The 42,543-nt window shown below is 62.9% G+C and carries 50 protein-coding genes, 1 tRNA gene and 1 pseudogene (1 of these 52 running past the window's edge); 43 read left to right on the top strand and 9 right to left on the bottom strand.

Features of this window, described 5'->3' with window-relative positions; genetic code table 11:
- The 9 genes from OVA12_RS10420 to OVA12_RS10380 all read left to right on the top strand — a co-directional run.
- A partial coding sequence (locus OVA12_RS10420) for an N-acetylmuramidase family protein (RefSeq protein ID WP_268136936.1) occupies positions 1-591 on the top strand: 591 nt, incomplete at its 5' end.
- Complete coding sequence (locus tag OVA12_RS10415; protein ID WP_268136934.1) at positions 588-1,121, top strand: peptidoglycan-binding domain-containing protein; 534 nt, start codon at positions 588-590, stop codon at positions 1,119-1,121. The genes OVA12_RS10420 and OVA12_RS10415, both read left to right, overlap by 4 nt.
- Positions 1,118-1,534, top strand: a complete 417-nt coding sequence (locus tag OVA12_RS10410) for a hypothetical protein (RefSeq protein ID WP_268133620.1) — start codon at positions 1,118-1,120, stop codon at positions 1,532-1,534. The genes OVA12_RS10415 and OVA12_RS10410 overlap by 4 nt, the downstream gene beginning before the upstream one ends.
- 76 nt (positions 1,535-1,610) lie before the next feature.
- Entirely contained in the window at positions 1,611-1,817 is a 207-nt protein-coding gene (locus OVA12_RS10405; RefSeq protein ID WP_268133621.1) for a hypothetical protein, read from the top strand.
- A 29-nt stretch (positions 1,818-1,846) separates the two neighbouring features.
- Positions 1,847-2,347: a DUF1804 family protein gene (locus OVA12_RS10400; protein ID WP_268136932.1), complete on the top strand. Its 501-nt coding sequence runs from the start codon at positions 1,847-1,849 to the stop codon at positions 2,345-2,347.
- Positions 2,344-4,041, top strand: coding sequence for a phage terminase large subunit (gene terL, locus OVA12_RS10395; protein ID WP_268136930.1), 1,698 nt, complete (start codon positions 2,344-2,346; stop codon positions 4,039-4,041). The genes OVA12_RS10400 and terL overlap by 4 nt, the downstream gene beginning before the upstream one ends.
- 71 nt (positions 4,042-4,112) lie before the next feature.
- Entirely contained in the window at positions 4,113-5,699 is a 1,587-nt protein-coding gene (locus OVA12_RS10390; protein ID WP_268136929.1) for a DUF935 domain-containing protein, read from the top strand.
- A gap of 127 nt (positions 5,700-5,826) precedes the next feature.
- A complete protein-coding gene (locus OVA12_RS10385) occupies positions 5,827-7,083 on the top strand; it encodes a PBECR2 nuclease fold domain-containing protein (protein ID WP_268136927.1) in 1,257 nt (418 codons plus the stop codon).
- 138 nt (positions 7,084-7,221) lie between these two features.
- On the top strand, positions 7,222-7,719 hold the full coding sequence (locus tag OVA12_RS10380; protein WP_268136925.1) for a phage virion morphogenesis protein: 498 nt from the start codon (positions 7,222-7,224) through the stop codon (positions 7,717-7,719).
- Positions 7,720-7,786: 67 nt separating this feature from the next.
- Here OVA12_RS10380 and OVA12_RS10375 read toward each other — a convergent pair whose 3' ends face one another.
- Positions 7,787-8,677 carry a hypothetical protein gene (locus tag OVA12_RS10375; RefSeq protein WP_268136923.1) on the bottom strand — a complete coding sequence of 297 codons (891 nt, stop codon included), beginning with the start codon at positions 8,675-8,677 and terminating at the stop codon, positions 7,787-7,789.
- Positions 8,678-9,064: 387 nt separating this feature from the next.
- On the opposite strand from OVA12_RS10375, the gene OVA12_RS10370 reads away from it, so the two are divergent.
- The 16 genes and pseudogenes from OVA12_RS10370 to OVA12_RS10295 all read left to right on the top strand — a co-directional run bounded on the left by OVA12_RS10370 (position 9,065) and on the right by OVA12_RS10295 (position 21,398).
- On the top strand, positions 9,065-10,228 hold the full coding sequence (locus OVA12_RS10370) for a hypothetical protein (protein WP_268136921.1): 1,164 nt from the start codon (positions 9,065-9,067) through the stop codon (positions 10,226-10,228).
- 64 nt (positions 10,229-10,292) lie between these two features.
- The gene (locus tag OVA12_RS10365) at positions 10,293-10,664 is read left to right on the top strand and encodes a hypothetical protein (protein WP_268133628.1); all 372 of its coding nucleotides are present in this window, start codon (positions 10,293-10,295) and stop codon (positions 10,662-10,664) included.
- 82 nt (positions 10,665-10,746) lie between these two features.
- Complete coding sequence (locus OVA12_RS10360) at positions 10,747-11,682, top strand: capsid protein (RefSeq protein ID WP_268136919.1); 936 nt, start codon at positions 10,747-10,749, stop codon at positions 11,680-11,682.
- A 24-nt stretch (positions 11,683-11,706) separates the two neighbouring features.
- A complete protein-coding gene (locus OVA12_RS10355) occupies positions 11,707-12,060 on the top strand; it encodes a hypothetical protein (RefSeq protein WP_268136917.1) in 354 nt (117 codons plus the stop codon).
- A gap of 48 nt (positions 12,061-12,108) precedes the next feature.
- Entirely contained in the window at positions 12,109-12,549 is a 441-nt protein-coding gene (locus tag OVA12_RS10350) for a DUF1320 domain-containing protein (protein ID WP_268136915.1), read from the top strand.
- A 136-nt stretch (positions 12,550-12,685) separates the two neighbouring features.
- Positions 12,686-13,063 (top strand): annotated as a pseudogene (locus OVA12_RS10345) (Gp37 family protein); the annotation flags it as partial.
- 3 nt (positions 13,064-13,066) lie between these two features.
- Complete coding sequence (locus OVA12_RS10340) at positions 13,067-13,294, top strand: hypothetical protein (RefSeq protein WP_268136914.1); 228 nt, start codon at positions 13,067-13,069, stop codon at positions 13,292-13,294.
- A gap of 1 nt (position 13,295) precedes the next feature.
- On the top strand, positions 13,296-14,618 hold the full coding sequence (locus OVA12_RS10335) for a phage tail protein (RefSeq protein WP_268136913.1): 1,323 nt from the start codon (positions 13,296-13,298) through the stop codon (positions 14,616-14,618).
- A 97-nt stretch (positions 14,619-14,715) separates the two neighbouring features.
- Positions 14,716-15,234: a phage major tail tube protein gene (locus tag OVA12_RS10330; protein WP_268133635.1), complete on the top strand. Its 519-nt coding sequence runs from the start codon at positions 14,716-14,718 to the stop codon at positions 15,232-15,234.
- A 124-nt stretch (positions 15,235-15,358) separates the two neighbouring features.
- Positions 15,359-15,802, top strand: a complete 444-nt coding sequence (locus OVA12_RS10325) for a hypothetical protein (protein WP_268133637.1) — start codon at positions 15,359-15,361, stop codon at positions 15,800-15,802.
- A 197-nt stretch (positions 15,803-15,999) separates the two neighbouring features.
- Positions 16,000-18,852 carry a tape measure protein gene (locus tag OVA12_RS10320; RefSeq protein ID WP_268136912.1) on the top strand — a complete coding sequence of 951 codons (2,853 nt, stop codon included), beginning with the start codon at positions 16,000-16,002 and terminating at the stop codon, positions 18,850-18,852.
- The gene (locus tag OVA12_RS10315) at positions 18,852-19,223 is read left to right on the top strand and encodes a phage tail protein (RefSeq protein WP_268136910.1); all 372 of its coding nucleotides are present in this window, start codon (positions 18,852-18,854) and stop codon (positions 19,221-19,223) included. Before OVA12_RS10320 ends, OVA12_RS10315 begins: the two co-directional genes overlap by 1 nt.
- A gap of 226 nt (positions 19,224-19,449) precedes the next feature.
- Complete coding sequence (locus tag OVA12_RS10310) at positions 19,450-19,710, top strand: tail protein X (protein ID WP_268133640.1); 261 nt, start codon at positions 19,450-19,452, stop codon at positions 19,708-19,710.
- Positions 19,707-19,865, top strand: coding sequence for a hypothetical protein (locus tag OVA12_RS10305; protein ID WP_268133641.1), 159 nt, complete (start codon positions 19,707-19,709; stop codon positions 19,863-19,865). Before OVA12_RS10310 ends, OVA12_RS10305 begins: the two co-directional genes overlap by 4 nt.
- Entirely contained in the window at positions 19,862-20,860 is a 999-nt protein-coding gene (locus OVA12_RS10300; protein WP_268133642.1) for a phage late control D family protein, read from the top strand. Before OVA12_RS10305 ends, OVA12_RS10300 begins: the two co-directional genes overlap by 4 nt.
- Positions 20,853-21,398, top strand: coding sequence for a phage baseplate assembly protein V (locus tag OVA12_RS10295; protein ID WP_268133643.1), 546 nt, complete (start codon positions 20,853-20,855; stop codon positions 21,396-21,398). The genes OVA12_RS10300 and OVA12_RS10295 overlap by 8 nt, the downstream gene beginning before the upstream one ends.
- A 35-nt stretch (positions 21,399-21,433) precedes the next feature.
- On the opposite strand, the gene OVA12_RS10290 is transcribed toward OVA12_RS10295, so the two are convergent.
- Entirely contained in the window at positions 21,434-21,832 is a 399-nt protein-coding gene (locus OVA12_RS10290) for a DUF2513 domain-containing protein (RefSeq protein WP_268136908.1), read from the bottom strand.
- Between the two features lie 241 nt (positions 21,833-22,073).
- Here OVA12_RS10290 and OVA12_RS10285 point away from each other — a divergent pair, with 241 nt between their 5' ends.
- The 11 genes from OVA12_RS10285 (at position 22,074) to OVA12_RS10235 (ending at position 29,478) form a co-directional block, all read left to right on the top strand.
- Complete coding sequence (locus OVA12_RS10285) at positions 22,074-22,391, top strand: phage baseplate protein (RefSeq protein WP_268136906.1); 318 nt, start codon at positions 22,074-22,076, stop codon at positions 22,389-22,391.
- Positions 22,391-23,608, top strand: coding sequence for a baseplate J/gp47 family protein (locus OVA12_RS10280; RefSeq protein ID WP_268136904.1), 1,218 nt, complete (start codon positions 22,391-22,393; stop codon positions 23,606-23,608). Before OVA12_RS10285 ends, OVA12_RS10280 begins: the two co-directional genes overlap by 1 nt.
- Positions 23,605-24,264: a phage tail protein gene (locus OVA12_RS10275; protein ID WP_268136902.1), complete on the top strand. Its 660-nt coding sequence runs from the start codon at positions 23,605-23,607 to the stop codon at positions 24,262-24,264. The genes OVA12_RS10280 and OVA12_RS10275 overlap by 4 nt, the downstream gene beginning before the upstream one ends.
- Before the next feature lie 9 nt (positions 24,265-24,273).
- On the top strand, positions 24,274-25,110 hold the full coding sequence (locus OVA12_RS10270; protein WP_268136900.1) for a phage tail-collar fiber domain-containing protein: 837 nt from the start codon (positions 24,274-24,276) through the stop codon (positions 25,108-25,110).
- Positions 25,111-25,155: 45 nt separating this feature from the next.
- Positions 25,156-25,557 carry a hypothetical protein gene (locus tag OVA12_RS10265; RefSeq protein ID WP_268133723.1) on the top strand — a complete coding sequence of 134 codons (402 nt, stop codon included), beginning with the start codon at positions 25,156-25,158 and terminating at the stop codon, positions 25,555-25,557.
- A complete protein-coding gene (locus OVA12_RS10260) occupies positions 25,557-26,429 on the top strand; it encodes a glycine-rich domain-containing protein (RefSeq protein WP_268136898.1) in 873 nt (290 codons plus the stop codon). Before OVA12_RS10265 ends, OVA12_RS10260 begins: the two co-directional genes overlap by 1 nt.
- 320 nt (positions 26,430-26,749) lie before the next feature.
- Complete coding sequence (locus tag OVA12_RS10255; protein WP_268133651.1) at positions 26,750-27,190, top strand: hypothetical protein; 441 nt, start codon at positions 26,750-26,752, stop codon at positions 27,188-27,190.
- Positions 27,187-27,423: a hypothetical protein gene (locus OVA12_RS10250; RefSeq protein WP_268133725.1), complete on the top strand. Its 237-nt coding sequence runs from the start codon at positions 27,187-27,189 to the stop codon at positions 27,421-27,423. Before OVA12_RS10255 ends, OVA12_RS10250 begins: the two co-directional genes overlap by 4 nt.
- Before the next feature lie 17 nt (positions 27,424-27,440).
- On the top strand, positions 27,441-27,698 hold the full coding sequence (locus tag OVA12_RS10245) for a hypothetical protein (RefSeq protein WP_268133653.1): 258 nt from the start codon (positions 27,441-27,443) through the stop codon (positions 27,696-27,698).
- 65 nt (positions 27,699-27,763) lie between these two features.
- The gene (locus tag OVA12_RS10240; RefSeq protein WP_268133726.1) at positions 27,764-29,023 is read left to right on the top strand and encodes a hypothetical protein; all 1,260 of its coding nucleotides are present in this window, start codon (positions 27,764-27,766) and stop codon (positions 29,021-29,023) included.
- On the top strand, positions 29,020-29,478 hold the full coding sequence (locus tag OVA12_RS10235) for a hypothetical protein (RefSeq protein ID WP_268136896.1): 459 nt from the start codon (positions 29,020-29,022) through the stop codon (positions 29,476-29,478). Before OVA12_RS10240 ends, OVA12_RS10235 begins: the two co-directional genes overlap by 4 nt.
- Before the next feature lie 38 nt (positions 29,479-29,516).
- Here the strand turns inward: OVA12_RS10235 and OVA12_RS10230 are convergent, their stop codons facing one another.
- Positions 29,517-30,617: a hypothetical protein gene (locus tag OVA12_RS10230; protein ID WP_268136894.1), complete on the bottom strand. Its 1,101-nt coding sequence runs from the start codon at positions 30,615-30,617 to the stop codon at positions 29,517-29,519.
- A 269-nt stretch (positions 30,618-30,886) separates the two neighbouring features.
- Here OVA12_RS10230 and OVA12_RS10225 point away from each other — a divergent pair, with 269 nt between their 5' ends.
- Positions 30,887-31,024, top strand: coding sequence for a hypothetical protein (locus tag OVA12_RS10225; RefSeq protein ID WP_268136892.1), 138 nt, complete (start codon positions 30,887-30,889; stop codon positions 31,022-31,024).
- On the opposite strand, the gene OVA12_RS10220 is transcribed toward OVA12_RS10225, so the two are convergent.
- The 5 genes from OVA12_RS10220 to tpiA form a co-directional block, all read right to left on the bottom strand.
- Positions 31,019-31,094 (bottom strand) — tRNA-Lys (locus OVA12_RS10220). The two genes, OVA12_RS10225 and OVA12_RS10220, sit on opposite strands and share 6 nt — an antisense overlap.
- A 168-nt stretch (positions 31,095-31,262) precedes the next feature.
- On the bottom strand, positions 31,263-32,090 hold the full coding sequence (locus OVA12_RS10215) for a VOC family protein (RefSeq protein ID WP_268136890.1): 828 nt from the start codon (positions 32,088-32,090) through the stop codon (positions 31,263-31,265).
- A 19-nt stretch (positions 32,091-32,109) separates the two neighbouring features.
- On the bottom strand, positions 32,110-33,738 hold the full coding sequence (locus tag OVA12_RS10210) for a CTP synthase (protein WP_268136888.1): 1,629 nt from the start codon (positions 33,736-33,738) through the stop codon (positions 32,110-32,112).
- Positions 33,739-33,868: 130 nt separating this feature from the next.
- Positions 33,869-34,252 carry a preprotein translocase subunit SecG gene (gene secG / locus OVA12_RS10205; protein ID WP_268136886.1) on the bottom strand — a complete coding sequence of 128 codons (384 nt, stop codon included), beginning with the start codon at positions 34,250-34,252 and terminating at the stop codon, positions 33,869-33,871.
- A gap of 118 nt (positions 34,253-34,370) precedes the next feature.
- Entirely contained in the window at positions 34,371-35,141 is a 771-nt protein-coding gene (gene tpiA / locus OVA12_RS10200; RefSeq protein WP_268136884.1) for a triose-phosphate isomerase, read from the bottom strand.
- A gap of 212 nt (positions 35,142-35,353) precedes the next feature.
- On the opposite strand from tpiA, the gene OVA12_RS10195 reads away from it, so the two are divergent.
- From OVA12_RS10195 to OVA12_RS10170, 6 genes are all read left to right on the top strand, one after another.
- Complete coding sequence (locus OVA12_RS10195; RefSeq protein WP_268136883.1) at positions 35,354-37,243, top strand: peptidylprolyl isomerase; 1,890 nt, start codon at positions 35,354-35,356, stop codon at positions 37,241-37,243.
- Positions 37,244-37,278: 35 nt separating this feature from the next.
- The gene (trpD, locus tag OVA12_RS10190; RefSeq protein ID WP_268136881.1) at positions 37,279-38,292 is read left to right on the top strand and encodes an anthranilate phosphoribosyltransferase; all 1,014 of its coding nucleotides are present in this window, start codon (positions 37,279-37,281) and stop codon (positions 38,290-38,292) included.
- A gap of 4 nt (positions 38,293-38,296) precedes the next feature.
- Positions 38,297-39,103, top strand: a complete 807-nt coding sequence (gene trpC / locus OVA12_RS10185; RefSeq protein ID WP_268136879.1) for an indole-3-glycerol phosphate synthase TrpC — start codon at positions 38,297-38,299, stop codon at positions 39,101-39,103.
- Between the two features lie 3 nt (positions 39,104-39,106).
- Entirely contained in the window at positions 39,107-39,601 is a 495-nt protein-coding gene (moaC, locus tag OVA12_RS10180; protein WP_268136877.1) for a cyclic pyranopterin monophosphate synthase MoaC, read from the top strand.
- A 45-nt stretch (positions 39,602-39,646) separates the two neighbouring features.
- Entirely contained in the window at positions 39,647-40,849 is a 1,203-nt protein-coding gene (locus OVA12_RS10175; protein WP_268136875.1) for a molybdopterin molybdotransferase MoeA, read from the top strand.
- 150 nt (positions 40,850-40,999) lie between these two features.
- The gene (locus OVA12_RS10170; protein WP_326493899.1) at positions 41,000-41,908 is read left to right on the top strand and encodes a glycosyltransferase family 32 protein; all 909 of its coding nucleotides are present in this window, start codon (positions 41,000-41,002) and stop codon (positions 41,906-41,908) included.
- A 164-nt stretch (positions 41,909-42,072) separates the two neighbouring features.
- Here the strand turns inward: OVA12_RS10170 and OVA12_RS10165 are convergent, their stop codons facing one another.
- Positions 42,073-42,543 carry the final stretch of a molybdopterin oxidoreductase family protein gene (locus OVA12_RS10165; protein WP_268136871.1) on the bottom strand. The gene runs 1,632 nt beyond the window's last position, so only the last 471 of its 2,103 coding nucleotides appear in the window; the start codon falls outside the window, past its right edge; it ends in the stop codon at positions 42,073-42,075.

Here is a 42,543-nt window from a genome sequence, read left to right as displayed (position 1 = left end):
AATGTCCTTCACGCAATCCTCGACGTCGAAAGCGGCGGAGAGCCATTCGATGCCCAGGGGCGGCTGATCATTCTGCCAGAACGTCACGTCTTCTGGCGCGAACTGCCGAAATCCAAATGCGCCAGGGCGATGACCATGGGGCTCGCCTCACCGAAATGGTCGAAGGCGAACTATGCAGGACTTGGAGGCGCTGGTTCTGACCAGCGCTGGGACCGCCTGGAGCAGATGGCCGCGCTCGATGAGCGAGCCGCGCTGATGTCGGTCAGCTTCGGATCAGCCCAGATCATGGGCTTCAATCACAAGATCTGTGGCTTTGATTCAGTGATTGCCTTCGTCCAGGCAATGGCTGCGAGCGAAGCTTCCCAGATCGATGCCTTTCTGACTTTCCTGCTTCGCAGCGGGCTTGCCGAGGCGCTGCGAACCAAAGACTTTCGTGCGGTCGCACGGCGCTACAACGGTCCAGGACAGGTGGATTACTATGCCGGGCGAATGGTGGCAGCCTACAATGAGCTGTGCGCTGCAGCCGGCGCGAGCGAACCCGCAAGTGAGGCCCCTCGTCGCTCAGCCTTGGCGCAGACGGTTACCGCGTGAAGGCCCTGCAATCCCGCCTTTCAGAACTGGGGTTCGTGGTCAGGGCCGATGGCGACTTCGGGCCAGCGACACGTCGTGCGGTGGTCTCGTTCCAGGTCGAGCATGGCCTCAAGGCTGATGGCATTGTCGGTCCAAAGACGGAAGAAATGCTCGCCAAGGCATCCGGCCTTGTCGAACCGAATGCTGAACGCCAGGGGCTTACTGTCCAGGACCTTCGCCGCCAGGGATCACAGACGGTTCGCAAGGCGGACTGGCTGTCGCGCATCGGCATGGCACTGACCGGCACGGGAGCGGCAGCCGGCGGACTTGAGAGTGGCGAGCGCGGCTTTCTTTCTGACCTGGCGGGTCAGGTCTCCGGCGGCATCGATCTCATCCGTTCAATTCGCGCAGACGTGCAACCGCTTCTCGACTTGGTGACCGGCAACACATGGACCGTGTTTGCGCTGACCGGCCTCGCCGTCATTGTTATCGCCTGGCAAATCAAGCGCCGGCGGCGTGAGGACGCAAAGACCTGGAGGCATGTCGGATGACGCTCCTGTTCCGTTTTGGCATCTGGCTCGTTGGCAGCCTTGGTGGTGGCGTTGCCGATCGCATCCTCAGCCATCTTGAACGCAAAGCCGATATCGAGAACGGCCGCGACAAGCTGCGCGCCGAAGTGACCGTAGAAACCGTCCGGTCGGAACTGGCGGTCCGGCAGGCAGCACGCGACATAGTCCTGGCCGAACAGGGCTGGTGGGTCACCGCCCTGATCCGGCCAGCCTTCGCCTGGCCCATTGCTATCTGGTCGGGCGCTGTTGTCGCAGATAGCCTGTTTCACTTCACCTGGAACGTCGCAGCTCTGCCCGCCCCCCTCGACGAATGGGCAGGCTGGATTGTCGCTGCGTATTTCCTCACCCGTCCCATGGAAAAGGTTGCGCGCGGCTTCTTTCACAGCCGGCGCTAGCGCCTCTTAACAACGATCAGCTTTGGGCCGTTAGACCGGCTCCGGCTTAACGCCCGCTGATCCAGGAGCCCTGATGATGAGCGATGATATCAGCCAGCGCCTCGGCAAGATCGAAGGCCTCCTGATCGGGATCGACAAGAAGGTCGACGGTCTTGAGGGGCAGATTACGCGCCAGGACGAACGCTTGCGCACCGTTGAACGGCGCACATTTGCCAATTCGGTTGTCGCCTCCGGTGTGATCTCGATCGGCATTGCCTTCGTCAAGGACAAGATCGGTGTGTGACAGGCCTGATACCACGGGATTGGCATTTGATGGCACGGGATGAAGACAAGAAACGGCAGGCTCGCAAACGCTTCATCTTCGAGCGCCAGTCTGTGCCGACCATCTGCCTGGCGCTTGGCATTTCTGACAGCACATTGCGGCGCTGGAAGAAGGATGCCCGACAGCATGGGGATGACTGGGACGTTGCCCGTTCCGCAACCATGCTCGCCGGCGAGGGCCTTGAGACAGTGGTCGCATCCGTTGTCGAGGATTTCGTCATCCTGTTCCAAGCGACCGTCGAAGACGTCAAGTCTTCCGAAACGCTCCAGGCCGCAGACCGCGTCAAGCTGATGGCATCGCTATCTGACGCCTTCAACAAGATGGTCTCGTCAGCCGGCCGCGTTGCGCCGAAGCTGTCCGAGCTGGGCGTTGCCAATGACGTGCTTTCCCGTCTGGCGGAGTTTGTCCGGATCGAGTTTCCGCAGCATTCGTCGGCGTTCGTCGAAATCCTCGAACCCTTTGGAGACCGGCTTGCGGAGGTTTACGGATGATCTCGCCACGGCATGGCCCCGGCGCGCCGCTCAAGGCAAACGAGTTCCGGAAAAGCATCGCCGAGATTGCGGATCTGTTCCGGCAAAAGATCGAACTTGAGGTCGAAGCTTTTCCCGCAGATCCGGAACGACGGCGTGAACGGCTGGCCAAAGTTCAGGCGGACGGAACCGGCTACAGGTTTTTTGCCGAAACCTATTTCCCGCACTATCTGTCGAAACCTGCCAGCCGCTTGCACGATCATCTTTATGCCGACCTGCCGTCAATGGTCGAAACCGCTCATGGTCAACGCAAGCTGGTCATCGCACCGCGCGGCTCAGCCAAGTCGACCCATATTTCCCTGATCTTCCCGCTCTGGTGCGTCGTGCGCGGCCTGAAGCATTACATTGTCCTGATCATGGATGCCTTCGAACAGGCTGCCGTCATGCTCGAAGCGCTGAAGGCCGAACTGGAGGTCAATCCCAGGCTGAAATACGATTTTCCCGACGTCTTCGGCCAGGGTCGTGTCTGGCGCGAGGGCGACATCGTCACGCGCAACAACGTCAAGATCGAAGGGTTCGGGACAGGCAAAAAGATCCGTGGCCGTCGTCATGGCCCGTTTCGCCCGGATCTTGCGATCCTGGACGATGTCGAGAACGACGAGAATGTCGCCAATCCCAAGCAGCGCGACAAGCTGGAAGGATGGATCTCCAAGGCTGTTCTGAAACTTGGGCCCCCTGACGGTTCCATGGACGTGCTCTATGCCGGAACCGTCCTGCACCATGATGCCGTCATCGTCCGGTTTTCCCGAAAGCCACAATGGCAGGCCACAGAGTTTCGAGCCATCCTTACATGGCCGGATCGCATGGACCTCTGGGACCGTTGGGAAGAGTTGTATCTCACCGATGAGCCAGCTGCAGACGAATGGTACCAGGCGAACGCCAAGGACATGGAGCGTGGCGCCGAACTGAACTGGCCCGACAATCACACGCTGCTCTACCTGATGCGCGAGCGGGCCGGCGAACATTCCGCGTTCGAAAGCGAATATCAGAACAAACCCGTGTCCCGGGACAATCCGTTCCAGGATCTGACATGGTGGGTGCAAAAGAAGCGGGACTGGCTGTTCTTCGGTGCAATCGACCCTTCGCTTGGCAAAAACAACCGGCATCGTGATCCCTCGGCAATCCTGATCGGCGGCTATGACCGTGAAACACAGGTGCTGGATGTGGTCGAGGCTTCGATCCGCCGCCGCTTGCCGGACGTCATCATTGCCGATGCCATTGCGTTGCAGCGGGATTATGCCTGTCAGTTGTGGTTTGTCGAAAGTGTCCAGTTCCAGGAACTGTTGCGCACCGACCTGATGAAGGCTGCAGCGCGTGCCGGGCTTGCCATGCCTTGCGTTCCCATTGTTCCGCTTGCGGACAAGGCGCTGCGGATCGAACGGCTGCAACCGCCGGTCCATGCGGGTCTCATCCGTTTCAATGCAGCGCACAAGGTTCTGGTCGATCAGCTGCAACAGTGGCCGGACGCCGATCACGACGACGGTCCGGACTGTCTGGAAATGCTCTGGAGCAATGCGGTCGCAAAAGCCGCCAGCGCATTGACTGCCAACACATTTAGAACGGCTCCAGGAAGCTCCAGGTCGGCATCGGCCTTTGGAGGGGCGGGCTCGATATCAGGACCGGCGTCCGGACGCTTCGGGGGGTACCGGCTGTGAAGTGCCGCAAAGTGACCGGCCGCAAGGAGCCAATTTCGCCCGCACTGTTCCTGCAACAGGAGTAAAAAGACATGGCTCGAGGTAAGTCTGCCGGGATCCCCGCTGGCGCGCGTGCTGTGCCGCCGCAGGGCGGACAGTTCATCGCAACGCCCGCAAATGATGTCACCATTCCGTTCTTTTCCAATGTGCTGGAGCCTCAGGACCCAACTATCCGGGAAAAGGGCGCAGCCAAGGGTTTGAAGCTCTATGATGAGGTCTTGCGGGATGGCCGTGTCCGCACGGTCCTGGGCAAGCGCTTTACCAAAGTGACGCGCCGGAGCTGGAACGTCACGACGGCGGATCCAGATAAACCTCTCGACTTGGAGATTGCCGAGGCGATCACCAGGATGCTCAAGCGGATCGGTTTCGACGGGATCAGCAAGCATCTGCTCAAGGCCATCCTGAAGGGCTATGCGGTGGCGGAAGTGATCTGGCACCTGGACCAGGACGGACTGATCGCGCCGAAGGCCATCAAGGCGCATGACCAGGCTCGTTTCCGCTTTGCCCCGGACTGGCGTCCACGGCTCCTGACCCGGGAAAGCGGACTTGAAGGGATCGAGCTGCCGGAACGCAAGTTCATCGTTCACCGGTATGATGCCGAGGGAAACAATCCCTACGGCCTCGGGCTTGGCTCCACATTGTTCTGGCATGTGCTGTTCAAGCGTGAGGGTGTCGCCTCCTGGATGGTTCTGCTTGAGAAGTTCGCTGCCCCCACGCCTTTCGGACGTTTTCCGGCCGGAACGGCCGCAAGTGAGCAGGATCGTCTACTTCTGCTGCTGCGCGATCTCGTTTCCAATGGCGCGCTGGCAGCACCGATCGGCACTGAAGTCGAGTTTCTGGAAGCAAAACGAAGCGGTGACGCCAGCTATGAAGCCTGGGTGCGCTACTGGGACGAACAGACCTCGGAAGTCGTGCTTGGCAGCACGCTCTCCACAAGCGTCAAGGGTGAAGGCGCCCGGGCCGCGTCGGAAACCCATGCGGACGAAACCGAAGCCATCATTGACGATGACGCCGATGCCTTGTCGGAAACCTTCAATGACACCCTGATCCGTTGGATCACCGAACTGAACTGGCCAGGCGCCACGCCCCCGTCTGTCTGGCGGCCACGTCCGAGCAATGAAAAGGACGAGGAAGCCCTCAAAAAGTCGCGGCACGAGCGCCAGCGGGGTGCGGTCGGTCTGCTCAACGAGTTGCGCCGTGAGGGCTTTGAGCCCGATGATGTCGAAGCCTGGCTGGCAGATGTGATGGAAACGCCGGTGACCGGCTTTTCCCGCCAGGACCTTGCGGCCAGCCCTGGCGCGGATGCGTTGACGACTGCCTTTGCCGACGCTGCGGCCGCACGTGAGGGTGACCCTACATCCTATCTTGTCGACCAGGTCGCCGATCTCGCCGGACCGGCCCTGACCGGGTGGATCGGCACATTGCGCGAGACCCTTTCGGGGGTAAAGGACTACAGTCACGCATCGCAAGCCTTGCTGGAGGCATATGGCCGGCTTCAGCCGGATCCACTGGGCAACATCCTCGGCGATGCACTTGCCCTGGCAGAGCTGAACGGCCGGGCCGATGTGCAGGACGAGACCGGCGTTCTCCCGTCGTTTACCGCCGCCGGCAAAGGCTAAAAAAAAACTTCTGACGTCCTCACCTGCGGGTGCTGCGGAGGCGCGAAGCACCAGCTTTGCCGATGACGGCAACAGCGATCATGGCCCGCTTGCTGATGCCATCGCTTTCCATCGGCAGAAGATCAGGTTGCCGACCAACCACTGGCATGATCTTTTGCACCATGCCCACGACCGTGCCTTCGTTGTTGCCGGTGCGACGCGGGACGCCCTGATCGAGGACTTTCAGGCCGCGATCGATGACGCCCTTGCCAAAGGCCTGCCGTTCAATGGCTGGCTCGACAAGACGGGCGTTCACCAGCCAGGCTTCATTGACCGGTTCGACGAGATCGTCCGCCGGCACGGATGGGATCACAAGGGCGGGCGTGAATGGCGGGCACGGGTGATCTATGAGACGAACCTGAAATCTGCCCATGCCGCCGGCCGCTATCGTCAGATGACCGATCCGGATGTGCTGAAGGTTTATCCTTACTGGGAGTATGTCCATGGCCTGGCGCGGGTCCCCGATACGCCGCGCGAAGATCACGAAGCCTGGAGCGGACTTGTCCTGCCGGCAGATGATCCATGGTGGCAGACCTACTATCCGCCCAATGGCTGGAAATGCGGCTGCGGGGTGCGGCCTGTCTCGCGGGCAAAGCTGAAGACGCTCGGCAAGGACGGGCCCGACCCCTCGCCGCCAATCGAGACCGAACGCCGACCGGATCCGGCAACCGGGCAGATCCTGGACTATCCAAAGGGCGTCGACATGGGCTGGGCCTATGCGCCTGGACGATCCTGGGCGAGCGGCCTGGTGCCGCGTGAACTGCAACAGCCCCTCGGCACACAGATGCAGCTGCCAGGGATTGTCCAGCTGCCAGAGATGGCTTCGATCGCCCGGCCTCTCAAGACGCGCAAGCTTGCTTCCGGACTTCCCGAAGAGGCTTATGTGGAAGCCTTCCTTGCCGAGTTTGACACCGGTCCCGACACACCGGAACTGTTCCGGGACAAGGCAGGGCATGCGGTTGTGATCTCTGACGATCTGTTCCGCCGGCCAGATGGGACAAGCAAGCTCGTCAATCCGCGTGGCTTGCCAAGTTCGAGCCGGGCCACAGCCCTCGTTCAACTGGCGGAAGCCCTAAAAGATCCGGACGAGATCTGGATTGATTGGGAATGGCATGCCGCCCGCAACGCCTGGATCCTGAAACGCCGCTACCTTCGGGCCGCGCCAGATCTTGCCGGTCTGATCATTTTCGAATGGAGCCGCTTCGGATGGCGGGGCACCACAGCCTACAACGCGGAGTCTGGCAAGTCAGGCAAACGCCGGCCGAACTTCAACCAGATCGAAACCTGGCGGCATGGCGTGCTTCTGTACCGAAGGGAAACAGACAAGAGCAACACCGGGGAATGAGAAAGGGCGGTCGACGCAGACCGCCCGGCGCAGGAACGGAAAGGAGGCCTGCGCCGGCCCACGTTCCTGTCGCAAAACCAAGTTTACAGGCTCTTTGCTTCAGCCGCAATCAGCCAGGTACTGCGGAGGAAAACTCAAGTGCTGACCTTCCGTTTCGAGACAAGCCGGATCGGGCCAGAGATTGAGGCCCTGATCGGCAAGACTGGTGACCGCGCCGCGGCGCATCGGATCATCGGACTGACGCTCTATGATCAGACTGTCGACCGGTTTCAGAGGGAAATAGCGCCGGATGGCACGCCCTGGGCCCCGCTCTCCCCTTTGACGCTCTCCAGCCGCCGCAACAAGCGCGGCATCCTTCGGGACCGAGGCGAGCTGTTCGGCTCGATCCATCAGGTCCACAATGCGACGCGGGCCGAAGTCGGTACCCGCCTCAATCATCCGAAGGTGATGGTGATGCAGTCTGGTGCCACGATCCGGCCGCGCCGGGCGTCCGTGCTTGCCGTTCCCATGGGACGCGGCGGAAACAGGCCCGCATTCATTCGCAAGGCCGTCATTCCGCCCCGGCCCTATATCGGGATCGGCCGGGGCGATGAGGAAGCTGTCAGAGATGCATTGCTGGCCTGGCTCGAGGCGTGAAAGACCGCAGTTCAAGTCGCGCGCCTTAGCCCTAGCGCCCCGCGCAGAAATGCAGCGGATCGCAAACTCACTCCGGCATGGTCTGTATGTCTGTAAAGCGGAAGATGAACTCCGGCTCACTCATCGCACCATACATCGTCATGCTGCTTTCCCAGAAACAGTCCGTCTTCTCTGCTGGCTTCACAAACTCACCGGAAAAGCGAATGCGGGTACCTTCCTTTAGATTAGAGAGCTTTTGAAACAACGCTGTATCGGGATCGATCAGCGTGTTACTCCCAATATCGCTGAGTGAGTTGTTCCAGGTCTTCACCGCCGCAGTTTCAGACAGCTTCACCGAAATAACACCCAAACCATCACCGTTGGTCGTTAGCTGATCTACGGTACCAGACCAGTTCTTGATCTTGCGCGATGTTTGCGCAGCACAAATTGCCTTGGCCCGTTCTCGACGCACCCCACCCTTGGCAAGGTCGTTTGTCGCCTGTTGGAACTGAGCCTTTGCAGTTTCAATGGCGGCAATCATTGCCACCTGCTCGGCTGGGGGAGCAAAGAACTCATTCTCTGCCGCCATTCTTGCGGCCTTTGCCGCAGCTTCTGCCGAGGCTTCCGCCTCAGCCTTCTGCCTGGCTTCAGCTTCGGCCTGTTTTTGCCGTTCCTTGTCCGCCTTCTCTGCGGCAAGTCTAGCTGCCTCATCGGCAAGAAGTTGCGCCTTCCTGTCGGCGAACACCTTGGGATCCGTTATGCCAGCCTGGGTCGCCAGGCGCAGGTCGTTTGCATCGGCAAAGCCGGCATCTTGTGCCCTTTTGTTCTCCGACATGGATGCACCCGCAGCAAGGGCTGCAAGTGAAATCACGATGATGCCGACGCCGCGTAGGCGCTTCCCTGTCATGAAAAAGACGTAGAACAGCCCGACGAGAAAGATCAGAACGCCCAGGAATGCAAGAACGTCAAAAAGATTCATGAGTTTCCCCTTTGGTTGAATTCTGGCGATAGAAACCAACCTGCTGGTGTAGTGTCAACCGCTTTGGATCCGGCGGCACAGCATTCGTAAAGGCCGCTCGCGAAGGCTGCCTTCCGCCCCATCGGCGCACCCGCCGTTAAGGCCGCGTTAGAAGCCCGGGAAAAGGCCTTTGGCTTTCTGTCCTGCCTTTGCAGATGGCGGTCCTCAGATGGCACCCGCCAGGCTCCGGCCGGTTGCGCATCAATTGGCTCCCGGATAGGGTGCCGCTTACCTGACCGTATGTTCAGCATCAGACGTGTCCCTGATGCCCTCTGGAACAGTTCCGGCGCATATCCCTCCCGCCACTGACAATGTCGCTCCAGTTGACCAAAACCGGAGCGACGGCCCGTGCCGCAGGCGACCTCAACCCGCAAGATCGAAGTGTTCCGTCCAGGAACGTTCACGGCCATGTCCGGTGCGTCCTTTACCGCCAGTGCCAGCGACCTGGCGGCGCTGGCAGACCGGTATGATGCCGAGAACAATCCAGTCCCGGTGGTCGTTGGCCATCCCAGGACGGATGCGCCTGCCTATGGCTGGGTAAAGAGTTTCACCTATGACGCGGACGCTGAGCGGCTGATCGCAGAAGTCGGCGAACTGGAACCCGGATTTGCCTCGGCAGTGTCCGACGGCCGCTACAAGAAAATCTCGATGTCGTTCCATGTGCCAGGCGCCCCGTCCAACCCGGCCGGCGATGCGCTTTACCCCAAACATGTCGGGTTTCTAGGGGGGGCCGCCCCCGCCGTGCCGGGCCTTAAGCCGGTGTCCTTCACAGATGCCGCTGACATCATCACGGTCGAGGTGGTCTCCTTTGCTGATCCAGCCTTCCGCGATGTGGCGAGCCTCTTTCGCCGCTTCAGGGAATGGCTGATCGAGACACGCGATGCAGAGACCGCCGACAAGGTCATGCCGGACTACACGATCCGCTGGATCGACGAGGCCGGCACGCTGCCGGCGCCGCAGCCAGCCGCCTTTGCCGCAAGTCCTGAAACCGTTTCGATCTCACAGGAACCGATCATGTCCACCACCACACCGCCCGCTCATTCATCCGCTCCCGCCCCCGATGCGGATCTGGCTGCCCGCGAAGCCGCCCTCCGGGCTAGGGAAGATGCGCTCAATGCCCGCGAAACCGAACAGCGTCACGGCGCAAATGTCAGCTTTGCCGAGGGCCTGATCGCCTCAGGGCAGCTTGCCACTGGCCACAAGGCCAAGCTGGTGGCGCTTCTGGATGGCCTCGCCGGTGCGTCGTCCGCTGCAATCTCCTTTTCCGAAAACGGATCCGAAGTCACCACGGGTCTCGTTGATCTGGCGAAGTCGCTTTTCGAGACCGCTCCGAAGATCGTCGAGTTCGGCGAGACGGACATGGGGGATGCCCCGGAAGCGTCTGCGAATGACGCAGAAAACCTCGCCCGCGAAGCAATTGCCTTCCAGGCAACGCAGCGGGCCGCCGGCATCACCGTCTCGGCAGCCGATGCCGTCACCCATGTCGAGAAGACGCGAGGCCTCAGGACCTGAGGCCCACCCTGTCTGATATCCGGCTGATGTCCAGCCGCTCTGTTGTCAATGAGGAGCCACCAGCATGCATGTTGGTCTGATCAAGAATTTCACCGCAGACGGCCCGATCGGCAAGCGGCGTCTTGTGACTTTCGGCAGCGCGGAAGGCCGCGTTGCCCTCGCCGGCATCGGGGCGGTGCTGCTCGGCACGACCGCAATCAGGGGCGCGGCTGGCACCGGCGAGCGGATTGACGTCTGTCTCGATCACATCCGTGAAGTCGAGTTCGGAGGCACGGTGGCTTATGGCGACCCGCTCACCAGTGATGCGAACGGCCGCGCGATCAAGGCTGCCCCAGGGGCTGGCGCTTCATTGCCAATCATTGGCCGCGCGATGAGCGCCGGTGGTCTCGGCGTCATCGGTCATGTCCTGATCCAGCCCGCAACGCTGCGCGGTTGACCAGTTTACCGAAAGCGCGGTCCTGACCGCGCTGGCCGCAGCGCTCCCTGCAGTCCCAAACCTTCTTTGAAAGAAAGCAGCCATGTCCAGCGCCACTGACCAGTTTACCGAAAGCGCGGTCCTGACCGCGATTGCCATCGCCTATTCCAACCCGGACTACAACCTGATCGCCGACCAGGTCTTGCCCCGGGTGCCCGCGCCGGCCGCAACCTTCAAGTATCAGGTCTACGACGAGGCGGAAGCCTTCACACTGCCCGACACCCGCGTCGGACGCCGCTCGGCGCCGAACCAGGTGGAGATCTCCGGCAGCGAGCGGGAGGCCAGTACCGAGGAATATGGCATCGACATCCCGCTCGACAACAAGACCATCGCCGAGGCTCAGCGCAACAAGTGGGACCCGGACAAGCGGGCGACCGAACGGGCGGCGGACATTGTCCTGCTCGACCGCGAAGTGCGTACGGCAAGTCTGGTCAAGGATCCGGCCAACTATCACCCCGACCACGTCGAGACCCTGGCCGGTGCCGACATCTTCACGGACCCTGCGAGCGATCCGATCACGGTGATCGAAGATCTGATGGCGACCTGCTGGCAGCGGCCGAACCAGCTGACACTGGGCTTCAGCGCCTGGCGTGCCCTGCGCAAGCACCCGAAGGTCGTCAAGGCCGTGCACGGAAACTCCGGCGACCAGGGCCGGGCAACGCGGCAGCAGATTGCCGAACTCCTGGAGGTCCAGCGTGTTCTGGTGGGCGAAAGCCGCGTCAACATCAAGCGTCCAGGCGAGGCGCCGGTTCTGGCCCGGGTCTGGGACAATATCGTTGCAGGCCAGTTCATCAACCGGACGGCTGACACCACCGGTGGACTGACCTTCGGCTACACCGCTCAGCTGGGTACCAAGATCGCCGGCACGCTTCCGGCCAACATGGGCTTGCGGGGCGGCAAGCTCGTCCGTTCCGGCGAGGAAGTGCGCGAGCTGATCGTGGCCAACCGGGCCGGTTTCCTGATCCGCAATGCGGCCTGATCCCTCAAACCAGGAGCTGAGACCATGACCGATACGCTGACCTATCCCGTCCTGGCTGCCGTCCGGCACAACCGGGTCCGCTATGCGCCGGATGATCCCGATCACAACACCATCGACCTGGCGCCTGTAGAGGCCAGACCGCTGCTGATGCTCAAGGTGATCGGGGAGCCCGTCACACCTGTCCAGGTCAATGATGTCCCTGCCGATGATGTCCCGGCTGGCGATGCAACTGGCCCTGTTGATGCTGGCCCTGATGAAGCTGGCCCTGATGAAGCTGGCGATGATGAAGCCGGACCGGATCACGATGGACCGGCGCGCGCAGCTGACGCGCTGACGAAATCCGGCAAGCGTACGGCAAAAGCACAGAAGCCGGATTGATCCGGACAATCAGGCGTCCGGTCCAGGGACCTGGGAGCGTTAAAAGCGATGACGACAGGCAGCTATCTAACGGTGGACGAGCTGATCGCGCTCAACAGCGAGGAAGATCTCATCGCCCTGGCCGGCATTGGCGGGTTCAACTCCGCAGGTGGCCGGACCCTCGACCGGGACCGCCTGTCCGCGCAGATCCGGCGTGCCCAGAGCCTGATAGACGGACATGTGCTGAACCGCTTCCCAGCGCTTGGCGCGGTGCCTTGCGCGGATATGCCCGCGAGCCTGAAAGGTGCGGCGGCGGATCTCGTCGTCTACTGGCTGCGCGACCGTGTTGCCGATCGAGGCGCAGTGGATGACGTGACGCGTGCCCGCTACCTGGACGTGATGGACTTCCTGAAAGGCATCCGCGACGGCAAGACGGACCTCGGGCCCGGGCGCGACGGGCTTGGCGGCTTGCCTGGCGGCGGCGCGGGACAGACAGACCGGATCGCCTAGCAGTTTCCCCGCTGCCCGCGCCCCGTCCATGCTGGAGGGCTGGCGGTGAGCGTGATCCAGTCCATCGAAACGCAGCTGATCGCCCGGCTGAAACGGTGCCTGCCATCGGAGTTCTACGTGGCTTAGCTTTCCGGGTAACCCGGAAGCCTTCGACCCGGCGAAGATGCGCGCGGCTGCGTTGGTCCATTATTCCGGCGCACGTTATGGCGAGGGCAATGGCATGGACCTTGCCCGTCAATCGCGCGAACTCAGGTTCACCATCGTCCTTTACCTCGGCGACCTGAATGGCGGCGCTGCCGCCTATCCCATTCTCGATACGATGCGCCAGTGGTTGCAGAACACAGCCCTGGAAGGGGCAACGCCGCTCAAGATGATGAGCGAACGGCTTACCGACCAGGCCGCCGGCCAATGGGAATGGCAGGTGGACGTCTCCTGCGTTGTCGCATCCGTTGCCGCCGAGCAATCGCCGGCGCGCCCCCGTATCCCGCTCACCCGCTTTCAGGAGGAGGGTTAGGCCATGCCTGCCAAACCGACCCACAGCTTTGCCACCTACACGTATCTTGGTCCGGTCCAGTCCGTCTCCCTGCGGGGCAAGGATACGGACGGAAACACCGTCACATTCTTTGAAGAAACGCTGTGCCCCGGACAGGACTACCTGCTGCCGGAGGGGCATGCGGCTGTCGCCGGCTGGAAAGCCCTGAACCTCATCATGCCGGCCCACCAGGCAAGCAACGGAGACGCGTAACATGGCAAGCTCGGAACGCTACTTCGGACCTGAAGTCGTCGATGTCGACGAAGGCGGCCTTCTCGTCCGCGAACTGAAAGCGGCGACCGCGTTTCTGATCGGTACAGCACCGATCCATGAAGTCCACGCAACCCCGGCGGCGCGCGCGGCCTATATCAACAAGCCGATCCTGATCCGGCGCCAGTCCGACATCACCCGGCATTTCGGCCCGGTGCGGGACGGCTACACGATCCCGCAGAAGCTGAACGCCATGTTCTCCAAGGCGAGAACCGCCGGCATCGGCACGATCTGTGTGGTCAACGTCTTTGATCCTGCGGTGCACAAGGACGGAGCCAACACGCCCGATCCCTCGCGAGTAACTGCCCTCGACATCATCGGGACCTTCGACGCGGCCGGCAATCCGTCCGGCCTGAAGCTCGCCTATTCGTGCTATCAGGCCTATGGCTGGTTCCCCAAAATCCTGCTGGCAACAGGCTTCGACGGATTGAGCGGTGTGCGGGCAGAACTTGGTGTGATCGCCGGACGGATCCGGGCGCGCTATCTTCTGGACGCGCCGCTCGGCGTCACCGTGCAGCAGGTCATCGAAGCCCGCGGGCCGTCGGGGAGCTTTGACTGGCAGACCAGCGATCGCCGCGCGATCCTGTGCTGGCCGCATATGAAGGTCGTGAACCTTGATCCGGCTTCGTCAACCGCCGGCAAGCCGATTGCTGACGCCTATTCCGCACATCTGGCCGGCGTCATGCTGTCGAGTGTCATGGAATATGGCTACCACCATTCCCCTTCGAACAGGCCGATTGCCGGCATTGAGGAGGCCGCGCAGCAGGTGCTGTACATTCCCGGAGACAAGACGTCGGACGTCCAGGAACTGCGCGGTGCGGGCATCGTCACGGTCGAGGAGCGCTGGGGCAAAGGGCCCCATGTTTCCGGCAACAGGTCCGCTGCCTATCCGACCGTCACGGACATGCGCAACTTCATCCATGTGCAATTCATTGAGGACGTGATGGACGAGGCGATCCTTCATTTCCTCGACGAGTGGAAGGACCGCAACGCAAACCCGGCTTCGCTGGAAAAGGTCGAGGACCGGATCAACGCCTACGGCCTGTCCAAGACGGTCGGCAAGGATCCGGCGCTCTATGATTTCCGGTTTTCCTTTGACCGCAAGAAGACCACGCCCGCCAGCATCGCAGATGGCTGGCTGTACTGGCGCCAGGACTATGCGCCGGTTGGCCTGATGGAGCGGCTGACGGTCGAGCGGTCGATCAACATCGACCTGATCCGCAACGCGCTTGGCCTTGCCACGACGACAGACCCGCAGGTGGCCTGACGGCGCGCATGTGCGTCTGCGGCCCGCAGGCAGGGGATGAAAATGCCCAACTGATGCCGGTCTGTCAGGCCGGTTCCAGGAACGAGGAACACAGAAAATGGCCGATTACCGCCGGTTCGCCTCAATCGTCAACGCCGAGGTCTACAAGGAAGACAATTCCCTTCTCGGCATCGCGCGCGAGTTCAAGATCCCGTCCATCGAATGGAAGACGGTCGACATCGAAACCCTTGGACAGGTCGCGGTCTACAAGACACCCACCCGGGTCCTGGAAGCCCTGACCGGATCGATGAAGTTCCAGGCCCTGGAGCCGGAACTTGCCGAGGAATTCTACAATCCGACGATCTCGCACAAGCTGCAACTGCACCAGCGTCTTGATGTCAACGGTCCGGATGGTCACGACCGGGAACGCTCCTGCACCCTCATTACAATCGTCAGTGCACGCTTCTTCAAGACCGATGCAAGCGGTGCCAAGCTCGGCGACCTTGACGAGATCGATTATGAGTTCACGTGCTCTCGCCTGGCGCAGCGTGTCCACGACAGTGACCGGACGTTGCTCGAGATCGATGTTTTCGCGAACACCGCCCGGAACAGTTCCGGCGATATCTGGACCGCATGATGTGACTGTGGGGCGGTCTGGAGCCGCCCCCTCTTTACCCGGACAGGCCCGGCAGAACCGATCTGCCTGACCTGTCCGGACTGGCTGACCCTCCGGACCCGCAATCCGCGCCACGGAGGCCAGCATGTCCGATCACGATTTTTCCCCCTCGCATACCCATTCTGCCGTTCCTGCCAGCCCGCACCATTTCTCCGGCGAAGGTGGTCCGGCCGCCCCGGGCGTCATTGACCGCCTCAAAGCCTATCGGGCAGCTCATGAGGGCGATGAGCGTTTCGTTTTGCCCGAAACCGGCGTCACGGTGTCTTTCCCGAAGTTTCGCAAGCATGGCACCTGGGTCAGCTGCCTTCGGCTCGCCCGCAACAATCTGGCCAAAGCGCAGATCCTCTACATCTGCCGTGTGTCGCGCTTCGATGGCGAGACCATCACCGAGGCTGACTTCAGTGCCTACATCCCGATGCAGGATGCCAACGAACTGCTGGCGGAAGTCTTTGGCGGTGCCTCTGCCGAAGATGACGATGAGGCGGGTGAGCCCCAGGGCGAGGGAAAGCGGACGGCGAAGACGGCCTGAGGCTGTCTTCGCTGGAATGCCAGACCTACCTCGTCAACCGGGGCTGGCCGCCGGGCTACCTCGACGATCTGTCCGAGGACGAGTTCCTCGCAATTTACGAAGACCAGATCGCCTTTGACGAGGCGCGCGCGGAGGCTGAGCGCCGCGCGGCAGAACGGTCCGCAGCCGGATCCAGGGGGCTCAAGGGAGCGCGTTGAATGGCGGACATGCGCCTTGGCATTGTTGCCGAATTCACCGACCGGGCGTCGCAGCGGCTGACGAAACTGCTGCGTGCCAACCAGCGACTGGAACAGGCCAGCCGGGCCAGTGCAAATCTCGCCCGGCCGCAACTTGCCGCCCAGACACGCCTGGCCGCTGCGACAGACCGGATGGCGCGGCTGATGGTCCAGGTCCGCACGTCGGCGGCCGGCATCTCGGCGCCGATCATCCAGGCGGGTGCCGCTATGGCCCGTTTTTCCGGCCAGATCGCAACAGCCATCCGCAAGGCGTTCTCCTTGCGCGCGGCGCTGGACCGGGCGCGCCAGGGCGCTTCGCTGATGGGTCAGGGCCTGGGACGGATCGCAACAGGGGCAACCGTTGCCGGCGGCCTGGCTCTGGGAGCCGGTGGCCTGGCGGCAGGTGCTGCCAATATGGTGATCGGCCCGGCAGCGCAGATGGAAGCCTATATGGTCCAGCTCGAAAGCCTTGAAGGCTCGGGCGAACGGGCAAAGACTGCGATGGGATGGATCACCGACTTTGCAGCAAAAACCCCGTTGGAGCTGCCGCAAGTGGTCGAAGCCTATCGCCAGCTCAAGACCTTCGGTATCGATCCGACCAACGGATCCCTTCAGGCGATGGTTGATACAATGGCCATGTCCGGCGGCGGAGCGGAAAACCTGTCAGGTATTGTCCTGGCGGTCGGGCAAGCCTGGACCAAAGGAAAGCTCCAGGGCGAAGAAGCGCTTCAACTGCTCGAACGCGGCGTTCCGGTCTGGGATCTCCTGTCGAAAGCGACGGGCAAATCGGCAGCGGAGCTGCAGGACCTTGCGTCGAAGGGCAAGCTTGGCCGCGATGTCATTGCCAAGCTGGTCGAACTGATGGGCGAACGGGCAACCGGAGCCTCTGAAAAGCTGTCCCGAACCTGGGACGGCATGGTCTCGAACATGTCGGACATGTGGTTCAAGTTCCGTCTGATGATCGCCGATGCCGGGTTGTTCGACTGGGCCAAGGACAAGCTGCAAGGCCTGCTGACAACCTTCAACCAGATGGAAGCGGACGGAACGCTTCAGGCCTGGGCGGAAGATATTTCCCGCAACATCATCGCGACGCTGGAAGCCATCTGGACCTTCGGCACGGGACTGTGGAACACGTTCCTGATCCTCGCCGAGTGGCTCTCCTATGCCGCCGACATGCTGGGCGGATGGAACAACCTCGCCATGGTGCTGATTGCCCTGCCACTGGCCAGCACGATCATGGGTGTCGTCACCGGCGTGGTCCAGCTCGTCTCCGGCTTTATGCTGCTGGCCAGCGGCATTGCCGCCCTGTCGCTTCCCCTTGTCGCCGTCCTTGCCGGGGTCGCCCTTCTCGCCGCCGGCGCCTGGTATGTCTATCAGAACTGGGATCAGGTGACCGCCTGGTTCGGCGCGGCCTGGGACTGGGTCAAGTCGCGGGTGATGGCCGCCTTTGACGGGATCTTGGCGGCGGCCGCCGGCGCCTGGTCCTGGTTCAAGGAGAACCTTTCCTGGCACCCGCTGGCACTGATTGCGAACAACTGGGATCAGCTGTCAGGCTATTTCAGTGAGCTGTGGGCTGGCATCAAGGCCCGTGCTGCCGAGGCCTGGGCCGGCATCAAGGCGCTGTTTGTCTTTGAGTGGCCCGATTTCAAGTGGCCAGAATTCAAGTGGCCAGATCTGACCTTGCCTATTCCGCGCCTTCCCGATGGCTTTTCCGACTGGGTCGCATCGGCGTTCGACCGGCTGGTGGGCGTCGCCGAGGACGGCTGGTCCCGGCTGAAAGCGATCTTCACAGCCATGCAGGAGGCGGCAGCAGGTCTTGGCGCAGCGCTCAGCGACGTGGTCGGCGGGGCCGTCGACGCGGCCCGTTCCGCCTTCGACGCGTTAAAAGGCGCGCGTGGCGTTGACCGGATTTACGGCGAACTGTCGGCGCTGGCCAACACCAGTTCGGCCCTCAATCCGTTCGGATCGGACTTCGACCAGGGCTATGCGCTGACGGAAGCCCTGCAGGCCGGCCAGATGAGCCTTGCAACCTACCGCGAGGAACTGGCCAAGGTCGTGGCCGGCGGCGGAGCCTTTGCCGAGACCGCGCAAAAGATGCTGGATGCGGCAGCCCGGCTTGATGCGTTTTCCGCGCCTGGGTCAACGGCACAGCCTGCCGGACCTGGTGTGCCCGATCCATCCGCAATGGCTGCAACCGAAGCGATGATCACGGCCATCAAGGTGGCGGCAGCTGCGCTGCCAGGCATTGTTGCAACGGCAGTATCGGCCGCGCGAACACATCTCGAAGCGCTGGATTTTTCTGTTCACGGCGCGCGCATGATGGACACGATCGCGGCGGGCATGCGAGCCAGGGCACATGTGGTCGTTACCGAAATGCGGGCCATGACCCAGGCTTTGCGTGATCACCTGCCGTCCTCGCCAGCCAAGGTCGGGCCGCTGTCTGACATCCACCGGCTGAAGTTCTCTGAAACGATGGCCCAATCGATCCGGCCCGGACCGATGGTCGATGCCATGCGCCGCACAGCTGCCGCCACGCTTGCGGCTGCAACTCTGGGCGCCCCGGCCCTGCCTGCCATGGCAAGCGCTTCGCCACAGCCGCTGGCCACAAGCCAGAGCGCGGTCGTGCGCGGCTCTGGCTCTGGCTTTAGCGGGCCTGGCGCCAGCCAGAGCGGGGGCGGATCTTCAATCCAGATCACCTACAGCCCGCAGGTGACGATCGCCGGCGGCGCTGCTGCGGACCGGGACGCGTTGCTTGCCGTTCTCAACGACCATGCTGATGACCTGGTCGCGCTCATCCGGCGCCGGCTGGACGAAGACGGGAGGCTTGAGTTCTGATGACTGCCTTTGCCTATTTTGGCGAACTTGCGATGGGCGTTCCCAATGTGATGACGGGACCATCCGCAGCAACAGAGGCCCTCGAAAACACGGCGCATGAGCACAAGGTCTTGCGCGGCAAGCCTATCTTGCAAGACGGCGGCGAGGATCTGGACAAGCGCAGCTTCTCCTTTTTCTTCGACGAAAGCTTTTGCGATCCGCAAGACGCCTACGAAACGCTGAAATCGGTTGTCCGGGAGCGCAAGGCAGCGGCGCTGGTGTTCGGAACATCCGGCTATGACGGCAAGAAATACTGGCCGAAATCGGTGTCCGTCACGTTGCAGAAGACGACCGCCGGGAGGCCGCATCGTCCGGCTGGAGGCAACACTTGAACTGATCGAGGTGGCGGATGGCGCGACGAGCCTGGGCTCTGGCGCCGGTCCGGGGGCGGCCTCGGGCATAGGTCTTCTGGGCTCTGGCGCCGCAAGTCTGGCGCGGGCGATCCTCAATCCCCTCACGAAGCGCCCCTGAAGACAGGGACCAAGAAGACAGGAACCTAGAAGACAGGGGCCTATCGAAGGTGGCGCGGCGAAACGAACATGAGGAAGGGCACGTCTTATGGCAACGGCTGTCAAGACAGGAGAGTTTCTTGAACACCGGACCGGGTCCGGCGAGCGTTGGGACACCATCGCCACGCGATATTACCGGGATCCGGAAGGCATGGGCCTGATCATCGACGCCAACAAGGGGGTGTTCCTGGAAGGGTTGACCCCGCTGCCGACAGTCCTGCCGGCCGGCGTCGTTCTGCGGATCCCGGTCATTGAGCAGGCTGCAGTTGACGAGACCCTGTTGCCGCCCTGGAAGCGCAGGCAGTCATGACAAGCCTGCCCGAACCCTTCGTGTCCATGTTCGTCAACGGTGTCGATCCCGGCGCGGCGCGCCGCAAGGCCGAATGGCCGTCGGGCGATCAGCCCGCGCCAGCGCAGGCCAGGGCGCAGCGCGCCCGAAACGGCCGTGAGCAAGGATTATCATGACAAGCCTGCCCGAACCCTTCGTGTCCCTGTTCGTCAACGGTGTCGATGTCGGCAGCGATCTGGCCCCCTATCTCCTGGACTTCACATTTACCGACAACCTGCATGGCAAGGCGGACGAGATTGCGGTCAAGCTGCGCGACGATGCCGGGCTGTGGCGCGGCGCCTGGCGGCCGGAACAGGGGGACATCGTTGCGGTCCCGGCACTCGGGTACAAGGGCGGGATGACTGTTGCCGCCGGTGTCTTCCAGGTGGACATACCGGAAGCCAGTGGATCGCGGGCGAATGACACCTTGAGCTTCCGCGCGACCTCTGCATTTGCCGAAACCGACCAGCGCAGCAAGAAGTCGAAAGGCTTTGCCGACACCACGCTGAAGGACATCGTGACAGATGTGGCAGGCCGTCACGGACTGGCAGTCCGGGGCGAAATCGACGATGTGCCCTTTGCCTACAAGCGGCAACGACGCGAGCGCGACCTTGAGTTCATCAAGCGGCTTGCCGAGGATTTTGGCCACTTCGTCTCGATCAAGGATCAGGCGCTGGTGTTCTTCCAGCGGGCAATGATCGAGGCACAGGCCCCGGTGCGCAGCTTTGACCTGGCGAGCGGTACGCCCGTGACGGACTGGTCTGCCCGCGAAAAGACGGACAGGACCTTTTCGAAGGCCCGGGTGACATATCTCAAGGGCGAGGAAAAGCGGCTGATCCAGGGCGAGGTACAGGATCTGGCCGCCAGAACAGGCGATGTGCTGGAAATCGACGAAAGGGTCGAGGATGAGCAAACCGCACAGAAACTCGCCAAGAGCCGCCTTGCCAAAGCCAACGAAGACCGGCGGACGGCAAGCCTCACCGTCATCGGTGACCCGCTGCTGATTGCTGGCCAAGTGGTCGCCCTCGGCGGCGGCTTTGGCAAGTTCGCCGGCCGCTATCTCATTCACAGCGCGCGCCATGTGCTGAAGCGCGGCAGCTACACGACAGCACTGGAGTTGAAAGGTGTCTGACAGGTCTTCCCGCCGGCTGCTCGACAGCGGCCAGAATTCACCCTACCGCCGGGGCACAGTGATCGAACGGGATCCGGCAAAAGGACGGGTGCGCGTGCGCTTCGATGACGAGCAAGGTGACGAAAGCGGCTGGATCCATGTCTGCCAGCCTGGCACCGGCGCCAACAAGTTTTACCGCATGCCGGACGAGGCAAGCCAGGTGGTCTGCCTGATGGACTGGGACGGTGAGGACGGGGCAGTTCTGGGCGCCATCTGGTCCGACAAGGACGGCACGCCGACCGGCGACGGCGAGACGATGTACATGGCCTTTGCCAGCGGCCTGTCGGTCTCTGTCAACCAGGCCAGCGGCGACATTGCGGTCAAGGGCGCCAAGACCGTCAGCGTTGTCGCCACCAGCATCACGCTGGAGGCAGCAAGCATTACGCTGAAAGGGCCGGTGGCGATCGAGGGCGACAGCCTAACGCACAATGGCAAGAATGTTGGCGACACCCATGGGCATGTCACCGCGCCTCCCGGCCCTCCGGGACCGCCGGTTTGAGTTGGGTTGGCAAATAAGATGTGGGTGACAAGCCTCTAAAGGTCGATCTTCACCCCGGTGTGTTGTTCGATCTTGTTTCGCAGTAGCCCTTTTGCCAGAGCCGCGACGAGGTCAAACGTAAATCCGCGAGCCTTACTCACGCCGGATTTCGTAAGAGCCCAAATCTCATCATCTCTAACTGTATCGATGAAATCATGGCCAGCCCAAGTGATACGTCCAACTATCCAGACGCCGTCTGTGCTATCAAACTCCACCCAACCCTGATCGCTGAGTAGTTGCAGGTGGTGTTCCATGCGATCTACTTCGTCTTGGTCCATACCTAGCTCATCGATCATCAAGGCCCGACTGACATCATCCGCGCGAAGCTCAAAAGTGCAAGTGCCCGACTCGATATCCAGAAGGAGCTTGCGGATAAGGTCCATGTCGCGTTTCATCGCTTGGCAACCTCGATCATTGCAATCAATAGTCGCTTCTAGCACGATTCGATTGTGTCCAGCTTGCGATTCGAAACACGGAACTGTTCCGTAACTTCACCGACCAGCCTTTTCTATTGTGCCGACATCAGTTCCTGCGCGGGCTTTTGTCGGCATGTTTGTTTCAAACGCTCCCCTTCGCCCAAATGACCTTCACTGGCAGCACCGGGTGCAACCTGGACCGGCCGGGGCATGGGGAACAGTGGTCACCGGGATTGATGATCTTGAACAGGCCATCCGCATCATCGCGCTGACGCCGAGACTTTCGGTGCCAACAGAGCCGGACAAGTTCTGCGATGCGCTGGCCTTCATCGACCGCCCGCCGGCGATTGCCATTCCGCGCATCGCACAGGAAATCTTCGACAGCCTGACCCGCTGGGAGCCGCGCCTCAAGGTCGAGCGTGTCGAGGTCGAGGCGGTGGCATTTCATCATTTCAAGGTTCCCGTGTTCTGGCGGCCGCGTGAAGACGTGCTGGCAGACCTTCGGCGCACGGACGTTATCCTGCGGGAGGCGGCGTGATGGTGGACCTGGTCAAAAGCACATCGCCGCGCGAACTGATTGCCCGGGGTGCGCCCAAGCTGTTTCTGACGTCTGCAAAGGACTGGAAGGAAAAGCTGGTCGCCTGGTTCGAGACCGATCCGCAAGGACCCCGGCGCAAGCTTTATCCTGCCCAGGTCGAGCAGGTGCTGATCGATCTTTTGTCATACGGCTTCTCCCTTCTGGGACGCGAGGCGCAGTTTGCATCCGAACAACGGTGGCTGCTGTTCGCAGTCGGCCAACATCTGGACGTGGCTGCGGCGAACAACTCGACGTTCAGGCTGAAGGCCCAGCCGGCGACCTGCCGTGTTCGCGCCACGCTCAGCGCCCCTGCCTTGGCCCAGACCCTGATTGGCAAGGCCGGCGACACGCTTGCCGCCGGCACTGTCGTCTTCAGGCTCGACAGCGCGATCGTCATTGCAGCCGGCCAGACTGCGGGGGAAGCCATCGCCACGGCGCAGGTTCCCGGCGTTACCGGAAACGGGTTCCTGCCCGGCCAGGTGCGCGGCCAGATCCGGCTTCCGGGTAGCGGTGCAACCGGTGGTGCTGCGGCAAGCGGGCTCGGCAATGCCGACCTGGTCAACATCAGTGAAACAGCTGGCGGGACAGAGGAGGAAGGCGACGAGGCCTTGCGCGAACGTGCCATGAACGCACATGAGCGGATCTCCAAGGCCGGCCCCCGTGAAAGCTATCGTCAGCAGGCCCGGGCCTATTCGCCCGCGATTGCAGATGTTGCCGTGATCCGTCCGGCGCCGGGCCAGATCCACCTTTACGTGCTGATGAGTGATGGCGTGCCGGCGCCGGCCTTTCTGGACGGGCTGAAGAACTGGCTCGATCCGCTGCAAAAGCGGCCGCAGGGCGATGCCCTGTCTGTCTTTGCCGCCGAGGCTGTCACCTTTTCGATCTCCGGGACGGGCCGGGCCGCTGGCGAGCTGAGCGAGGCGCGAAGCCGGCTGGAAGCCAGGCTCACGGAAGCCGCCGCCATCTGGTCACGCAAGCTCGGCGATTACATGGCCCTGTCCGCGCTGACCTGTGCCGCGCGTGCCGTTGAGGGCATCACCGATGTGGACCTCGATTTCGCAGGCTTGCCGGGCAGCGGCCCGGCAGCCCGCCAACTGGCCGAACATCAGTTTGCGGTTCTGACCGGTGTCAGCCTGACGATGCAGGCAGCCGGGCCGGCGGGCGGAGGCTCGCCATGACAGAGCGCCGTTTTCCCGAGAGCCTGATCCCGCCGGGCATCAATGACGAGCGCTCGCGCGCGATCCTTGGCGCTTTCGAGACCATGGCCAGCGAGTTTGATTTCGCTCGCCTGTTGATGCGTCAGTCCCGAGAAATGCCGGCAGAGGTCCTGCCCCTGGCGATCGCCGAACGGTCGCTCGAAGAATTCCTTGACCCTGACGGCAGTCCGGAACCGGCTGTCCGCAAACTGATCGATCTGGCCTTTGTGCTGCACGAAACCAAGGGCACGGATGCGGGCGTTCTGGCTGCACTGGCAGCGTTCGGCCTCGATGCCGAAATCCTGCAATGGTTCGACCGGACCCCGGCCGGACCGCATGACACGCATACGATCACGGTCGATGCCAGCCAGGACATTTTCGGCGACGGTGATCTGTGGGCAGGACGGGTGTTTCGCCAGGTCTGGCGGGTTGTCGATGCCATGAAACGCTGGAGCCAGGAAACCGGCTTGCAGATGGCAGCCACCGCACGGGCACCCGCCTATGCCGCCGTCTTTCCCATGACGCGGATCAATGTCGTGGCCCTGCCGTTTGTTTTCGATCCGCCGGTTGCCTCCGGGCACCTGCGCGCCGGCGTCTCGCCTCTGACCCGCCTTTCCATCATCGCCCGCGCTGCCTGAGGACGCAACATGCCGACCTATTCCATTCTGACCACCAGGGGCAAAAACAAGGAGGCGCAGGCGCTGGCGACCGGCACGGCGCTGGTCGTCACGCATCTGGCGTTTGGCAATGGCGACTACGCCCCGACCGGCGGTGAAACCAGCCTGCAGAGCGAGGTCGTGCGCAAGCCGGTGCAGGCCTCCGGGACTGTCAATGGCGCGCCGAACACGGCGTTCTTTGATTGCCTGCTGGAGGCGGAAGACGGTCCCTACACGATCCGCGAAGGGGGATTGTTCGACCAGGATGGCGACCTGATTGCCATCATCAAATACGATCCGCCGGTGAACAAGCCGGTGCCGGCATCCGGCCAGACCGTCGAAGCCCTGATGCGGGCGCATGTGGTGTTTTCCGACCTTGCCAATCTGGTGATCCGGATCAACGCGATCAACGCCTTTGTGGCGGCCGAACGCCGCGTCGATACGGGCACAGGCCTGAAGGGTGGCGGTGATCTGTCGCAGGATCGCACGCATGAACTGGACGTCCCTGGACTGCCGCCAATCACGGGCGCAAATGTTGACCTGGCAGCTGATCTTCTGATCCTGCATGACACGTCCGCCGCTGCCCCGCGAAAGCTGACGCCGGCAGCCCTGTCCGCTGCCCTGCAGATTGATCAGCGCATCGCGGATGCGATCAGCGCCTTGCCCGACGACACCGTGCTGGAGTTTGCAACCCTGCCCGAACACAGCGCGGGCGAGATTGCGACCAAGGCGGCGCATCCGGCCGGTGTCAAACAGATGATTGCGGCAGCGCTTGCCGCGCTGCCGGACCCGGGCGACGCGCTCTACCGCTTCGAGACCCTGGCTTAACCCCCTGTTTCACTCCTTGTTTCCCTCTGGCTTGAGGAGCCCTTCATGGCCACATCCCCCCAGTTTACCGGTGTGCCCTTGTACGGTGCGGCCGTCGTGTCGACCGCAAACACCAACCGTGACGGTAGCGGTACACTCGCGACCATCCTGACCATGCCGGTATCCGGTGGCCGCATCGATCGCGCTGTCATCAAGGCGACAGGCAACACCACGGCCGGAATGGTTCGCCTGTTCGTGCACGACGGCACATCCGCCCGCTGCATCGCCGAGATCCCGGTTCCGGCAATTGCGGTGAGTGCGACGGTTGCCTCGTTTGAATGCGTTGTCGATTTCTCGACCTCATCGGCCAGCGCCTATGGCCTGGTTCTGCCGGCTGGTCACTCGTTGAGAGCATCCACCCATCTGGCGGAAGTGTTCCATCTGACGGCGTTTGGGGGGGCATTCTGATGGCGAACTTCGGTTTGAACGGCTTTCCGCGTGGCAGCTTTCTTCGCAAGGCCGCCGGTCAGGCAGCAGAGGGCGCGCCTGGTTTCCTTGCTGGTGGCAGCAACGGTAGCATTTCGCTTTTGACACTCACCAGGTCTGCCGGGCTTGGCCAGGACGTGTTCGGTATCGGTCAGTATCGCGTCATCGCTGGGACCAGCGCATTTGTTGTTCCTGAGGGAGTGACCAGCTTGCGGGTCCGGGCAAGGGGCGCAGGCGGCGGCGGTGGTGCCGGCGGCAAGACCGGGAACAACACGCGCGGCGGTGGCGGTGGCGGCGGCGGCGGATTTGGTACGGGCGTCTTCACCGTTGTGCCGGGGCAGTCGATCACCGTCACCATCGGCGCGGGCGGCGCCGGGGGCGCAGGGGCAACCGGTGGCAATGGCACGGCCGGGGGCACGACGAGCTTTGGTGCAATGCTCTCAGTCACCGGCGGCGCCGGGGGCACAGGCGGGGCAACAACGGGGGCTGGCGGCGCGGGCGGCGCCTCTGTCGGCGGCCAGGTCAATGTTCCAGGCGGCGCAGGTGGCAACGGCGGTTCGGCAGCTGGCGGATCCGGTGCCGGTGGCGGCGCGGCAGGAAGTCCGCTTGGCGCCGGGGGCATTGGCGGCAATGGCGCTGCAGATACAAACACGCGCGGCGGCGGCGGTGGCGGCGGCGCGGCCGCAAACGCCGGCAGGCAGCGTCAATGCCACATCCGGCACCAGCGGGGCCGGCGGGGGCGGTGTTGGCGGACCTGGATTGCCTTCACCTCAACCCGGTCCGAATGCCGACGGCATCGTCCAGGCAACAGGCGCTGGCGTCAGTGCTGCCCGGGGCTACGTTCCCCGCTTTGAGACCGACCTTGAAAGCAGCTCAGGTGGCTATGGCTCAGCCGCGCCGGGGACAGCGGGTGCAACTGCGGACGCGGGTGGCGGATCGGGCGGCGGCCGCGGCGCGGACGGCAATCCTCCTACATCCGGCGGTCAAGGCCGTGGCGGGGGCGCAGGCGGCGGCGGCGCTGGCGGCGCGACCTATGTCGGCGCGGCCGGAGGCAACGCTTTGTTTGGTCACGGCGGGGGCGGCGGCGGTTCTTCGCAATCATCCAACGGCGGTGACGGCGGAAGCGGCGGCAACGGCTTCGTGATTGTCGAATGGTGAAACGGAGAACGGAAAGATGACCAGATTTGCACGGATCATTGAGGCGGTCGCCGTGGATGTGGTGACCCAGGACCCGACTGCGTTGTTCCATCCGGAAATTGCTGCCCAGTTCGAGCCAGTTCCGGACAATGTTGAACGGGGATGGCACCGGACCGGGACCGTCTGGGCTGCTCCGGCGACAGCGGCAACACCTGCGGCGGCAACCATCCCCCGCAAGACCGTCGTGACGCCTCCGGAGTTTCTTCTGCTGTTCACCGCGTCAGAACGCATCGCTATTCGCACAGCCAGGGCAAGCGATCCTGTCGTCGCGGACTGGCTGGCGATCCTTGAGGATCCGCGTCTTTCCGAAGTCGACGTCTCGCGCCCGGCCACTCTGGACGGCCTTGCCTACCTTGCCTCCAAAGGCCTGATCACCCAGGCGCGGGCGGCAGAAATCGCACTGGGAGCGCCGCTGTGAGGACCTTGCTCAACTACATCTACAATCTGCACGTGGCGCTGTCGCAGCTGGCGAACACGCTGCTCGGCGGGGATCCGGACGAGAGCTTGTCGGGCCGGATCGGCAAGTCCATCGATGCCGGAGGCTGGGCCGCCCGTGTGCCGTGGCCGGCGATGGTGCGGCGGCACTGGCTGGCCTCGATCGAGCCTGACGAAGGTGGCAACAGCGCCCTGAGACGGCGCGAACGGGTGTGACAGCGGGAGACATGGGCATGCTGAGATTGAACAGTTCTGCGAGTCTTGCCGAAAGTGCCCCGTGGGCCCCGCTCGGCGACTTCCTGTTGCAGGTTGACCAGCCGGATCGGACGACCGTCGAAATCCATGCCCGGCTCGCAACTGATGCGCCATGGGTCATCATGGGCGCTATCCGGGAGGGTGGCGCCCGCATCCTGCGCATGGATGCGGTCACCGAAGTGAAGATCCTGAGCCGAAATCCGACCGGGTTGCCGGTCAGGGTCTGGAGCGACTGACGATGGGCGTCCCGAGACCGCTTGCAATCATGTCCGCCGGAACGTCTGACTTCGGGATCAGGCCATTGATCAGTTGCGATTGTTCGGCCCGAGCCATCGCAACACAGTATCCATTCTGGATGCGCCGGTTCCAGTTCGCGGCAGACTTCATCAAGGGGCATGCGCTGATCGGCGGGCGGCGCGTGACGATGGCTGAGATCGACGCCAGACACACGCGTCTTTCGGTTCGCCGCGCCGCAGACACATCCGGCGTGTCACGCGAGTTCAGTGATGGCGCAATGGCCTTGACGGATAGAGGCTTTGACAGCCGGGAACCTTGGACGAACCTTGTCCCCAACCCGTTCAATCCGCGCGCCTGGACCATCGTCAACACGAACAATACCGCCGAAGCCGGAAACTTTCTCGGCATGTCGAGCGCGGTCCGTGTGGCTTCGCAGGGACTGACTTACGGGCGGGTGCAGTCCCTGCTGGATGTACCACTTGTTGTCGGTCAGGTGTATTCGGCGCGAGCCCTCTACGCGGCCGGCTCGTCACCTCAGATGCGCTCCGGCATTCGCTCTGCGGCCGAGTCCAATCGGGCGTCGCTGGTAACTGGCCCGGTCGGGGCAGCTGCCATAGCTGGAGCCACAACGATGGTGACCATCAACGCGGTCAGGAACATCAGTTACGGGGCAGGCCTGTACGAAGTTCAGTACACGTTCACCGCCCATGAGCCGATCAATGTGACGTTCGAGATCGGCCCGAACATCGGCACGCCTGGCCAGGACGTCGTGGCGATCGCCGGACAGGTTACGCCCACGCCGTACCAGATGCCGTGGGGGGCAGGCAGTGTTGATGGCGACAGTCTGGTGATCTCTGCGGCGGACGCTGGCCTGGTTTTCAACCCGGTTGCCGACGCAAAGACCCTTGTCATGGTTTGGCGCGGCACGGCGACTGAAAGTTCCGTCACCTTCGCCCATTTGCTGCAGGCTCGAAGCAGTGCCGGCAACCTCTTTTTGCAGTATCGCAAGGATCAGAACTACCGTCTCGACCTGAACAGCGGCAGCGGGACCAGCACGCGCGGTCTGGCCGGTGCGCTTGGATCCGAGCAGGCCTTCGTGGTGGCCTGGAGGCCGGACGGCACATGGCTCACGGTCGATGCAACGGGCATCTTCACGGGCTCCCGCCCGATGTTCAATGGCGTCCTCGACGGCATTTCCGTTGGCTGTTCTGCGACGGATGGCCGGGGCCGGGTCAACGGCACGCACAAGCTGGCCGCGATCGGAGCGTTTGACAGCTTTTCGACGGCAGATGCGCAGGCCCTTTATGATGTGGTGGCTCGATGACAGGCACGATTGACCATATCCTGCATTTCGCCGGTCCCGAAGCGGTCGACCTTGCCGCTCTTGGGGTCGTTGCAAGCGAGGGGGAGCCGCCTGTTACATTGGCTGATCTCCAGAACCGGGCGGAGGCTGGCGTGTTTGAGGGTTCGGCAGTTGCCGCACGCCGCGTCTACGTGATCGCGGCCGATGCGGTGCATGACGCCGATGGCTTGGAAGTGGAACCGAGGGTCGAAGCGCCGGGCATCTGGCTGGCGGTCCGGTCCATCGCATTTCTTGCCAACCTTCCGGGGCTGGTTGCAGCATCGGATGCCGAACGCAGAAAGGCCGGCCAGCCCTTCGTGCTCTACATCAATCCGGACTATCCCCTCGAAACCCTGCGAAAACGCATCACGCCCATGTGGATGGGCACGGATTACGATCTGTCCGGGCTAAGCAGCACGGACATTGTGGAGGCATGAATGGCAGAAAGCGAACGGTCGATAGAACGACGAACTGGCTATGCTTGATCGTGCGTTAGAAGCAAGACGGGCTGTTCATACTCCACAAACATGCCGTGCTTCGAACGAATGAGGTCCACTGTTTCCTCATGACTGAGACCTTCAACTCGCGGCGGGCGTCCACGCTCAAAGCTGCATTCTTCCAGCGTCGCGTCTAAGATATCGTGCTTGCTATAAATCAACGCGTCCGAAAAGTCGCACCTGTCAAAATGATGAGTTCGTCTTCCCCATACAGTTGCCGAGGACCAACCTAGTGCCTCGACACTGATATTCTTGAAGGAACATTCAAAAAATTTCTCTGTTATACTCATCCGCGCCATTGCATGGAGCGAACTCTCCGATGATGTACCAAAGTGGCAGCTGTAAAATTTAAAATCGTTTGGACGATACCGGAGCAGTCCCAAAAGCGATTCATCAACAAAAATGACCTGCCTGTGAAAAGAACCTTGCGGAAATCCTTTCCAAATTTTTATGTCGAACTCATCATCAGCGGATTGAGGTCGTTGGTTGAAAGGCCGCCACCGTGTCGTACGGATACCCAGTTTATCGGCAGCGCCTGAAATAGCCCGTATTTGATCGATGATCGGCTTATTGTCCGTCGTTTCGAATAGATACCGAGCTGCCAGTTCGTCACACACCGTCTCGAAGGCATACTGGGCATAGGGGCTCTTAGGGGTTGTGATTACCGTGTTGAGCATCGCAAAGCCAACGCCGCGTTTCAAAGGCGACTCGTCTGCAAGAAGGGCTCCCGCCTTCTCCAGCAACAGGCCAACATCCGCCATGTCCTTCGCATCGTTCTGCCGCCGTTGCTCATTGGCCTGGGCTTCATTGATCAGTCCGCGCCAGACCACTGTGCAGAGTGTGACGATACCAGCCATTCCGACAAGGAACGGCTGAAACACCTGCATGGCTTGGCCTCGTTCAGCCCAAGCGTACGGCAATGACAGGATATAGACTGCGAGCCCGGCCATGCCGATTACAAGCAAGATGGCCGCCGCAACTCCGACAGCAAACCACTGGTTCGGGTTCTTGGAAGGCCATTCGGAAATCGGCTTCGGACCGGGGGCTTGATTTTCGTTGGAAGGAGATTTGTTCGACACCATCAAGATCCAGCCCTATGGCGGGCGCCCAGGAACAAGCGGTTCCGGGCAGCAGGCCTCAGTCGCCATATTGATGCCAGCGCACCAGCTAAGTGGGACAGCCATCGCACCTGCCGCACGCGCGAGCCGTGAAAGTGTGGCTGAGTCGTCGATAGGTTGAAATGAAGGATTTCAGATGCGGGTAGCTCCTTGCCCCCTGCTCACTTAAGCCCGTACCCGAGGCGTGCCTGCCAAATCGAATGCCATCGTTGCGGCGCTGGAATTCGTAAATGCCGAAAGTCAGCACGGTGAACAATCAACTGTGCAATCGCGAGCGCTACTTTGTGCAAAATGAAAAGGCGCGCGACAGCATGGCGATGCCTGATAGCCGGGGGCATTCGTCTGGATTTAAAGGGGGGGAATGGTGAGCGAGCAGGGACTCGAACCCTGGACCAACTGATTAAAAGTCAGTTGCTCTACCAACTGAGCTACTCGCTCCCAAAAAGGGAACACGGAGCCAAGCTCCGCGTTGGCGGTGTGTTTATGTCCAACTTGCGCGGTGCGCAACCCACAAAATCACACAAGCCGCATCCTATCCACGGAGGTCATTCTGACCAAAGCCCATGAAGAGGCGGTAAATGGTGCCTGCTGACGATCGTAGCGATCTCAGCCTGCCGCAGCAGACGGGTCAAGAATGAGGTCGAGACCAAAATTGCCGGCCGCCGGGACGATGCGGCGAGCCGGGACAGAACCACCCGTCAGGCGCAATGCCGCAATGCGCGGCAACGCTGCCCGAGGCCCCGCAGACAGGCCGTAAAGGCCTTCATAGGCAACCGGCGACAGGATCGAGATCAGGCCGCGCGCCGTCTTGCACTCGATGCCCAGACTGGTCGCCCGCAGTTCCCGCACGCCGGTAAAGGCCTCGAGGAAAACATGGTGATCGGCAGGATCACCGGCCACCAGGATCACTTCGGCAAGGCTTTGCGCGCCGTTGCCGTGTGTCTGATATTCAGGCTTCCAGAAGTTCTCGGGATACCGGTTGCGACAGGTGAAGAACCCGAGCGTCGGAGCATCCGGATCCGCAGTGAAAGTCAGGTCGAAGCCGACCTTGCGCACCTGCCCGTCCGGCCCGATGGCTTCCCGTTCGAAGCCGAAGGGCTCGAACACCTTCAGGCCGGCGGCAGCAAATCCCGCCCGGTCGGACACTGGATCCACGCTGTCCAGCACCAGCATTGACGCGCCTTCGTGCCGGCTCAGGAAGTCGCGGTTGAAGCCGCCGAATGAAAAACTGCCCTTGCCCGGCGCCGCGATGTCGACGCCAGCAGGAACCGTCAGCAGCTCGATGAACGCGCCATCGAGCTGAACCAGACGGTTCTCGGTGCCCCAGGGGTGGCGTGCCCGCGGCGTCAGGGTGAAGCCATTGGCCTCATAGGCCGCCGCGGCGCGATCCAGATCGCGCACGGCCACCACCAGATGATCGATCCCCCGGGTCACGTCCCCTCCCCGTCCCTTGTCAGACGAGCCGGCTGCGATTAACGGCAGCGGCAATGAACGAGGCGAACAGCGGATGCGGCTCGAACGGACGCGACTTCAGTTCCGGATGATACTGAACGCCGATGAACCAGGGATGGTCGGCAATCTCGACCGTCTCCGGCAACACGCCATCGGGCGAGGTGCCGGCGAAGCTGAGGCCGCAGTTCTCCAGCGTCGGGCGGTAGGCGATGTTCACCTCGTAGCGATGACGATGGCGTTCCGAAATCGTCGTCGAACCGTAGATCTCGGCAATGCGCGAGCCCGGCTTCAGCGCAGCCTGATAGGCACCGAGGCGCATCGTGCCGCCGAGGTCATCCCCGTCCGCACGCGTCTCCACCTCATTGCCACGCACCCACTCGGTCATCAGGCCGACGACCGGCTCCGACGACGGACCAAATTCCGTCGAGCTGGCCTTGGCAATGCCGGCGAGATTGCGGGCAGCTTCAAGGACCGCCATCTGCATGCCGAAGCAGATGCCGAAATACGGCACCTTGCGCGTGCGGGCAAAATGCGCCGCAGCGATCTTGCCTTCAGCACCGCGCTCGCCAAAGCCGCCGGGAACCAGAATGCCGGCCACGCCCTCGAGATAGAGACCCGGATCTTCCTTCTCGAAGGTCTCCGATTCGATCCACTCGAGCTTCACCTTGACGTTGTTGGCGATGCCGCCATGCACCAGCGCCTCGATCAGCGACTTGTAGGCATCCTTCAGCACCGTGTACTTGCCGACAACGGCAATGGTCACTTCACCTTCCGGATTGGCAATGCGGCGGGAGATCTCTTCCCAGCGATCCAGCTTCGGCGCCGGTGCACCCGTGATGCCGAATGCGGCCAGAACCTCGCTGTCGAGGCCTTCCTTGTGATAGGCGATCGGCACATCATAGATCGAGGCCACGTCATAGGCCGGGATCACCGCGCTTTCACGGACATTACAGAACAACGACAGCTTGCGCCGTTCGGTGTCCGGGATCTTGCGGTCGCAGCGGATCATCAGGATGTCCGGCTGGATGCCGATCGACCGCAGTTCCTTCACCGAGTGCTGCGTCGGCTTGGTCTTCATCTCGCCCGCGCTCGGGATATACGGCATCAGGGTGAGATGGATGTAGATCGCCTGGCCACGCGGCAGGTCGTTGCCAAGCTGGCGGATCGCCTCGAAGAAGGGCAGACCCTCGATGTCGCCGACCGTGCCGCCAATTTCCACCAGCACGAAGTCAACGTCGTCATTGCCGTCCAGGACGAAGGCCTTGATGGCATCCGTCACATGGGGAATCACCTGCACCGTGCCACCGAGGTAATCACCGCGCCGTTCCTTGGCGATGATGTCCTGATAGATGCGACCGGTGGTGATGTTGTCCTGCTTGGTCGCGGGACGGCCGGTGAAGCGCTCGTAGTGACCCAGATCAAGGTCGGCCTCGGCCCCGTCATCGGTGACGAAGCATTCGCCGTGCTGATACGGGCTCATCGTGCCCGGATCGACGTTGAGATAGGGGTCGAGCTTGCGAAGACGGACGGTGTAACCGCGCGCCTGCAGGAGTGCGCCGAGGGCTGCCGAGGCAAGGCCTTTGCCGAGGGAGGAAACCACGCCGCCAGTGATGAAAATGTATCGCGCCATGGAGCAACACCTTAACGGGACCAGGGCCAGGTCGGCCACATGGGTCTTGCGGTTAGACACAATAAAAATGCCCTGCGATTGGTGCCGCAGGGCAAATTCAGAATTCGGATCCGGCTCAGCCGGATGTCGCTTACTGCGCGGCCGGGACCTGAGGACCGGTCGGCTGCGGGCTCTGCTGCTTCAGGGCGTCGAGAACGCCACCACCCGTTGCCGGGGCCGGAGCTTCGCCGTTCTGCTGCGTTGCCGGGGTCTGCGACGTCGGCAGGCTGTCCAGCACGGAGGCCGGGCTGTCGTTCATCTTGGCGATCAGGCTGAGCGCGATGGACGTGGCAAAGAAGGCCACAGCCAGCAGGGACGTCGCGCGGGTCAGCACGTTGGCAGTGCCACGTGCCGTCATGAAGCCGCCGCCGCTGCCGCCCATGCCAAGCGCGCCGCCTTCGGAGCGCTGCAGAAGGACGACCAGCACCAGTGCCAGCACGACCATCAGGTGAATGACGATGACCACCGTTTCCATTTGGGACCGAAACTCTGTTGTACGATTGGCGCCTTCTACACCAGACGCGACTGGCTTTCCACCCTAGAAGCAAAAGAGCTGCCTTGCGCCTGTGGCAAAGCAGCCCCGCGCTGAAGGGTCAACGATAAGCGGCGATAATGCCGAGGAAATCTGCGGCTTTCAGGCTGGCCCCGCCAACCAGTGCCCCGTTCACATGCGGCACCGCCAACAATTCGGCAGCATTAGCCGGCTTCACCGAGCCACCATAAAGCAGTCGCATCTGAGCCCCTTCTGCACCAAAGCGTACGGCGAGCCGGTTGCGCAGGTCGCCATGGACCTCGGCGACATTGCCGACGGTTGGCGTCAGACCCGAGCCGATGGCCCAGACTGGCTCATAGGCAATGACCGTGTTGGCAGCTGTCGCGCCATCCGGAATGGAGCCGGCGATCTGGGTTGCAACAACCTCGAGGGTCTTGCCGGCCTTGCGCTCGGCCTCGGTCTCGCCAACGCAGATGATGGCAACAAGGCCCGCGCGCCAGGCAGCTTCTGCCTTTGCCCGGACCACGGCATCGCTTTCGCCGTGGTCGGCGCGCCGTTCCGAATGCCCGACGATGACCGCAATGGCACCGGCATCTTTCAGCATTTCGGCTGAGATGTCGCCGGTGTGGGCGCCCTTGGCATTGGCATGGCAATCCTGACCACCGAGCGTGATCTTGGTGGCCGCAACATCCTGGCCAAGACGCGACAGCAGCGTCGCCGGCGGGCAGATCATCACATCCACCTTCTGGGTCAGCACGGGATAGAGGGCAGCGGACAGCGCCTTGATCTCGGCACGACTTGCGTCAACGCCGTTCATCTTCCAGTTCCCGGCCACGAGCGGGCGGATCGAAGTGGGATTTGTTGCGGTCATCTGTCGCTCCCTCTGCAAGCCAGCGCCGGTCTGAAGCCGCCTGGCTCGAATGCTGCTTTGTCATCTTCGCTAACGGGCCGGGGCGCAAAGCGCAAGTGCGCTTCGCCACCTGCTTGTCTTGCCCCTATTGTCCGCTGCCCTGCAACGGGCTATGCAGGACAACCGCCGGGCGGAAACGCCGGGCCGCATGCTTATTGACCAGTGGAGACAACATGCTCGACGCGCTGCGCAAGGGCGCCGGCACCTGGGTTGCCAAGATTTTCCTGTTCGTCCTCGTCCTCAGCTTTGCTGCCTGGGGGATCGCGGACGTGTTCCGTGGCTTCCAGACGACGACCGCTGCCAAGGTCGGCAATGCCGAAGTTTCCCTGATCGAATTCGAGCGGACCTACCGCCAGGAACTCGACCGTATTGGCCGTCAGATCGGCAGGCCGCTGTCCACGACGGAAGGCGCACAGTTCGGCATTCCGCAGCAAGTCCTTGGACGTCTCATCGCCGACGCGGCCATGAACGACGAAGCCAATGCCATGAACATCGGCCTGTCGAACGAAGAGCTGGCCAAGGCGATCCAGGCCAACCCGAGTTTCCAGCGCAGCGGCAAATATGACCGCAACCTTCTGCTGGAACTCCTGCGCAGCAACGGAATCCGCGAAGAGCAGTTCGTCACCGACCAGCGCCTGACCTTTGAGCGCATGCAGATCGCCGAGGGCATCTCCGGCGCGATGTCAGCGCCCAGGACCATGCTGGAAGCCGTCAACGTGTTCCAGAACGAAACCCGCTCGGCACGCTATCTGGTTCTGACCCCGGAAAGCCTCGGCGTACTGGCGGAGCCCGATGACGCGGCCCTTGCCACGTTCTACGAAGCGCGCAAGGCCGATTTCCGGGCGCCGGAACTGCGCGCCTTGACGCTGCTTGAACTGACCCCGGCAAGCCTTGCCAAGGCCGACGCGGTGACCGACGAGGCGGCTCGTGCCGAATATGATCGCACGATCACCCGCTATCGCACCGACGAACGCCGCCGGGTGCGCCAGATCCCCTTCACCGATTCGGCCGCTGCCGAAGCTGCTGCTGCAGAACTTGCGGCCGGCAAGACCTTCGCGGACCTGATGGCCGCGCGGAACCTCAAGGACACCGACGTGGACCTTGGGCTGCTGGCGAAGGACAAGCTCCTCGACCCGGCAGTCGCCGAAGCGGCCTTCGCCGCGGCGCAGGGCGTTCTGCCGCAGCCGGTCAAGGGCCGGTTCAGCACCCTCATCCTCGAGGTTGCCGAGATCGTTCCGGCAGCAACCCGGCCGTTCGATGAGGTCAAGGCCGAGATCAAGGCCGCCCTTGCGCTTGCCGCAGCTGAAGAAGACGTCATGGATCTGCATGACGAAATCGAAGACGCCCGGGCCGGAGGCACCACCCTCGCCGAGATCGGCACGCGTTTCAGCCTGACGCCGACCACCATCGCTGCGGTCGACAGCACAGGCAAGGATGCCAGCGGCACCGCCGTCACCCTGCCCGAGAACCCCGAGCTTCTTGCCAAGGCCTTCGAGAGCGACGTCGGCATGGAAAACGACGTCCTGGCTTCCGGCCAGCGCGGCTATCTCTGGTTCGAAGTCACCGGCGTGACCCCGGCCCGCGACCGTGACCTTGCCGAAGTCCGTCCCGCTGTCGTTTCGGCATGGCTTGCCGCCGAACGGGACAAGCTGCTCGGCGAACTGTCGCTGTCCTATGCCGACCGCCTGCGCAAGGGCGAGACGCTGGAGGCGATTGCCGCCGAGAAGGGCCTTGCGATCAAGACCGACGCCGCGATCAAGCGCAATCTGGCAACCGATGACCTGCCCGCCGCGACCGCCAGCGAAGCCTTTGCCGGCCCCGCCGGCACGGTGGTGGAAGCTGCTGGAACCAACGGCAACCGCATCGTCCTCGTGGTCGACAGCATCGCCACTCCGGCGTTCTTCGTCGAGGCCGAGGAGATCAAACCGATCGACGAGCAGATCACCCGGCAGCTGCAGGATTCGCTGCTCAACCAGCTTGTGGCCGAAGTCCAGAAGGCCAAGGGCGTCGAAATCAACCAGGCCGGCATCCAGCAGGTCATCGGCACGAGCCAGACCCAGTAACAGCCGCAACACGCTTTCGCCCGAGAGACCTACTCATGAGCAATTTCAAGGCCTATATCGCCCGGATCGCTGACGGAGAGGCGCTCTCGCGCGAAGACGCAAGGGCCGCGTTCGACGTCATCCTGTCGGGCGAGGCAACCCCTTCGCAGCTCGGCGGCTTCCTGATGGGCCTGCGCCTGCGCGGCGAGACGGTGGACGAGGTCACCGGCGCCGTCGCCTCCATGCGCGCGCGCATGCTGCCGGTTGCAGCCCCGGCCGATGCCATCGACATCGTCGGCACCGGCGGCGATGCCACGGGCAGCTACAACATCTCCACCTGCGCCGCCCTTGTCGTCGCGGGCTGCGGGGTGAAAGTGGCCAAGCACGGCAACCGCTCGCTCTCCTCCAAGTCCGGCTCGTCCGAAGCCCTCGTCCAGCTCGGCGTCAACATCGACATCGGCCCGGAGCGGATCTCGGCCTGCGTCAATGAGGCCGGCATCGGCTTCATGTTTGCCCCGCTGCACCATGCAGCTATGAAGCATGTGGGGCCGACCCGCATTGAGCTGGGCACGCGCACGATCTTCAACCTGCTCGGCCCCCTCTCCAATCCGGCCGGCGTGAAGCGCCAGATGACGGGTGTCTTCGACGGCCGCTGGGTTGAGCCGATTGCCCATGTGCTGAAGAACCTCGGCTCCGAGCATGTCTGGATCGTGCATGGCTCCGACGGCATGGACGAGATCACCACGACGGGCCCGACTGAGGTGGCCGAGCTGAAGGACGGCGTGGTCCGGACCTTCACCATCACCCCGGCCGATGCCGGCCTGCCGGCCGCCCGCTTCGAGGACTTGAAGGGCGGCACGCCGGAGGAAAACGCGGCAGCCCTGCGCGCCGTGCTCGCCGGGGCCAAAAACCCCTACCGCGATGTGGTGCTCATCAACGCCGCCGCTTCGCTGATCGTTGCCGGCAAGGTCGCGACCCTGCCTGAAGGCGTGGCACTGGCCGCCCGCTCGCTCGACAGCGGCGACGCGCTCGACCGGCTCGAGCGCCTCGTGGCCGTCTCCAACGGATAAGACTATGGCTGACATTCTCACCCGCATCGAGGCCTACAAGCGCGAGGAAATCGCCGCCGCCAAGGCTCGGCGCCCGCTCGCCAGCCTGCTGGATGCGGCAAGCACCGTCGAGGCCCCTCGCGGCTTTGCCCGGGCGATCCGGGCCAAGCTCGACGCCGGCGACTATGCCCTCATTGCCGAGATCAAGAAGGCAAGCCCGTCGAAGGGCCTGATCCGTGCCGACTTCGATCCCCCGGCGCTGGCCCGCGCCTATGAGGCCGGCGGCGCGGCCTGCCTGTCGGTGCTCACCGACACGCCCTCCTTCCAGGGCCACCCGGACTATCTCACCGCGGCCCGGGCGGCCGTGACGCTGCCGGCGCTGCGCAAGGATTTTCTCTACGACACCTATCAGGTGGCCGAGGCCCGCGCCTGGGGTGCCGACTGCATCCTGATCATCCTCGCCGCCGTCGATGACGCGCTGGCGAAGGATCTCGAGGATGCCGCCTTCGACCTCGGCATGGACGTGCTTTTGGAAGTCCACGACGAGGCAGAGCTGGAGCGGGCGCTGAAGCTTGCCTCGCCGCTGATGGGCATCAACAACCGCAACCTGAAGACCTTCGAGGTGTCGCTGGAGACAAGCGAACGCCTGGCGCCGATGATCCCGGACGACCGGATCATCGTCGGCGAATCGGGTCTGTTCACCCCGCCGGACCTTGCCCGCATGAGGGCGGCGCGCATTTCCACCTTCCTCATCGGCGAAAGCCTGATGCGGCAGGAAGACGTGGCAAGCGCCACCCGCACGCTGCTGGCTCGTAGCCCGGAAGCGGCCTGACCCATGGCCGGCGACCAGGATCACCTGACCCATATTGACGCGGCCGGCACCGCCAACATGGTGGATGTGGCCGACAAGGCCGTGACCCGGCGCGAGGCGCGGGTGCAGGGCGAAATCCGCATGGCGCCGGAAACCCTGCAGCTCATCCTCGACGGCAACGCCAAGAAGGGCGATGTCATCGGCACGGCGCGGCTTGCCGGCATCATGGCCGCCAAGCGCACACATGAGCTGATCCCACTCTGCCATCCGCTGCTGATCACCAAGGTTGCCGTCGACATCGAGCCGGATCCCTCCCTGCCCGGCCTCGTCGTCACCGCGTCGGTCCGCGTCACCGGCCAGACCGGCGTCGAGATGGAAGCGCTCACCGCGTGTTCCGTCGCCTGCCTGACGATCTACGACATGGCCAAGGCCGTCGATCGCGGCATGGTCATCGGCAACATCCGGCTGATGGAAAAGAGCGGCGGACGCTCCGGCGACTGGCGCGCCGACGAGACCTGACCTGCCCCTGCACAGGGCACCCACCCCTCGCGAGGAGCTGACGCCATGAGCCTGATGCCGGTTGAGGATGCCCGCGCCAAACTCCTGTCCGGCGTCGTGCCGCTCGGTGTTGAGCCTGTGCCGGTTGCCGCGGCCAACGGCCGGGTGCTGGCGGCCGATCTGGCGGCCCGGCGCACCCAGCCCCCCTTCCCGGCTTCCGCCATGGACGGCTATGCCCTGCGCGCCGCCGATGCGGCCGCCGCAGGCGCCCGGCTGACCGTCATCGGCGAGGCCCCCGCCGGCCACGGCTTCTCCGGCACGGTCGGTCCGGCTGAAGCGGTGCGGATCTTCACCGGCGCTCCCGTTCCCGCTGGCGCCGACAGCATCCTGATCCAGGAAAACGCCAGCCGCAGCGAGGCGAGCCTCACGGTTCTGGAGCCGGTGCGCGCTGGCCAGTTCGTGCGCCCGGCCGGTCTCGACTTCTCGCAAGGCGACGTGCTGCTGAGTGCCGGAACCCGGCTCGACTTCAAGGCACTGGCACTGGCCGCCGCCATGAACCACGCCGCCCTTCCCGTCTGGCGCAAGCCCCTGGTCGCCATCATTGCCACGGGTGACGAGCTGGTGCCGCCCGGGCAAACGCCTGGCCCGGACCAGATCATCGCCTCCAACCACTGCGGCGTCGCCGCTCTTGTCGAGGATTGCGGCGGCCGCCCGCTGGATCTCGGCATTGCCGCCGATGACCCGACTGCCATCGCCCTCAAGGTGCGCGAGGGCATCGCCGCCGGGGCCGATGTGCTGGTGACGCTCGGCGGCGCCTCCGTCGGCGATCACGATCTGGTGCAGTCGGTGCTGGGCAGCGAGGGCATGGAGCTGGCGTTCTGGAAGATCGCCATGCGGCCGGGCAAGCCGCTGATGGCCGGTCATCTCGGCCGCACGAAAGTGCTTGGCCTGCCGGGCAACCCGGTGTCGAGCCTTGTCTGCGCGCTCCTGTTCCTGCGCCCTCTGCTCTATCGCCTGACAGGCCAGCCGGACGGCACGGGCCAGACGACGGCAACGCTGACCGCGCCCGTGCCGGCGAATGACCAGCGCCAGGACTACCTGCGTGCCCGTCTCACCACCCATCCCGACGGCACCCGCAGCGTCACGCCCTTTGACCGGCAGGACAGTTCCATGCTCGGGCTTCTGGCCGCCTCCGGCGCCCTGATCATCCGGCCACCCCATGCACCTGCTTTGGCGGCGGGCACGACCGTCGATATTCTCGAGCTCTAGGTCGATCCCCCCCCAAGCGCGTTGTCGCTGCCACATTCCGGTCAACTTGGGCAGGCATTTCCACGTCCTGTTCAGGTTATGCTTCCGTAATACTAAACCAATCTGGTTACGGACCATGGCTTGATCCATCAATAAACCAGATTGACCGAAATGCGATTCAAGCAATCCCTATTAAAGCGTACAAAATACATTAGAGCCCGAGTTTTTGACTACCCGTTAGCTCCGCTTTCCGATGTCGTTTCCAACTCAAAAGCCGCGGCTTCCGCAAAGGAGTTCAGCATACCTCCGGTCGTCTACCAGACCTGGGAAGAAAACCTGTTCGGCCGGCGGCACCTGCGGGCGCTCGAAAGATTTCGTAAGGACAACCAAGACCTTCGGTTTGTCTTGATGGACCGCACCGAGCGCGATGCCTACATGGCAGAGAGCTGGGGGCATCATCCCGTCCACGCGATCTACCGCGGTGCGCAGTTCGGTCCCATGCGGGCTGACATTTTCCGCTATTGCCTTCTTCACGAACGCGGCGGCTATTACTTCGACATCAACAAGGCCGTGACCGTCCCGATCCGCTCGCTTCACGCGCCGGACAGCACCGCCTTCCTGTCGCATGAGCACAGCGAATGCACGGTCTTGCCGAGCCGCCAGACGCTGGACCTCATGCCCCTGCCCGGACATTACATCGCGCAATGGGCCTTCGGATTTGCCCCGCAGCATCCGTTCCTGGCCCGTACGATCGCCTACATTTGCGAGTTTGCCGACGCCTACGCCAACCGCTCCTTCAGCACTCCGAAGTCGGCGATCCTGCAGCTGACCGGACCGGGCATGTTCACGCGGGCAGTCCGGGACAGTCTTGACCAGGATCCTTCCCTTGCGCAGCAGATGACACTGCTTCCACCCGCCTTCGCCGGCGCGGGAGACGTCAACATTGAGGGATCTGACGTCCGTTACCTGCGTCAGCCGCCCTATTTCCGCAAGCGCAACCAGCCGATCCTGCAACTGGATGACCCGGAGCGATTTGCCGGGATCGCACAGAGCATGCGGATATCGACAGACAGCCGTTGAACGGAATGAGCCGATAAGCCCTTCACTCCGCGAGTCATACGAAAACACGCCCGAAGAGACAAAGCTATCACCAGCCTAAAAACCTGAAAAACATCAACAGTTCATCATATCAATTGCAATGAGAATATATCATTGCAATTGATATTATTTCATTCGCATTGAAGTCAGCTTTTCTTGCGGATCCAGACAGCTGTGTCGTGGAACGCGGCGCCGCCGTAAGGGGCAACCGGGTCGGCGCCCGTCAGGGTGTTGATGCCGCAGCCGGTCTCGAAGGCGGAGTTGGGCCACAACCCTTCAGAGATCACCGTCCCCTGCACCAGCCCCTCGATCACCCGGGCGTGCAGGACGACCTCGCCGCGCGCGTTGCCCATCACCACCTTGTCGCCGTCGGCCACGCCGGCCTTCGCGGCGTCCTGTGCCGTCAGCCAGACCTCGGGCCGTCCCCCCTCCTTCTTCACCGAGCCCGGGGTCTCGGAGAAGGTCGAGTTGAGGAACGAGCGCGCCGGTGCCGTCACGAGGCGGAAGGGATGGTCGATGTCAGCCCGCTCGACCGCATCCCAGTAGTCGGGCAGCTCCGGCATGGTGGCCACCGGTCCGAGCGCCTTGCCGTCCTCGGGCCGGTTCGGGGCCAGCGT

It is taken from the genome of Pannonibacter sp. SL95, from assembly GCF_026672425.1.
Lineage (GTDB): Bacteria > Pseudomonadota > Alphaproteobacteria > Rhizobiales > Stappiaceae > Pannonibacter.
The sequence above is the reverse complement of the archived record's forward strand: the minus strand, read 5'-3'. Positions and strand labels throughout refer to the sequence as shown.

Coding starts and splice junctions, on each gene's coding strand:
- OVA12_RS10375 (WP_268136923.1), bottom strand. CDS start 8,677: ATGAATCTTTTTGACGTTCTTGCATTCCTGGGCGTTCTGATCTTTCTC.
- OVA12_RS10290 (WP_268136908.1), bottom strand. CDS start 21,832: ATGAAACGCGACATGGACCTTATCCGCAAGCTCCTTCTGGATATCGAG.
- secG (WP_268136886.1), bottom strand. CDS start 34,252: ATGGAAACGGTGGTCATCGTCATTCACCTGATGGTCGTGCTGGCACTG.
- OVA12_RS10355 (WP_268136917.1), top strand. CDS start 11,707: ATGACCGATACGCTGACCTATCCCGTCCTGGCTGCCGTCCGGCACAAC.
- OVA12_RS10265 (WP_268133723.1), top strand. CDS start 25,156: ATGGCCACATCCCCCCAGTTTACCGGTGTGCCCTTGTACGGTGCGGCC.
- tpiA (WP_268136884.1), bottom strand. CDS start 35,141: ATGACCGCAACAAATCCCACTTCGATCCGCCCGCTCGTGGCCGGGAAC.
- OVA12_RS10410 (WP_268133620.1), top strand. CDS start 1,118: ATGACGCTCCTGTTCCGTTTTGGCATCTGGCTCGTTGGCAGCCTTGGT.
- OVA12_RS10300 (WP_268133642.1), top strand. CDS start 19,862: ATGACAAGCCTGCCCGAACCCTTCGTGTCCCTGTTCGTCAACGGTGTC.
- OVA12_RS10305 (WP_268133641.1), top strand. CDS start 19,707: ATGACAAGCCTGCCCGAACCCTTCGTGTCCATGTTCGTCAACGGTGTC.
- OVA12_RS10275 (WP_268136902.1), top strand. CDS start 23,605: ATGACAGAGCGCCGTTTTCCCGAGAGCCTGATCCCGCCGGGCATCAAT.
- OVA12_RS10270 (WP_268136900.1), top strand. CDS start 24,274: ATGCCGACCTATTCCATTCTGACCACCAGGGGCAAAAACAAGGAGGCG.
- OVA12_RS10405 (WP_268133621.1), top strand. CDS start 1,611: ATGAGCGATGATATCAGCCAGCGCCTCGGCAAGATCGAAGGCCTCCTG.
- OVA12_RS10255 (WP_268133651.1), top strand. CDS start 26,750: ATGACCAGATTTGCACGGATCATTGAGGCGGTCGCCGTGGATGTGGTG.
- OVA12_RS10245 (WP_268133653.1), top strand. CDS start 27,441: ATGCTGAGATTGAACAGTTCTGCGAGTCTTGCCGAAAGTGCCCCGTGG.
- OVA12_RS10325 (WP_268133637.1), top strand. CDS start 15,359: ATGTCCGATCACGATTTTTCCCCCTCGCATACCCATTCTGCCGTTCCT.
- OVA12_RS10360 (WP_268136919.1), top strand. CDS start 10,747: ATGTCCAGCGCCACTGACCAGTTTACCGAAAGCGCGGTCCTGACCGCG.
- OVA12_RS10390 (WP_268136929.1), top strand. CDS start 4,113: ATGGCTCGAGGTAAGTCTGCCGGGATCCCCGCTGGCGCGCGTGCTGTG.
- trpD (WP_268136881.1), top strand. CDS start 37,279: ATGAGCAATTTCAAGGCCTATATCGCCCGGATCGCTGACGGAGAGGCG.
- OVA12_RS10350 (WP_268136915.1), top strand. CDS start 12,109: ATGACGACAGGCAGCTATCTAACGGTGGACGAGCTGATCGCGCTCAAC.
- terL (WP_268136930.1), top strand. CDS start 2,344: ATGATCTCGCCACGGCATGGCCCCGGCGCGCCGCTCAAGGCAAACGAG.
- OVA12_RS10195 (WP_268136883.1), top strand. CDS start 35,354: ATGCTCGACGCGCTGCGCAAGGGCGCCGGCACCTGGGTTGCCAAGATT.
- OVA12_RS10210 (WP_268136888.1), bottom strand. CDS start 33,738: ATGGCGCGATACATTTTCATCACTGGCGGCGTGGTTTCCTCCCTCGGC.
- OVA12_RS10340 (WP_268136914.1), top strand. CDS start 13,067: ATGCCTGCCAAACCGACCCACAGCTTTGCCACCTACACGTATCTTGGT.
- OVA12_RS10280 (WP_268136904.1), top strand. CDS start 22,391: ATGGTGGACCTGGTCAAAAGCACATCGCCGCGCGAACTGATTGCCCGG.
- trpC (WP_268136879.1), top strand. CDS start 38,297: ATGGCTGACATTCTCACCCGCATCGAGGCCTACAAGCGCGAGGAAATC.
- OVA12_RS10320 (WP_268136912.1), top strand. CDS start 16,000: ATGGCGGACATGCGCCTTGGCATTGTTGCCGAATTCACCGACCGGGCG.
- OVA12_RS10235 (WP_268136896.1), top strand. CDS start 29,020: ATGACAGGCACGATTGACCATATCCTGCATTTCGCCGGTCCCGAAGCG.
- OVA12_RS10310 (WP_268133640.1), top strand. CDS start 19,450: ATGGCAACGGCTGTCAAGACAGGAGAGTTTCTTGAACACCGGACCGGG.
- OVA12_RS10175 (WP_268136875.1), top strand. CDS start 39,647: ATGAGCCTGATGCCGGTTGAGGATGCCCGCGCCAAACTCCTGTCCGGC.
- OVA12_RS10260 (WP_268136898.1), top strand. CDS start 25,557: ATGGCGAACTTCGGTTTGAACGGCTTTCCGCGTGGCAGCTTTCTTCGC.
- OVA12_RS10330 (WP_268133635.1), top strand. CDS start 14,716: ATGGCCGATTACCGCCGGTTCGCCTCAATCGTCAACGCCGAGGTCTAC.
- OVA12_RS10225 (WP_268136892.1), top strand. CDS start 30,887: ATGCCGAAAGTCAGCACGGTGAACAATCAACTGTGCAATCGCGAGCGC.
- OVA12_RS10365 (WP_268133628.1), top strand. CDS start 10,293: ATGCATGTTGGTCTGATCAAGAATTTCACCGCAGACGGCCCGATCGGC.
- moaC (WP_268136877.1), top strand. CDS start 39,107: ATGGCCGGCGACCAGGATCACCTGACCCATATTGACGCGGCCGGCACC.
- OVA12_RS10315 (WP_268136910.1), top strand. CDS start 18,852: ATGACTGCCTTTGCCTATTTTGGCGAACTTGCGATGGGCGTTCCCAAT.
- OVA12_RS10170 (WP_326493899.1), top strand. CDS start 41,000: ATGCGATTCAAGCAATCCCTATTAAAGCGTACAAAATACATTAGAGCC.
- OVA12_RS10400 (WP_268136932.1), top strand. CDS start 1,847: ATGGCACGGGATGAAGACAAGAAACGGCAGGCTCGCAAACGCTTCATC.
- OVA12_RS10335 (WP_268136913.1), top strand. CDS start 13,296: ATGGCAAGCTCGGAACGCTACTTCGGACCTGAAGTCGTCGATGTCGAC.